General features: G+C 72.6%; 52 protein-coding genes and 1 tRNA gene (2 of these 53 only partly in view). 29 read left to right on the top strand and 24 right to left on the bottom strand.

Annotation, left to right across the window (positions count from 1 at the left end):
- From IEZ07_RS14360 to IEZ07_RS14395, 8 genes are all read left to right on the top strand, one after another.
- Positions 1-459, top strand: the final stretch of a protein-coding gene (locus IEZ07_RS14360) for a Ppx/GppA phosphatase family protein (RefSeq protein WP_191895223.1). Its footprint begins 501 nt before the window's first position; 459 of the gene's 960 nt are visible here — the last part of the coding sequence; the start codon falls outside the window, past its left edge; its stop codon occupies positions 457-459.
- A 169-nt stretch (positions 460-628) separates the two neighbouring features.
- Positions 629-1,834, top strand: a complete 1,206-nt coding sequence (locus tag IEZ07_RS14365) for a hypothetical protein (protein WP_191895224.1) — start codon at positions 629-631, stop codon at positions 1,832-1,834.
- Between the two features lie 207 nt (positions 1,835-2,041).
- The gene (locus IEZ07_RS14370; RefSeq protein ID WP_191895225.1) at positions 2,042-2,839 is read left to right on the top strand and encodes a uracil-DNA glycosylase; all 798 of its coding nucleotides are present in this window, start codon (positions 2,042-2,044) and stop codon (positions 2,837-2,839) included.
- A 171-nt stretch (positions 2,840-3,010) separates the two neighbouring features.
- Complete coding sequence (locus IEZ07_RS14375; RefSeq protein WP_191895226.1) at positions 3,011-4,327, top strand: NAD(P)/FAD-dependent oxidoreductase; 1,317 nt, start codon at positions 3,011-3,013, stop codon at positions 4,325-4,327.
- A 155-nt stretch (positions 4,328-4,482) separates the two neighbouring features.
- A tRNA-Leu gene (locus IEZ07_RS14380) sits at positions 4,483-4,555 on the top strand.
- A 219-nt stretch (positions 4,556-4,774) separates the two neighbouring features.
- Positions 4,775-5,557, top strand: coding sequence for a Bax inhibitor-1/YccA family protein (locus tag IEZ07_RS14385; RefSeq protein ID WP_191895227.1), 783 nt, complete (start codon positions 4,775-4,777; stop codon positions 5,555-5,557).
- 192 nt (positions 5,558-5,749) lie between these two features.
- The gene (locus IEZ07_RS14390; protein ID WP_068901464.1) at positions 5,750-5,974 is read left to right on the top strand and encodes a DUF4287 domain-containing protein; all 225 of its coding nucleotides are present in this window, start codon (positions 5,750-5,752) and stop codon (positions 5,972-5,974) included.
- Positions 5,975-6,044: 70 nt separating this feature from the next.
- A complete protein-coding gene (locus tag IEZ07_RS14395; protein WP_191895228.1) occupies positions 6,045-6,455 on the top strand; it encodes a PPOX class F420-dependent oxidoreductase in 411 nt (136 codons plus the stop codon).
- A gap of 17 nt (positions 6,456-6,472) precedes the next feature.
- Here IEZ07_RS14395 and IEZ07_RS14400 read toward each other — a convergent pair whose 3' ends face one another.
- From IEZ07_RS14400 to IEZ07_RS14410, 3 genes are all read right to left on the bottom strand, one after another.
- Entirely contained in the window at positions 6,473-7,693 is a 1,221-nt protein-coding gene (locus IEZ07_RS14400) for an acetyl-CoA C-acetyltransferase (RefSeq protein WP_068901142.1), read from the bottom strand.
- A gap of 394 nt (positions 7,694-8,087) precedes the next feature.
- Positions 8,088-9,404: a PQQ-binding-like beta-propeller repeat protein gene (locus tag IEZ07_RS14405; RefSeq protein WP_301549323.1), complete on the bottom strand. Its 1,317-nt coding sequence runs from the start codon at positions 9,402-9,404 to the stop codon at positions 8,088-8,090.
- Between the two features lie 84 nt (positions 9,405-9,488).
- Entirely contained in the window at positions 9,489-10,463 is a 975-nt protein-coding gene (locus IEZ07_RS14410; protein WP_191895230.1) for an SGNH/GDSL hydrolase family protein, read from the bottom strand.
- A 191-nt stretch (positions 10,464-10,654) separates the two neighbouring features.
- Here IEZ07_RS14410 and IEZ07_RS14415 point away from each other — a divergent pair, with 191 nt between their 5' ends.
- Positions 10,655-12,025, top strand: a complete 1,371-nt coding sequence (locus IEZ07_RS14415) for a cystathionine beta-synthase (RefSeq protein WP_068901466.1) — start codon at positions 10,655-10,657, stop codon at positions 12,023-12,025.
- On the opposite strand, the gene IEZ07_RS14420 is transcribed toward IEZ07_RS14415, so the two are convergent.
- Positions 12,022-13,167 (bottom strand): sensor histidine kinase, encoded by a 1,146-nt coding sequence (locus IEZ07_RS14420; protein ID WP_191895231.1) that lies wholly within the window; start codon positions 13,165-13,167, stop codon positions 12,022-12,024. The two genes, IEZ07_RS14415 and IEZ07_RS14420, sit on opposite strands and share 4 nt — an antisense overlap.
- A gap of 138 nt (positions 13,168-13,305) precedes the next feature.
- On the opposite strand from IEZ07_RS14420, the gene IEZ07_RS14425 reads away from it, so the two are divergent.
- Together IEZ07_RS14425 and IEZ07_RS14430 are read left to right on the top strand one after the other, a co-directional pair.
- Positions 13,306-13,563: a hypothetical protein gene (locus tag IEZ07_RS14425; protein WP_191895232.1), complete on the top strand. Its 258-nt coding sequence runs from the start codon at positions 13,306-13,308 to the stop codon at positions 13,561-13,563.
- 316 nt (positions 13,564-13,879) lie between these two features.
- Positions 13,880-15,019 (top strand): cystathionine gamma-synthase, encoded by a 1,140-nt coding sequence (locus tag IEZ07_RS14430; protein WP_068901150.1) that lies wholly within the window; start codon positions 13,880-13,882, stop codon positions 15,017-15,019.
- Positions 15,020-15,061: 42 nt separating this feature from the next.
- Here the strand turns inward: IEZ07_RS14430 and IEZ07_RS14435 are convergent, their stop codons facing one another.
- Both IEZ07_RS14435 and IEZ07_RS14440 read right to left on the bottom strand, forming a co-directional pair.
- On the bottom strand, positions 15,062-15,481 hold the full coding sequence (locus IEZ07_RS14435; protein WP_068901151.1) for a hypothetical protein: 420 nt from the start codon (positions 15,479-15,481) through the stop codon (positions 15,062-15,064).
- 10 nt (positions 15,482-15,491) lie between these two features.
- On the bottom strand, positions 15,492-15,833 hold the full coding sequence (locus tag IEZ07_RS14440) for a hypothetical protein (RefSeq protein ID WP_191895233.1): 342 nt from the start codon (positions 15,831-15,833) through the stop codon (positions 15,492-15,494).
- Between the two features lie 275 nt (positions 15,834-16,108).
- Here IEZ07_RS14440 and IEZ07_RS14445 point away from each other — a divergent pair, with 275 nt between their 5' ends.
- Entirely contained in the window at positions 16,109-16,531 is a 423-nt protein-coding gene (locus IEZ07_RS14445) for a DUF6292 family protein (protein ID WP_068901468.1), read from the top strand.
- A 29-nt stretch (positions 16,532-16,560) separates the two neighbouring features.
- Here IEZ07_RS14445 and IEZ07_RS14450 read toward each other — a convergent pair whose 3' ends face one another.
- Together IEZ07_RS14450 and IEZ07_RS14455 are read right to left on the bottom strand one after the other, a co-directional pair.
- Complete coding sequence (locus tag IEZ07_RS14450) at positions 16,561-18,522, bottom strand: vWA domain-containing protein (RefSeq protein WP_191895234.1); 1,962 nt, start codon at positions 18,520-18,522, stop codon at positions 16,561-16,563.
- Positions 18,523-18,673: 151 nt separating this feature from the next.
- Positions 18,674-20,071, bottom strand: coding sequence for a sigma 54-interacting transcriptional regulator (locus tag IEZ07_RS14455; protein WP_084008794.1), 1,398 nt, complete (start codon positions 20,069-20,071; stop codon positions 18,674-18,676).
- 187 nt (positions 20,072-20,258) lie between these two features.
- Between IEZ07_RS14455 and IEZ07_RS14460 the strand changes: the two genes are divergently transcribed.
- Together IEZ07_RS14460 and IEZ07_RS14465 are read left to right on the top strand one after the other, a co-directional pair.
- Positions 20,259-21,458 carry an FIST signal transduction protein gene (locus IEZ07_RS14460; protein WP_239320013.1) on the top strand — a complete coding sequence of 400 codons (1,200 nt, stop codon included), beginning with the start codon at positions 20,259-20,261 and terminating at the stop codon, positions 21,456-21,458.
- Positions 21,459-22,622 (top strand): ROK family protein, encoded by a 1,164-nt coding sequence (locus IEZ07_RS14465; protein ID WP_191895236.1) that lies wholly within the window; start codon positions 21,459-21,461, stop codon positions 22,620-22,622.
- Between the two features lie 23 nt (positions 22,623-22,645).
- On the opposite strand, the gene IEZ07_RS14470 is transcribed toward IEZ07_RS14465, so the two are convergent.
- The 6 genes from IEZ07_RS14470 to IEZ07_RS14495 all read right to left on the bottom strand — a co-directional run bounded on the left by IEZ07_RS14470 (position 22,646) and on the right by IEZ07_RS14495 (position 28,839).
- Positions 22,646-23,821 carry an ABC transporter permease gene (locus IEZ07_RS14470; protein WP_191895237.1) on the bottom strand — a complete coding sequence of 392 codons (1,176 nt, stop codon included), beginning with the start codon at positions 23,819-23,821 and terminating at the stop codon, positions 22,646-22,648.
- Positions 23,808-24,485 carry an ABC transporter ATP-binding protein gene (locus tag IEZ07_RS14475; RefSeq protein WP_204054387.1) on the bottom strand — a complete coding sequence of 226 codons (678 nt, stop codon included), beginning with the start codon at positions 24,483-24,485 and terminating at the stop codon, positions 23,808-23,810. The genes IEZ07_RS14470 and IEZ07_RS14475 overlap by 14 nt, the downstream gene beginning before the upstream one ends.
- 121 nt (positions 24,486-24,606) lie before the next feature.
- Positions 24,607-26,397 (bottom strand): peptidoglycan-binding protein, encoded by a 1,791-nt coding sequence (locus IEZ07_RS14480; protein ID WP_191895238.1) that lies wholly within the window; start codon positions 26,395-26,397, stop codon positions 24,607-24,609.
- Between the two features lie 22 nt (positions 26,398-26,419).
- Positions 26,420-27,325 (bottom strand): hypothetical protein, encoded by a 906-nt coding sequence (locus tag IEZ07_RS14485; RefSeq protein ID WP_191895239.1) that lies wholly within the window; start codon positions 27,323-27,325, stop codon positions 26,420-26,422.
- A gap of 234 nt (positions 27,326-27,559) precedes the next feature.
- On the bottom strand, positions 27,560-28,501 hold the full coding sequence (locus tag IEZ07_RS14490) for a hypothetical protein (RefSeq protein WP_191895240.1): 942 nt from the start codon (positions 28,499-28,501) through the stop codon (positions 27,560-27,562).
- On the bottom strand, positions 28,498-28,839 hold the full coding sequence (locus IEZ07_RS14495; protein ID WP_191895241.1) for a PadR family transcriptional regulator: 342 nt from the start codon (positions 28,837-28,839) through the stop codon (positions 28,498-28,500). The genes IEZ07_RS14490 and IEZ07_RS14495 overlap by 4 nt, the downstream gene beginning before the upstream one ends.
- Positions 28,840-28,947: 108 nt before the next feature.
- Between IEZ07_RS14495 and ilvA the strand changes: the two genes are divergently transcribed.
- A complete protein-coding gene (gene ilvA, locus IEZ07_RS14500; protein ID WP_191895242.1) occupies positions 28,948-30,156 on the top strand; it encodes a threonine ammonia-lyase in 1,209 nt (402 codons plus the stop codon).
- Between the two features lie 89 nt (positions 30,157-30,245).
- Here ilvA and IEZ07_RS14505 read toward each other — a convergent pair whose 3' ends face one another.
- Positions 30,246-31,733 carry a M1 family metallopeptidase gene (locus IEZ07_RS14505; RefSeq protein WP_191895243.1) on the bottom strand — a complete coding sequence of 496 codons (1,488 nt, stop codon included), beginning with the start codon at positions 31,731-31,733 and terminating at the stop codon, positions 30,246-30,248.
- Between the two features lie 170 nt (positions 31,734-31,903).
- Positions 31,904-33,013, bottom strand: a complete 1,110-nt coding sequence (hppD, locus tag IEZ07_RS14510) for a 4-hydroxyphenylpyruvate dioxygenase (protein ID WP_191895244.1) — start codon at positions 33,011-33,013, stop codon at positions 31,904-31,906.
- Between the two features lie 102 nt (positions 33,014-33,115).
- Here hppD and IEZ07_RS14515 point away from each other — a divergent pair, with 102 nt between their 5' ends.
- Entirely contained in the window at positions 33,116-33,595 is a 480-nt protein-coding gene (locus IEZ07_RS14515; RefSeq protein WP_068901476.1) for an Lrp/AsnC family transcriptional regulator, read from the top strand.
- A 103-nt stretch (positions 33,596-33,698) separates the two neighbouring features.
- On the top strand, positions 33,699-35,870 hold the full coding sequence (locus IEZ07_RS14520) for a transglycosylase domain-containing protein (RefSeq protein ID WP_191895245.1): 2,172 nt from the start codon (positions 33,699-33,701) through the stop codon (positions 35,868-35,870).
- Positions 35,871-35,957: 87 nt separating this feature from the next.
- Here the strand turns inward: IEZ07_RS14520 and IEZ07_RS14525 are convergent, their stop codons facing one another.
- Positions 35,958-37,934 (bottom strand): thioredoxin domain-containing protein, encoded by a 1,977-nt coding sequence (locus IEZ07_RS14525; RefSeq protein ID WP_191895246.1) that lies wholly within the window; start codon positions 37,932-37,934, stop codon positions 35,958-35,960.
- Between the two features lie 202 nt (positions 37,935-38,136).
- Here IEZ07_RS14525 and IEZ07_RS14530 point away from each other — a divergent pair, with 202 nt between their 5' ends.
- Complete coding sequence (locus IEZ07_RS14530) at positions 38,137-39,297, top strand: hypothetical protein (protein WP_191895247.1); 1,161 nt, start codon at positions 38,137-38,139, stop codon at positions 39,295-39,297.
- Between the two features lie 49 nt (positions 39,298-39,346).
- Here the strand turns inward: IEZ07_RS14530 and IEZ07_RS14535 are convergent, their stop codons facing one another.
- Both IEZ07_RS14535 and mca read right to left on the bottom strand, forming a co-directional pair.
- On the bottom strand, positions 39,347-39,544 hold the full coding sequence (locus tag IEZ07_RS14535; RefSeq protein ID WP_191895248.1) for a hypothetical protein: 198 nt from the start codon (positions 39,542-39,544) through the stop codon (positions 39,347-39,349).
- Between the two features lie 34 nt (positions 39,545-39,578).
- Positions 39,579-40,466 (bottom strand): mycothiol conjugate amidase Mca, encoded by an 888-nt coding sequence (gene mca, locus IEZ07_RS14540; protein ID WP_191895249.1) that lies wholly within the window; start codon positions 40,464-40,466, stop codon positions 39,579-39,581.
- Between the two features lie 171 nt (positions 40,467-40,637).
- Here mca and IEZ07_RS14545 point away from each other — a divergent pair, with 171 nt between their 5' ends.
- From IEZ07_RS14545 to IEZ07_RS14555, 3 genes are all read left to right on the top strand, one after another.
- Positions 40,638-41,066 carry a DUF4307 domain-containing protein gene (locus IEZ07_RS14545; protein WP_191895250.1) on the top strand — a complete coding sequence of 143 codons (429 nt, stop codon included), beginning with the start codon at positions 40,638-40,640 and terminating at the stop codon, positions 41,064-41,066.
- A gap of 106 nt (positions 41,067-41,172) precedes the next feature.
- On the top strand, positions 41,173-41,676 hold the full coding sequence (gene greA, locus IEZ07_RS14550) for a transcription elongation factor GreA (protein WP_068901175.1): 504 nt from the start codon (positions 41,173-41,175) through the stop codon (positions 41,674-41,676).
- Between the two features lie 222 nt (positions 41,677-41,898).
- The gene (locus IEZ07_RS14555) at positions 41,899-43,185 is read left to right on the top strand and encodes a C40 family peptidase (RefSeq protein WP_191895251.1); all 1,287 of its coding nucleotides are present in this window, start codon (positions 41,899-41,901) and stop codon (positions 43,183-43,185) included.
- 102 nt (positions 43,186-43,287) lie between these two features.
- Here IEZ07_RS14555 and IEZ07_RS14560 read toward each other — a convergent pair whose 3' ends face one another.
- Positions 43,288-43,902 (bottom strand): acyl-CoA-like ligand-binding transcription factor, encoded by a 615-nt coding sequence (locus IEZ07_RS14560; RefSeq protein ID WP_191895252.1) that lies wholly within the window; start codon positions 43,900-43,902, stop codon positions 43,288-43,290.
- A complete protein-coding gene (locus tag IEZ07_RS14565; protein WP_191895253.1) occupies positions 43,880-45,370 on the bottom strand; it encodes an MFS transporter in 1,491 nt (496 codons plus the stop codon). The genes IEZ07_RS14560 and IEZ07_RS14565 overlap by 23 nt, the downstream gene beginning before the upstream one ends.
- A gap of 82 nt (positions 45,371-45,452) precedes the next feature.
- Between IEZ07_RS14565 and abmR the strand changes: the two genes are divergently transcribed.
- The 8 genes from abmR to phoH2 all read left to right on the top strand — a co-directional run bounded on the left by abmR (position 45,453) and on the right by phoH2 (position 53,877).
- On the top strand, positions 45,453-45,980 hold the full coding sequence (abmR, locus tag IEZ07_RS14570) for an ATP-binding transcription factor AbmR (RefSeq protein ID WP_191895254.1): 528 nt from the start codon (positions 45,453-45,455) through the stop codon (positions 45,978-45,980).
- A 290-nt stretch (positions 45,981-46,270) separates the two neighbouring features.
- Positions 46,271-48,070 carry a phosphoenolpyruvate carboxykinase (GTP) gene (locus tag IEZ07_RS14575; protein WP_191895255.1) on the top strand — a complete coding sequence of 600 codons (1,800 nt, stop codon included), beginning with the start codon at positions 46,271-46,273 and terminating at the stop codon, positions 48,068-48,070.
- A gap of 277 nt (positions 48,071-48,347) precedes the next feature.
- Positions 48,348-49,343 (top strand): TIGR04222 domain-containing membrane protein, encoded by a 996-nt coding sequence (locus IEZ07_RS14580; protein ID WP_191895256.1) that lies wholly within the window; start codon positions 48,348-48,350, stop codon positions 49,341-49,343.
- An 84-nt stretch (positions 49,344-49,427) separates the two neighbouring features.
- Positions 49,428-50,234 (top strand): MbnB/TglH/ChrH family RiPP precursor modification enzyme, encoded by an 807-nt coding sequence (locus tag IEZ07_RS14585; RefSeq protein WP_191895257.1) that lies wholly within the window; start codon positions 49,428-49,430, stop codon positions 50,232-50,234.
- Positions 50,227-50,844, top strand: a complete 618-nt coding sequence (locus tag IEZ07_RS14590) for an SCO6045 C-terminal-like domain-containing protein (RefSeq protein WP_191895258.1) — start codon at positions 50,227-50,229, stop codon at positions 50,842-50,844. The genes IEZ07_RS14585 and IEZ07_RS14590 overlap by 8 nt, the downstream gene beginning before the upstream one ends.
- Positions 50,845-50,886: 42 nt before the next feature.
- Positions 50,887-51,459 carry a hypothetical protein gene (locus IEZ07_RS14595; protein WP_191895259.1) on the top strand — a complete coding sequence of 191 codons (573 nt, stop codon included), beginning with the start codon at positions 50,887-50,889 and terminating at the stop codon, positions 51,457-51,459.
- 84 nt (positions 51,460-51,543) lie between these two features.
- Positions 51,544-52,311 carry an isoprenyl transferase gene (locus IEZ07_RS14600; protein ID WP_068901197.1) on the top strand — a complete coding sequence of 256 codons (768 nt, stop codon included), beginning with the start codon at positions 51,544-51,546 and terminating at the stop codon, positions 52,309-52,311.
- A gap of 243 nt (positions 52,312-52,554) precedes the next feature.
- Positions 52,555-53,877 carry an RNA 5'-3' helicase PhoH2 gene (gene phoH2, locus IEZ07_RS14605; protein ID WP_191895260.1) on the top strand — a complete coding sequence of 441 codons (1,323 nt, stop codon included), beginning with the start codon at positions 52,555-52,557 and terminating at the stop codon, positions 53,875-53,877.
- Between the two features lie 66 nt (positions 53,878-53,943).
- Here the strand turns inward: phoH2 and IEZ07_RS14610 are convergent, their stop codons facing one another.
- The 3 genes in view from IEZ07_RS14610 to IEZ07_RS14620 are tightly spaced (each overlapping or abutting the next) and all read right to left on the bottom strand, a layout consistent with a single transcriptional unit that may run on beyond the window.
- Positions 53,944-54,633, bottom strand: a complete 690-nt coding sequence (locus IEZ07_RS14610; protein WP_191895261.1) for a hypothetical protein — start codon at positions 54,631-54,633, stop codon at positions 53,944-53,946.
- Positions 54,630-56,072, bottom strand: a complete 1,443-nt coding sequence (locus tag IEZ07_RS14615) for an ATP-binding protein (RefSeq protein WP_191895262.1) — start codon at positions 56,070-56,072, stop codon at positions 54,630-54,632. Before IEZ07_RS14615 ends, IEZ07_RS14610 begins: the two co-directional genes overlap by 4 nt.
- Positions 56,069-56,371: the 3' end of a response regulator gene (locus IEZ07_RS14620; RefSeq protein WP_084008798.1), read on the bottom strand. 372 nt of this gene lie beyond the right edge of the window; the window shows 303 of its 675 coding nt (coding positions 373-675); the start codon falls outside the window, past its right edge; its stop codon occupies positions 56,069-56,071. Before IEZ07_RS14620 ends, IEZ07_RS14615 begins: the two co-directional genes overlap by 4 nt.

A 56,371-nucleotide genomic window follows, 5' to 3' on the forward strand; every position in this document is an offset into this window, starting at 1 on the left:
GTGGACATCGGCTGCGTCCGGCTGGCGGAGCGGCACCTGCGCGGGGCGGGCGACCCTCCGTCGGCCGCGGCCGTCGAGGCGATGACCGCGGACATCGACGACGCGCTCGACCGGGTCGCGGAGGAGGTGCCGGTGGAGCGGGCGCTGACCATGGTCGGACTCGCGGGTTCGGTGACCACGGTCGCGGGGATGGCTCTTGAGCTGGATGAATATAGCGCGGACAAAATCCATCACTCGCGAATTCCGGCAAATCGGGCACATGAAATATCGCGCCGTTTGTTTGAAATGTCCCATTCTGAGCGGCTGGCCGTGCCAGTCATGCATCCCGGCAGGGCCGACGTCATCGGAGCGGGCGCGCTCATCCTGGACCGGATCCTGCAGCGGTACGGCTTCGCCGAGGTCGTCGTCAGTGAGCGCGACATCCTCGATGGGATCGCCTGGGGTCTCAGCAAAAAGTGACGACATCTGGACAAAACGCGTTTAGTTAGAGTATTGAGTGATCCATCCGTTTTATGGTTAGGTAAAGAAGCTTTAGCGAGGCTTTGCCGTGGGGCCCGGCACAGCTGGTGTCGGGGCGGCAACCGTCTCCGGAGCGCACCCGCTTCCTAACGAAACGGAGCATCCCCTCATGAAGTCCGGTCTAGCGCGCAAGCTGGCCGCCGTCGGAGCCGGCGCGGCCATGCTGGCGACGATGGCGACGGGCCTGCTGGCCACGCCCGCAGCGGCGGCCAGTGCGTCCACCGCGGGGAAGGCGACTTCCTCGCACACCAAGCCGGCGGTCTCCGTCGGCACCCCCAAGGTCTCCCTCTCGAACTACGAGGGAGACTGCCCGGTACGGGTCACCTTCTCCTCGCGGATCAAGGTGAAGGCCGTCAAGGGCAAGACCACGGTCGCCTACCGGTGGCTCCGTGGCAACGGTTCCAAGAGCTCGGTCAAGACCTTCACCGTGGGCAAGGGCGTCAAGTACGTCACGGTGAAGGAGACCCACAAGATCGGTGGCGACACCAAGGGCTGGGAGGCGCTGCAGGTCCTGGCGCCGCGCAAGGCCACCTCGAAGAAGGCCTACTTCAAGGTCTCCTGCGATGAGGGCCACGACGACGGCCGCAAGCACGAGGTCAACGACCGCCGCCTGTACACCAAGGTGTGGGTGAACGAGGCCAACTGCAGGGCGACCCTGGTCGGCCGCATCAGCACCTCCGGCCCGCGCTGGGTGCACTACCGCTGGCTGGTCAACGGCCACGTCGTGGACCGCGGCACCGTCCGCGTGGACGGCTCGCGCAACGTCTACCACGTGATCCGCACGCGGGAGACCCTGCGCGGCGTGGCGACCCTGCAGATCGGGGACCGCTACCGCGGCAGCTCCGACAGCGCCGGGTTCAAGATCTGGTGCAAGGACTGGTCGAAGCCCCACGTTCCGGACCACGGCCACCACGTGATCACCAAGGTCGGAAGCGTGTCCGCCGACCAGAGCGCGGCGGCGTGCCCGAGGGCGACCGTGTCCGCCGTCGGCAGCATCTACGCCAGCGGCCCGGCCAAGGTCAGGTACCAGTGGATCGCCAACGGCGCCGTCGTCGGCGGTGGCGTCGTGGAGATCGGCCGCCACGGCGGCACCCGGACGGTCGCCTACGGTGGGTCGTCGGACGGTCTGAAGGGCGGCACCGTCGTGCTGAAGATCGACGGTGACTCCAAGTCGGACGACTACGCTGCGGTCTGCCCCAAGCCGGAGCCGAAGCCCGAGCCCAAGCCGGAGCCCAAGCCGGAGCCGAAGCCCGAGCCGGCCCCCACCACCTCCGCTCCGTCGGAGGAGAAGTCCACGACTGAGGCCGGTGCCTGAGCCGCGGACCGAAGGCCTCGGCCTGAGCTGAGGAAGATGTGACAGAGGCGGCGCCCGCTCCGTGCGGGCGCCGCCTCTCTGTGCCCGCCGCCTCCTTCCGCCGGCCCGGTCCCGCCACGGCCCACAGCCGTGCCGCCGTGCCGTGCCGCCGTCGGCCGTCGCCCGGCCCCGCTCCCGGGCGGAGCCGCAGGGTGGCACGATCGGGGCATGACCTTCGTTCCTCCGGGGTCCGGCTGGCCGGACGACCCGGCCCGGCCGGACACACCCGTCGCGCACGACCCCGGCGAGGTGGGAGAGCTCGCCTCGGCGAGCCGTACCCTCGCCGAGCTCACGGCCCGCCAGTCGGTCTGCCGCGCCTGCCCCCGCCTGGTGGAGTGGCGCGAGGAGGTCGCGACGGTCAGGCGGCGGGCGTTCGCCGGGGAGACCTACTGGGGCAGACCCATCGCCGGTTGGGGCGAGGAGAGGCCGGAGATCCTGATCGTGGGACTGGCCCCGGCCGCGCACGGCGGCAACCGGACCGGGCGGATCTTCACCGGGGACCGGAGCGGGGACTGGTTGTTCGCCTCGCTGTACCGGACGGGCCTGGCCGCACAGGAGACCAGTGTCCGGGCGGGGGACGGGCAGCGGCTCCTCGGCGCCCGGATGGCGGCCGCGGTCCGGTGCGCGCCGCCGGACAACAAGCCGACGCCGCAGGAGCGGGCCGCCTGTTTCCCCTGGCTGGCCCGCGAGGTCGAACTGGTCGCGGAGAGCCTGCGCGTGGTGGTCGCCCTGGGCGGGTTCGCCTGGCAGGCGGTCTGGCCCGCGTTGCGGGAGGCGGGATACGCCCTGCCGCGACCGCGGCCCGCCTTCGGGCACGGCGCCGAAGTCCGGCTCTCCCGCGGCGGAACTTCCACGCATCTTCTCGGCTGCTACCACCCCAGCCAGCAGAACACCTTCACCGGCCGGGTGACGGCCGAGATGCTCGACCAGATCTTCACCAGGGCCAACGCGTTGCGAGCCCTGTGAGGTCCATCACAAAACAGAATAATCGGAGAATTTTCCTCCGAAATGAAGAGCAGATAGTCCGCTTTGCATAATTTTGAGGGAAGTTCCTGGGGGGTGCCCTGGTGTGATCGGAAAGTCCGACGTATGCTTGTGAAAGCTTTCACAAGGCCTCGGACCGAAGGTGGCACCGAAGTGAACCGCAACTCCAAGCACATCGTGGTCGTCGGCGGCGGCTATGTCGGCCTCTACACCGTGCTGCGGCTGCAGCGCACGCTCCGCAGGGAGCTGCGCGAGGGCAGTGTGCGCATCACCGTCCTGACCCCCGAATCCCACATGACCTACCAGCCCTTCCTCCCCGAGGCGGCGGCCGGCAACCTCTCGCCCCGCCACGTGGTGGTCCCGCTCCGCCGGGTCCTGTCCGCGGCGACGATCCTCAACGGCAAGGCCTCCAAGATCGACCACGAGGCCAAGCGCGTGCACTTCGAGCCGAACGTCGGCACCCCTTACGAGATCGACTACGACGTCGTGGTGATGGCGGCCGGCTCGGTCTCCCGCACCCTGCCCATCCCGGGCCTGGCGGACGCCGCGATCGGTTTCAAGACGGTCGGCGAGGCGATCGCCCTGCGCAACCGGGTGCTCGGCCTGCTCGACCGGGCGGAGAGCAACGGCGACGAGGCCCTGCGCCGCCGGGCGCTGACGTTCGTCGTGGTCGGCGGCGGCTTCGCCGGCATCGAGGCGCTGGCCGAGCTGGAGGACATGGCGCTCGACGCGGTCCGCTACTACCACAACGTCCGCCGTGAGGACCTGCGCTGGGTCCTGGTCGAGGCCACCGACCGCATCCTGCCCGAGGTCGGTCCCGAGATGGGCATGTGGACCGCCGAGCAGCTGCGGGAGCGCGGCATCGAGGTCAAGATGAACACCCGGCTGGAGTCCTGCGAGGGCGGCCTGGTCAAGCTGTCCGACGGTGACGAGTTCGAGTCGGCCACCATCGTGTGGACCGCCGGCGTGAAGCCGAGCCCGGTCGTGAACGCCGGGGACCTGCCGCTGGACGAGCGCGGCCGGATCAAGACGAGCACCCGGCTGACCGTGGTCGGGGTCCAGGACGCCTTCGCCGCGGGAGACGTGGCCGGGGTGCCCGACGTGACCAACCCGGGCCAGTACTGCGCGCCCAACGCCCAGCACGCGGTCCGTCAGGCCAAGGTCCTCGCCGACAACATCACCCGGCACCTGCGCGGTCAGGAACTGGTCGACTACCGGCACAAGTACGTCGGATCGGTCGCCGGTCTGGGGCTGCACAAGGGCGTCGCCAACGTCTACGGCGTCAAGCTCCGCGGACTGCCCGCATGGTTCATGCACCGTACCTACCATCTGTCGAGGGTGCCGACCCTGAACCGCAAGGTCCGGGTGATGGCTGACTGGACCCTGGCGCTGTTCTTCAAGCGCGAGACCGTCTCGCTGGGAGAGATCGAGGCTCCGCGCGAGGAGTTCCGCGCGGCGGCGACGACCTGATCCCCGGCGCCGGGGGCGCGCCGATCATCGGGTCCCGGGGTCGCGCCGATCACCGTGCCGGCCCCGCGGGGCCCGGTCCGTCGCACGGACCGGGAATCGTGGGGCAGATGGCGCGAGCGGTTACGCCCGAGTGGTCCGTTACGTATGATTGCGGCGCCCCCGTAGCCCAATGGCAGAGGCATACCCCTTAAAAGGGTCGAGGTGCGGGTTCGAATCCCGCCGGGGGCACTCACGCGGTCCGGCTGCGGGTCCCGCCGGCGGAACGGCGTCCCGTCGCAGGACGCCGTGAGGTCATGGCGGGAACCGGGAACTCAGAAGAGGAGCCGGTCGTTGGAGAAGACGGCGGTAGCCGTACGGCCAATCGCGCACGATGGATATCAGCACGATACGGCTGTGTGACGAACGATCGAATACGCTGATCGTGTAGGTCGCAGCGTGGAGGCAGCGATGGAGAGCAAGAACCCCGTATTCAAGCGGCAGCCCCATGGCCAGCAGGCCTGGGGCGGGCCGACCCCGACCCCTGAGCAGCTTCAGGGCATGTACGACGGCCCGTCGTACGCACCGCCCGCGCAGCGGGCCATGACGATCGACGACGTGGTCGTGCGGGGCTTCATCACCCTCGGCACGCTCGTCGTCTCGGCCGCCGCGGCCTGGGCGCTCAACCTCGGCTGGGGTGCGGCGATGGTCGGCGTGCTCGTCGGCCTGGTGCTGGCGCTGGTGATCTCGTTCAAGCAGAGCACCAACCCGGCGCTGATCCTCGGCTACTCGGTCGCCTACGGCGTCGCCGTCGGCGTGATCAGCCACATGATGGAGAACATCTACCCCGGCATCGTCATCCAGGCGGTCCTCGGCACGGCCATGGCCTTCGGCGGCATGCTGACCGTCTACTCCCTGCGCATCGTCCGGGTGACGCCGAAGTTCACCAAGTTCGTCGTGGCGGCGGCGCTCGGCCTGATGGCCGCGCTGCTGGTCAACTGGGTCGCGAGCTTCTTCGTCCAGGGCGGCCTCGGCCTGCGTGAGGCGGGCCCGATCGGCTACCTCGTCAGCATCGCGGCGATCCTGATCGGCTGCTTCTTCCTGCTGCTCGACTTCGACCAGGTCGAGCAGGGCGTCCGGATGGGCGCTCCGGCGAAGTACTCCTGGCTGATGGCCTTCGGCCTGACGATGACCCTGGTCTGGATCTACCTCGAGATCCTGCGCCTGCTGAGCTACTTCAGCAGCAGCGACTGACCGGACATCTAGATAAGCGGACAAACCCCACCGGATCGCTCCGGTGGGGTTTTTCTATGCGAAAACGGGCACATTGTGAACGAAACACATCTGGAGATCAACGAAACGTGACAGAAGACCCTCCGCAGGTCTTGCCATCCGTAGTGTCGTGAGGCACTGTCGAGCAAAGGAGCCTTATCCGTGGAGGTGCCCATGCCGCTGAACCACTCACCGGAGACGCACAGCAAGCTGATCGCAAGGGTCCCGGACATCACGGGGCGCGCACTCCCCGAGTGGTTTCAAGCCATCGACAACGGTCCGTCGTTCCTTCGCTGCGACGAGCGCGCCAACTGGCTCGCCGCAGAGCACGGACTGACCCACGGCTACGCCGCCGCCATCGTGCACGAGCACGAGCGGCACCGCCGTCACCACTTCTGACTCGCCGTCCTCGTGAGGACTCCGCCGCCACCGGTGGCGGAGTCCTCGCCTGCGCGGGGATGATGACCCAATGGATCTCGACAAGGCACGTGAGTTCATCCGGGGCAACCACCGGGCGGTCATGCTGACCTGGCACGCCGACGGCCGGCCCCAGCTCTCCCCGGTCACCGTAGGGCTGGACTCCCGGGGAAACCCCGTCGTCAGCACGCGGGAGACGGCGGCGAAGGTCCGCAACCTCCGCAGGGACCCCCGGGTGGCGCTCTGCGTGACCACGGACGCGTTCTTCGGCGAGTGGATCCAGATCGAGGGGAAGGCCGAGGTCGTGCCGCTGCCGGAGGCGATGGACCTCCTGGTGGCGTACTACCGGGACATCTCCGGGGAGCACCCCGACTGGGACGACTACCGGGCGGCCATGGAGCGGGACCGGCGGGTGATCGTGAGGATCGACCTCACCCGCGCCGGTCCCGACGTCCACGGCTGACGGCTCCGGGCCGGGGGCTAGCTGAGACGCTCCAGGACCATGGCCATGCCCTGACCGCCGCCCACGCACATGGTCTCCAGGCCGATGGACTTGTCGTGGAACCTGAGGCTGTTGATCAGAGTGGAGGTGATCCGGGCGCCGGTCATGCCGAACGGGTGGCCCACCGCGATGGCGCCCCCGTTGACGTTGAGCCGGTCGAGGTCGATGCCCAGCTCCTTGTAGGACGGGATGACCTGGGCGGCGAAGGCCTCGTTGATCTCCACGAGGTCCACGTCGTCGATGGACATGCCCGCCCGCGCCAGGGCCTGCCGGCTGGCCTCGATCGGGCCCAGGCCCATGATCTCGGGGGACAGGCCGCTCACGCCGGTGGAGACGACGCGGGCGAGCGGGGTGATGCCCAGCTCCGCGGCCTTGGTGTCGCTCATCACGATCACGGCGGCGGCGCCGTCGTTCAGCGGGCAGCAGTTGCCCGCCGTGACGGTGCCGTCGGGGCGGAAGACCGGCTTGAGCTGGGAGACGGCCTCGTAGGTGGTGCCGGCACGGGGGCCGTCGTCCTTGCTGACCACGGTGCCGTCGGGCAGGGTCACCGGGGTGATGTCCTGCTCCCAGAAGCCGTTGGCGATGGCCTTCTCGGCGAGGTTCTGGGACCGGACGCCGAACTCGTCCTGCTCCTGCCGGGAGACGCCCTTGAGTCCGGCCACGTTCTCCGCGGTCTGGCCCATCGCGATGTAGATGTCGGGCAGCGCGCCGTCCTCGCGGGGGTCGCGCCAGACGGGGGCTCCGCCCTCGGCGGCCTGCTTCCCCCGGGCCTGCGCGTCGAGGAAGAGCGGGTTCTGCGTGTCGGACACGCCGTCGGCGCTGCCCTTGACGAGGCGGGAGACGCACTCCACGCCCGCCGAGACGAAGATGTCGCCCTCGCCCGCCTTGATGGCGTGCATGGCCATCCGGGTGGTCTGCAGCGAGGACGAGCAGTAGCGGTTGACGGTGGTGCCGGGCACGCCGTCCAGGCCGAGCAGGGTGGAGACCACCTTGGCCATGTTGAAGCCCTGCTCGCCGCCCGGCTGACCGCAGCCCAGCATCAGGTCGTCGATGGTGTTCGGGTCGAGCTGGGGGACCTTGGCCAGTGCGGCCTTGATCATTTGCGCCGTCAGGTCGTCAGGACGGATGTCCTTGAGCGATCCCTTGAAGGCGCGTCCGATGGGCGAGCGCGCGGTCGCGACGATGACTGCCTCGGGCATGTGGCCTCCTGTGCTCATGGCGACGCTGCGCGTCGCGGCTCGGGGGCCGGTAACCGGTGTCTTCCCTCGTCGCGTGCTCGCTTCGCTGCGCGCGCTCCTCAGTCCAGACACCGGAGCCCCCTCACTGTGTTGACGGCGACGCTGCGCGTCGCGGCTCGGGGGCCGGTAACCGGTGTCTTCCCTCGTCGCGTGCTCGCTTCGCTGCGCGCGCTCCTCAGTCCAGACACCGGAGCCCCCTCGCGGGTCCTTCGTTAATCGCTCCTCTGCGGAGGTTACCGCGCGGTAGTCCGGAAGCCACGACCCGGGGTGGGAAGAAACAGAACTTTGTTACGGAATGCCAAAGGGCCCCGCTGTTCGGCGGGACCCGGGCACAGTCATGGGCGGACGGCGGGCGCTAGCCGTACATCCCGGGGGCGGTGGCGGTGGCGTCCTGGACGCCGTGCAGGCCGCCCTTCTCGTCACGCCAGATCCGCCAGCCGTTCTGGCTGCCGGTGAACCAGCCGGGCGGGGCACCGGCGTCGGCCACCCGCTTCCCGGTGGCCAGGTCGAACTCGCACAGCGAGGCCACCGAGTAGAACCCGGGGGTCTGACCCTTCAACGCGAGGGGCTTGGGATCGGTGACGCAGAAGGACCAGCCGCGCTCCTCCTCGACCTCGGCCGGCCTGCCGGTGGCGAGGTCGAAGGCGGTCCCGCGCTTGCCGTGCTTGAGGAAGCCGATCCGGTCCATCCGCGCGGGGAAGGCCAGCCACCAGCCCGACCCCGGGACGTCGGTCGCCGGGATCTGGCCGAGGACCCGGCCGCTCTCGGGGTCGAGCCGGGCGAATCCGCCGTACTGACCCTGCTGGTCGACCGGGCGGACGACCGGTGCGAACCCCGGGCTGCCGCTGGGGTACACGCGTACGACCGAGGGGCGGATCCAGTTGACCGAGCCGTCGGAGAGCTTCACCGAGAAGAGCCCGAAGGTGGAGACCTTCTTCGTTCTGGGGTCGGTGTAGGGGGCGACGTAACCGACGAGGTTCTCGGCCGTCGAGCCGAACGACCAGCCGCCCGACATGTTGACGCCGGAGCCGAGGGCCTGCTCGACGGGCTGCTGCCAGACGACCTTCCCGGTCCGCAGGTCATAGGCCTCCAGCAGGGGGTTGCGGGCCAGGCGCAGGAAGACCACGCGCGAGGCGTTGGACCACTGCACCTCCGCGATGCCGGGGAGCTTCCACCGCGGTCTCCCGGTGGCCGGGTCGAGCACGACGACCCGGGCCGTGGAGAGCGCGGTGTTCTCCGAAAGGCACACGAACATCCCGCACTTCTGCGGCCCGAAGGTCGAGTGGACCGGCCGGGTCCACCGCGCGGTCCCGGTCTTCGCGTCGCGGCCGACGAGCGCGGCGGTCCGCCGCCGCTTCGCGGACGGATCGACGGTGACGACGACGGTGTGGTCCCGGCCCGTCTCGATGATCGCCGGAGCGGGGATCCCCATCCCGGGCAGCCGGCCCGCCATGACCGCGGGGGCGGACCACAGCCGTTTGCCGGAGTCGAGGTCGAGGGCGACCGTCTCCAGCGTGCCGTCGGGCCTGAGCGACGTCGTCGTGGCGACGCCGCCGGCGGTGGTGGTGCGGCTGACCGCGTTCACCTGGGTGTTGTGCCAGCGTGGGTAGTCGGGGGTGGCCGCTTCGCTGCCGGAGCAGCCGGCCAGGGCCAGGGCTCCGGCGAGCACCATCGCTGGTTTCGCATGAGACCGGATCATGGGCATCCACTCCAAAGGGGCGAGGCGTCACGACATCGCCGCGGAGGGTGACCGGGCTCAGGCGTCGTGAGGCAGCGGCTCGGACCTCCGGCGGAGCAGGGTCACCCATCGTCCGTGGGGACCCGTGGCTCGACCGGCGACCCGGGTCGCGGACACCTCGGCGCCGGGCTCCTCCGCGGCCTTAGCCGCCGCAAGGTAAACCGACTGACCGCGCACGGGCTGCGGCTCGGGCCACAGCTCCAACGCAGTGCAAACAGACGGTAGCACCGCGTAAGCGACTTGCGTGTAGCCTCGGCGAGATGGGTGGTAACGGTCGGGTCCGAACATTTCGTGGGGGTTTGATTCGAATTCCTCCCCCAGAAGGTCGGCGAAGGCCACCGTCCGCCCGCCCGCCTCGATGACCGCGACGGTCTGCGCGGCGGCGAGCTGCCGGCTCCAGCGCCTGGTCACCCAGCGCAGCGGCTGCGGGAGCGGCCGGACCGTGCCCAGGTCCGGGCAGGTGCCCACGACCACCTCGGCCCCGGCCTCGCGCAGCCGCCGCACCGCCTTCTGCAGATGCCGTACGGCCTGCGCGGGGAAGGTCTGCGTGGTGACGTCGTTGGCCCCGATGAAGACGACCGCGACCTCCGGGCGCGCCTCCAGCGCCCGGTCCACCTGCTCGCCGAGGTCGGCGGAGGCGGCCCCCGACACGCCGGCCACGGTGAGCCGCACCGGCCGCTCGGCGACGGCGGCCACGCCGCACGCGATGAGCACGCCGGGGGTGTCGGCGGGATCGGTCATGCCCAGGCCGACCGAGGTGGAGTCGCCGAGCATGGCCATCCGGATCGGCTCGCCGCCGAACTCGCCGTAGACCCCGTCCGAGGGCGGCCCCTCCATGCCGTGGGGGCGGCCGACGATCCGCCGCGCCAGCACGCCCTCGGCGAACAGGATGCCGTAGGTGGCCGCCCCGAGCAGGGTCAGGCCGCCGCCTCCCACGGCCGCCGCGGCCGCGATGCGCCGCGCGGCCCGAGCCGCTCCGGGTGTCCAGCTCACGTGTCCGCGCCCTCCTCCGCCGTGGTGCTCCCAGGTGACCGGTGACTTCGTCGTACCCGTGGCGACACTGTGCGTCGCGATGCGACGGTAGCGTTTGAGGTGAAACTAGCCGAGTCCCGGTCACCCCCTGGGATCTTGGCATCCGACAGAACAAGCTGACAAAGCTTCGGTATTTCGAGGTGATCAACGCGATGCGCGTACATGACTCGCTGGTGGAGCTGATGGGCGACACCCCGCTCGTCAGGCTGCACAAGGTGACCGCGGGCCTGCCGGCCCAGGTGCTCGCCAAGGTCGAGTACTTCAATCCCGGCGGCTCGGTGAAGGACCGCATCGCGGTGCGAATGATCGACGCCGCGGAGAAGTCGGGAGCGCTCCGCCCGGGCGGCGTGATCGTGGAGCCCACCTCGGGCAACACCGGCGTCGGCCTGGCCATCGTGGCCCAGCAGCGCGGCTACAGGTGCCTGTTCGTGGTGCCGGACAAGGTCGCCCAGGACAAGATCGCCGTGCTCCGGGCCTACGGGGCCGAGGTCGTCGTCTGCCCGACCGCGGTCTCGCCCGACCACCCCGACTCCTACTACTCGGTCTCCGACCGGCTGGCCAGGGAGGTCCCCAACGCCTGGAAGCCCGACCAGTACTCCAACCCGCAGAACCCCGAGAGCCACTACCACACCACCGGCCCGGAGATCTGGGAGCAGACCGAGGGGCGGATCACCCACTTCGTGGCGGGCGTCGGCACGGGCGGCACGATCAGCGGCACCGGCCGCTACCTCAAGGAGGTCTCCGGCGGCCGCGTGAAGATCATCGGAGCGGACCCCGAGGGATCGGTCTACTCCGGCGGCACCGGCCGGCCGTACCTCGTGGAGGGGGTCGGCGAGGACATCTGGCCGGCCACCTACGACACCACGGTCTGCGACGAGATCATCGCGGTCTCCGACAAGGACTCCTTCGGCATGACCCGCCGCCTGGCCCGCGAGGAGGCCTTGTTGGTGGGCGGCTCCTGCGGCATGGCCACGGTGGCGGCGCTGCGCGTGGCGCAGCAGGCCGGGCCGGACGACGTGGTCGTGGTGCTGCTGCCCGACGGCGGCCGCGGCTACCTGTCCAAGATCTTCAACGACGACTGGATGGCCGACTACGGCTTCCTGACCACCTCCTCGGATGAGGGCCTGGTGCGGGACGTGCTGGTCCGCAAGGGCACCGGCCTGCCGGAGTTCGTGCACACGCACCCGCACGAGTCGGTGGACACCGCCATCGCCATCATGCGGGAGTACGGCGTCTCGCAGCTTCCGGTGATGAAGGAGGAGCCGCCGGTCATGGCCGCCGAAGTGGTCGGCTCGATCGTGGAGCGCGATCTGCTGGACGCCCTCTACCGGGGACGGCTCCGTCCGGACGAGCCGCTGGCCGGGCACATGTCCCCGCCGCTCCCCATGATCGGCGCCGGCGAGCCCGTCTCGCACGCGGTCGAGGCCCTGGAGAAGGCCGACGCCGCCGTGGTCCTCGACGACGGCAAGCCCGTCGGCCTGCTCACCCGCCAGGACCTGCTGGCCTTCCTGGTCACCCACTAACCGGGGAACTCGGCGAACACCTCCCAGGCGCCCTCGGGGGTGGGGCCCGCGTAGAGACGGCCGCCGAGCGCCTCGACGCGCTCGGCCATGCCGACCAGGCCGAAGCCGCCGCCCAGGCGGGAGACCCTGACGTCGGAGGCCGAGGCGTAGTTGCGCACGCGCAGCCGTACGCACCGGTCCACCCGGCGCAGGTCGGCCTCGACCCAGCCGGTGCCGGGGGCGTGGCGGCGGACGTTCGTGAGGGATTCCTGCAGCACGCGGTGGAGGGTGGTCAGCACCTCCGGCGGCAGGGTGTCGTCGGTGATGTCCTGGCCGACCTCGAAGGCCACCCTGGGCCCCCCGTGGGCCGAGAACCTCTCCACGAGCACGCGCATGTCCGCCAGGCGCGTGCCGGGGGTGCGCGCGGCCTCGTCCGCCCGCAGCACGCCGACCAGGCGGCGCATCGAGGTCAGCGCGTCGGCCCCGGCGTTCGCGATCGCGTCGAGCGCGGGGGCCACCGCCTCCGGCTTCGCCTCGGCGACGACCTTGGCCGCCTGCGCCTGGACCACGATCCCGGTGATGTGGTGGGCGACCAGGTCGTGCAGTTCGCGGGCGAGCTCCAGGCGTTCGGCCCGCCGTACCGAGTGCACGGCCTCGCGGCGGCGCTCCATCTGGAAGCGGAGGTAGGCGCCGACGCCGGCGGCCATGGACCAGGCGAAGAAGAGGAGGAAGCCCAAGGCCAGGGAGGGTTCGGACTGACCGATCCGGCCGGAGGAGGACTCCAGCATGAGCATCGCCACCACGGCGAAGATCGCCGCGCTCTTGACCGGCTCGATCCAGCGCAGCCCGCCGACGGTGAGGACGAGCAGCGCCCCGGTCTCGGCGAGACCGGGACCGGCGTCGCCGCCCGGGATCGCCGCGGCGGCGACGGTGGCGGCGAACGACAGTCCCAGCAGGACCGCGTAGGGCAGGACACGGCTCCGGCGGCGGCGCCACACCGCGTAGATCCCGTAGGCGCCGCAGCCGAAGGAGAGCAGGTGCTCGGGGCTGTTGCCGGCCACCGCTATCCCGAGGTCCAGCAGGAGCAGCAGCCCGAGCCAGCAGAGCAGGGCGATCTCGCTGAGCCGCCGGATCCAGTAGACAACGCGATGCGATTCCCCCACGGGCGACGAGCCTAATCCGGATGGTTGACCTGACATATCGGCCGTTCGGCCGAATGCCCCCTCGCAGGACCGGCCCTTCAGCGGAGGCGGGACCCCCCTTCCCCGGCGCATGCTTGAAGCGTCGAAGGGGAGAGGGAAATGACCGTCATCGGGATCGTGTTGCTGGCCGTCGGATTCGTCGTCGCGTTGTGCCTGGCGCTCGCCGATCCCGTCCTGCTCTCGCGCATCAACGGGGAGCCCGCCGAGGGGGCGAGCGGCCGGTACATCCAGGCGCCGCCGATCGCCGCCGTTGCCGGGACCATGGCCGGGACCATGGCCGGGACCGCCGCGGAGGGCGCCGAAGTGGTGCCGTTCAGGCCGAGGCGCCCGGACGACCGCGAGCCGCAGGCCGCGTAGCAGACCACCGGACGCTCCGGGGAGCACGGTGGTCGGGGGACCGCCGCCCGGAGACCGCCGGCCCGTGTCCTGCCTCTGGAACTCCAGGGAGGCGGGGCGCGGGCCGGCTCGCGTTTTCCGGACCGCGACGGGTGCGGGCGGGTCCTTCCGCGGTGCGGCGGGTACGGGCCGGGTTCCCGGCACCGTGGCGGGGGCGGGCCGGGTGCCCTGCGGTACGGCGGGCGCGTTCGCGGGCCGGGTCCTTCCGCGGCGCGGCGGGCGCGTTCGCGGGCCGGGCGGAGTCCTGTGGGCCGCGAGGCGGAGTAGCGTGGCCCGTATGAGTGAAGGATTCGAGACCCTGGCCATCCACGCCGGTCAGGAGGCCGACCCCCAGACCGGGGCCGTCGTGCCGCCCATCTACGCGGTGTCCACCTACAAGCAGGACGGCGTGGGGGGACTGCGCTCCGGATACGAGTACAGCAGGTCGGCCAACCCGACCAGGACCGCCCTGGAGGAGGCGATCGCCGCCGTCGAGGGCGGCACCCGCGGCCTGGCCTTCGCCTCCGGCCTGGCGGCCGAGGACACCCTGCTCCGCACGGTCTGCAGGCCCGGCGACCACGTGATCATCCCGAACGACGCCTACGGCGGCACCTACCGTCTGTTCGCGAAGGTCCACGAGAACTGGGGGCTGCACTACGACCCGGTGCCGCTGGGCGACCTGGCCGCGGTGGCCGCCGCCATCACGCAGAAGACCCGGGTCATCTGGGTGGAGACGCCCACCAACCCGCTGCTCGGCATCGCCGACATCGCCGCCTTGGCGCAGCTGGCGCACGACTGCGGCGCGCTGCTGGTGGTGGACAACACCTTCGCCTCGCCGTACCTCCAGCAGCCGCTGGCGCTGGGCGCGGACGTCGTGGTGCACTCCACCACCAAGTACGTCGGCGGCCACTCCGACGTGGTCGGCGGCGCGCTCGTCGCGCGGGACGCCGAGCTGGGCGAGCGGCTGGCCTACCACCAGAACGCGATGGGCGCGGTGGCCGGGCCGTTCGACGCGTGGCTGACGCTGCGCGGCCTCAAGACGCTCGCGGTGCGGATGGACCGCCACTGCGACAACGCCGAGCGGGTGGTGGACCTCCTGCTGGCGCACCCGCGGGTGACCTCGGTGCTCTACCCGGGCCTGCCCGAGCACCCCGGGCACGAGGTGGCGGCCAAGCAGATGAGGCGCTTCGGCGGCATGATCTCCTTCCGCGTCGCCGGCGGCGAGGCGGAGGCGGTCGAGGTCTGCAACCGGGCCAGGCTGTTCACCTTGGGCGAGTCGCTGGGCGGCGTGGAGTCGCTGATCGAGCACCCGGGCCGGATGACCCACGCCTCCGCCGCGGGCTCGCCGCTGGAGGTCCCCGGCGACCTGGTCCGCCTCTCGGTCGGCATCGAGACGGTCGACGACCTGCTCGCCGACCTCACCCAGGCCCTCGGTTAGCCGACCTCACCCAGGCCCTCGGCTGGCCGCACCCTCCCGCGGCTAGGGGTTGCCCCAGACCATCAGCACGAGGACGACCATCCAGATCAGGGTGATCAGCCCGGAGAGGGTGGCGATCCGGCCGGTCTGCACCTTGGCGTCATCCTGCGGGTCCTCGCTGGTCAGGGCCCGCAGGGCGGCTCGCTGGTCCCGCTCCACGACGACCAGCAGCACGGCGGAGACGATGAAGAGCGTCATGGAGACCGACAGGTACGGCCTGCCGAGATACTCCAGGCCGACCAGCACGCCGAACAGGAAGACGCCGACGGAGGCGACGGCGTAGACGCGCGTCGTCTTGTGCAGGTAGCGCAGGACGTCGACGTTCCGGGCGCGGATGAACCGGGGCGTGGACATGGTCGCGGCGACGACCGGCCCCAGAGTGAAGATCGCGAAACCGATGTGCAGCCAGAGCAGCAGAGTCATACGCCCGACATTAACCTCCGGTGATCCCGTCGGGGCGAGGCTCGTCCGGCCCCCGCGGTCCGGGCGCGCCGTACTCCTCCCGGCCGGGCGGCGGAGGTCCCTCCCGCCACCCGCTCTCCTCCTGGAGGAGGCGGTGGCAGAGCGGGCAGGCGTCCTGCGGGTGCGCCCGGCAGTCGCCGTGGTCGACCCGCATGCCGAGCAGCCGCCGGGTGCCCGCCGCCGCGGCGCCCGGCGCGCGGCCGGTGATCGAGGCGCGGCCGTCCTCGACGCGGACGCTGACCGCGACGAGGACGAGGACGGCGAGAACGGCGGCGAGCAGGACGCCGCAGACCACCGCGACCACGATCCACATGCGCGCCTCCCGTGAAGACAAGCCCAGCCTTTCCCGGATGGCACCGCGTTTCAAGGCACCTCGGGCGGGTGTCGCCGCACGTCCCGCCCCGGGGCCGGGAGCCCGGCCCGCGGTAGGGGCGGATCCTCCCGTTCCCGCCCTGAGCACACCGGCGGAGTGAGTAGGATCACCCCGGAGCCCGTTCCCGCGTGAGGGCCGCCGGCGGTCGAGCCGGGGCCGTGTCCGGACGGGCGTCGAAATCGAGATCGTGCACAAGGCACAAGGGAGTGCCCGTCGTGGCTGTAAGACATGTCGAGCCGTACACCGACGAATGGCGGCACCAGCCCGTCTCCTATCTCCGGCTGGTCGCCGAGGCGCTGGGCGCCCAGGCCGAGGCGTGGTGGGAGGGTCCGTGCGACCCGCGCGCCGGGACGATCCGGCTGACCGGTGGGGACGCGCTGGTCTGGGACGAGGAGAGCGGCTGGCGCTGGGGTCGGTTCGTCTCCGGCGGGCCCGGCTCCTGCACCGTCCTGGCGGAGTTCCGCTATCTCGGCGGAGGGCTGCTGCTCCGTCCCGAGCGGGTCCCGGCCGCGGTGGCCGAGGCCAGGGCGGGCGTGGGCAACAGTACGGCCTGGCGCCCCTGCTACCGCTCCTACCGGCACTACCGCGACGGCTTCGACCTCGCGCTGGACCACTACGCGGCCTTCGCCGGAGCCTGACCGGCGGCGCGCGCCCGACCGCGCGCCGCCTACCGGGCGCGGCGGGTGCGCAGGAAGTCGCTGACGACGTACTCGCCCAGGCGGTCCGCGCTGGGGGAGAAGACCCGGCCGCCGTTGCGGCGGGCGACCTCGTCCACGAACTCCTTCAGCCGTTCGTCCTCGGCCAGCATGAAGACGTTGAGCGTCGCCCGGCGCCGCGTCATCTTGTCGACCTCGGCGAGCGTCAGCTCCAGGGTCTCGCGGGTGGGCGGCCACTCGAAGGCGTAGGTGCCGTTGCGGCGCAGGTGCGAGGTGGGTTCGCCGTCGGTGACCACGAGCACGACCGGTTCGAAGTCGGGGTGGCGGTCCAGGTGGCGGCCCGCGATCAGCAGGGCGTGGTGCAGGTTGGTGCCCTGGACCATGTCCCACTCCAGGCCGGCCAGTTCGTCGGGCTGCAGGACCCTGGCGTAGTTGGAGAAACCGACGATCTGCACCGAGTCCTGCGGGAACTTGGAGCTGACCAGCGCCTGCAGGGCCATCGCGGTCTGCTTGGCGGCCGCCCAGGTGCCGCGCAGGGCCATGGAGTAGGACAGGTCCACCAGCAGGCAGACGGCCGCCGCGGTGCGCCGCTCGGTCTCGGCCACCTCGAAGTCGTCCACCGACAGGGCCACGGCGCCGCTGCGTTCTCCGGCGCGGCCGGGGCCGCGCCGTACGGCGTTGACGACCGTGCGGACCACGTCGATGGGCTGCTCGTCGCCGAACCGCCAGGGCCGGGTGGAGCCGGTGAGCTCTCCGGCCGCGCCCGCGTCGACCTGGTCGTGGTCGCCGCGGCGGCCCGACTCCAGGGAGGCGAAGACGCGGCGCAGGGCGGTCTCGCCGAGGCGGCGGACGGCCTTGGGGGTGAGCTCCAGCCTGCCGCGCCGGCGTTGCAGGTAGCCCTGCTGCTCCAGCTCGCGTTCGATCTGCCGGAGTGCCCGCAGGTCGTCGACCGCCGAACGGCCGAGCGCGCGCCGGATCGCCGCCTCGTCGACGTCGTCCAGCCGGGCGCCCGGGTAGTCCTGGCGGAGCGCGGCCTCCAGCTGGGTCAGGTCGGCGAGCTCGTCCAGCGCGGTCACCGCGTCGGCCATGCCCAGCGGCTCGTCGCCGCCGAGCCGCTCCGGGGTGTTCCAGGCCAGGTCGGGGCGGCGGGACTGGAGCGACTCGCCCAGGCGGCGCATCTGGTCGGCCAGCCCGGCCTGCTCCAGGGCCTGGTTGATCAGGCCCGCGAGCTCCTCCCGCTGGGCCGGGGTGAGCGAGGCCAGCAGGCGCTGGGTCGCGGCGGCCCGGCGGGCGAGGGCGTCGACCAGCTCCTCCAGGTTGCGCGGCGACTCGGGGAACATGTTCCCGTATTTCGACATGAAGTCGTCGAAGTCGCTCTGGGTGTGCTCGCCCCGCGCGTCCCGGTCGAGCATGTCGTTCAGCGCGGTCATCATCTCGCGGACCCGCTCCAGCGCGGCCGGGTCGGGGTCGGCCAGCGCCTGCCGCATGCCCCGGAACTGGCTGTCGAGCACATCCCGGCGGAGCAGGTCGCGCAGCTCCTCGAAGGTCCGCCGGGCCGCGGCGGAGCGCCAGTCGTAGGAGCCCAGCGACTGGATCGCGCCCGCCGGGTCGTCCGGCACGCCGTCCAGCACCGACTCGCGGAACCGGGCGTCGTCGGACGGGTCGGGGAACAGTTCCGCCCGCTCCTGGCCGATCGCCTTGTCCAGCAGCGCCCTGGCCCGCTCCAGCGTCCCGTCCAGCCGCCCGCGCTCGCGCAGCTCGCGGCGGCGCCGCCGCACCTCCCGGAGCAGGTCGTCCAGGCCGCGCCGGTTCTCCGCGCCGGGCAGGCCCTGCTTGAGCAGGTCGCGCAGGGCGTGGCCGGGGTTGGAGCCGGACAGGATGGCGTCGCCCATCTGGTCCAGCGCGGCGCGCACGTCGTACGGCGGGGCGAGCGGGTCGGGCCCGTCCCGGTATTCGCCGTAGCGGTAGCTCATCGCCCGCCCCCGGCCCGGCGGTGCGGCGAGGGCGAAGCGGAGGACAGGGCGGAGAGCAGGGTGGAGGGCAGGGTCGAGAACAGAGGGGAGAGCAGGGAACGGTCGGGCATGGCGGTCTCCTCGGTCTTCCTGGAGTGCGGCACGGGCACCGCTAGGTGCGGTAGACCGTGGTGCCGTCCACCTCGTCCTTGGACAGCCGGCGCAGGAGGTAGAGACCCTCCAGGGCGAACTCCAGGGCGGCCGCGGCGTGGCCGGGGGACTCGTCGCCGATGCCGAGCCGGGACATGATCCTGGCCAGGCCGTTCACCGGGCCGATCCGCTGCAGCAGCTCGGCGGCGGGCACCAGGGGACCGGACTCCACCTGGACGCCCTCGGAGAAGCGCTCCAGCAGCGCCGACAGGTCCGCGCCGCCGAGCGTGCCGCGGAACGTCTCGGCGACGGCCCTGCGGAGCAGGTGGGAGAGGACCTCGATCTCCCGGCCCTCCTCGCTGACCTCGAACTCCACCTTGCCCCGGAGGGTGTGCACGATGTCCGGCAGGTCGGCGACCCGGGCCACCGCGCGCTCCTCACCGGTCAGCGCGGCCCGCCGCAGCGCGGAGGCGGCGGCGGTCTCGGCGGCGGCGATGGAGAAGCGGGCCGAGACGCCGGAGCGGGAATCCACCGCGGTGGACTCGCGGACCAGCCGGGTGAAGCGGGCGATCACCTCGACCAGGTGGCCGGGGAGGTCGGCCCCCACGTGGTCGAGCGCCGCCTCCTGCCGGATGAGCGCCAGCTCGTCCTCGACGGAGGACGGGTAGTGGGTGCGGATCTCCGCGCCGAAGCGGTCCTTCAGCGGGGTGATGATCCGGCCGCGGTTGGTGTAGTCCTCGGGGTTGGCACTGGCGATCAGCAGGATGTCCAGGGGCAGGCGGAGGTTGTATCCCCGGACCTGGATGTCGCGCTCCTCCAGCACGTTGAGCAGCGACACCTGGATCCGCTCGGCCAGGTCGGGCAGCTCGTTGACGGAGAAGACGCCCCGGTTGCTCCGCGGCACCAGGCCGTAGTGCACGGTCTCCGGATCGCCGAGCGTGCGCCCTTCGGCGATCTTGATGGGGTCGACGTCGCCGATGAGGTCGCCGACGGAGGTGTCGGGGGTGGCGAGCTTCTCGCCGTAGCGCTCGTCGCGGTGCCGCCAGGAGACCGCGAGCTCCTCGCCCTCGGACTCCGCCAGGCGGCGGCAGCGGACGCAGGAGGGCGCGTAGGGGTGGTCGTTGATCTCGCAGCCGTCGACGACCGGGGTCCACTCGTCGAGCAGTCCGGTGACGGTGCGGATGAGCCGGGTCTTGCCCTGGCCGCGCTCGCCGAGCAGGACCAGGTCGTGACCGGCGAGCAGGGCCCGCTCCAGATGGGGCAGGACCGTGTCGTCGAAGCCCACGATGCCGGGGAACCGCGTCTGGCCGGCCCGGAGCCGGGCCAGGAGGTTCTCGCGGATCTCCGCCTTCACCGTGCGATGGATATGGCCGCTCTCGCGAAGCTCGCGCAGAGTCCGTGGCTCTGGAATGTGAGGCACGGGACCGAGACTACGTCTCCTGAGCCGAAACCGGCAGTCTCATCCTGATTGCGAGTCTCCCGCATTGCCTGGCGGCGGACGCGCGTGCCCGCCCTCCCAGTGGGGAGAATCGCTCCAGGGAAGCCGGGGCGGTCCGGAGAGGACTCCGGGCGGGAAGGCTTCGCACACAATGAGGGAGGCGAGACGAGTGGCGCTGTTGACGAGCCGCTTCGCCGATGGTCTCGCCGTGGGCTCCGACCTGGTCGCGGCGGCGGAATCCGCGGTGAACCAGGCTCTGCGCGGCCTGGACAAGCCGCCGGACCTGGTCTGTTTCTTCGTCTGCGGTGACGACCCCGACGACGTCTCGCGCGCGGGGCTGCGCGCGATGAGCATGGCCCCCGGCGCCGCGGTGGTCGGCTGCAGCTCCACCGGGGTGATCGGCGACGGGCAGGGGGTGGAGATCACCCCGGCGGTGAGCGCCTGGGCCGCCGTCCTCGACGGGGCCAGGCTGACGACCTTCGCGCTGGACAGCCTCCGCACGGAGGAGCAGTTCGTCGTGGTCGGCCTGCCGGAGCGCGTCCCGGACGACCGGGTGGCGATCATGTTCGCCGATCCCTACAGCTTCCCGACGGACGGTTTCGTCGAGCGCTCGGGGGAGGTCCTCGGCGGCCTCCCGCTGATCGGCGGCCTGGCCAACTCGCTGCAGGGCAGGGGCGCGGTGCGGCTTTTCGCCGACGGCAAGGTCTACACCGAGGGGGCCGTCGGGGTGCTGCTCGGCGGTGAGGTCAACGTCGGCACCGTGGTCAGCCAGGGCTGCCGCCCGATCGGCCCGTCCATGGCCGTCACCGGGACGGAGGACAACCTCCTGCTCGAACTCGCCGGGCAGCCCGCCCTGGCCCGGCTGGAGGAGATCGTCAGCGCGCTGGACGAGGACGACCGCGACCTGGTCGCCGCCGGGCTGCAGATCGGCATCGCCATCGACGAGTACGCCGAGCGGCACGAGCGCGGCGACTTCCTGATCCGGGGCGTGCTCGGCATCGACCCCGACCGCGAGGCCGTGGCCATCGGGGACGTCGTGGACATCGGCCGCACCGTCCGGTTCCAGGTGCGTGACGCGGCGACCGCCGACGAGGACCTCTACGAGCTGCTCGACGCGCACCGCGAGGAGTTCGGCAGGGTGGAGGGCGCGCTGCTGTTCGCGTGCAACGGGCGGGGATCGGCCATGTTCGGCAGCGCCGATCACGACACGACGGCGGTCAGCGACATCCTGGGGCCCGTCGGGGTGGCCGGGTTCTTCTCGGCGGGGGAGATCGGCCCGGTCGGGGGCCAGAACCACGTGCACGGGTTCACCGCGAGCCTCCTGGTCTTCTCCTCCCGCCCGCCCTCCGGCCAGCCGTATGATCGCTGAATGCCGCGATCAGTGCTTGCCGTCGACATCGGCGGGACGAAGTTCGCCGCCGCGCTGGTCGGCCCCGAGGGAGACGTCCGGGCGGCGGAGCGGGTCGCTACCCCGCCCGGCGGTGACGCCGAGACCCTGTGGAAGGCGCTCGACGCGCTGATCGCCGCCGTCGCGGGCGACACCCCGGTCGACGGGGTGGGGATCGGCTGCGGCGGCCCGATGACCTGGCCCGACGGGGCCGTCTCACCGCTCAACATGCCCGGCTGGCGGGCCTTCCCGCTCCGCGACCGGCTGGCCGCCCGCTTCCCCGGCGTCCCGGTCCGCATCCACAACGACGCCGTCTGCGTGGCCGCCGCCGAGCACTGGCGGGGGGCGGGCCGGGGCAGCGCCAACATGCTCGGCATGGTCGTGTCCACGGGCGTGGGCGGCGGGCTGATCCTCGGCGACCGGCTGATCGACGGCGGCAGCGGCAACGCCGGGCACATCGGGCACGTCGTGGTCGACCCGGACGGACCGGCCTGCGAGTGCGGCGGACGCGGCTGCCTGGAGGCCGTCGCCCGCGGCCCGGGGCTGGCCGCCTGGGCCCTGGCGCAGGGCTGGGTCCCGGGCGGCGCGGGTGCGGAGCGCGGCACGGCGGGCGGCGCGGGTGCGCAGCAGGGTACGGCGGGCGGCGCGGGTGCGCAGCAGGGCGGCGCGGGTACGGCGGGCAGCGCGGGCAGCGCGGGTACGGCGGTGGGAGCGGCCGGATCGGGCGGGGCCGCGGGACCCGGCGGGGCCGCGGAGTCCGGTGGGGTCTCCGCGCGGGCCTCCGGCGCGGCGGGTCCGGCCTACGTGGAGGCCACGGCGGCCAGCGGGCGGCAGCTCGCGCTCGACGCCGCCGCGGGGGACGCGATCGCCCTGGCCGCCATGGCCCGGGCCGGGCGGGCGGTGGGCCTGGCCGTGGCCTCCGCCACCCACCTGTGCGACCTCGACGTCATCACCATCGGCGGGGGCCTGTCCCAGGCCGGGCGGCTGCTGTTCGACCCGCTGGAGGAGACCCTCCGGGCGCACGTCCGGCTGGACTTCGCCCGGCGCGTGCGCGTCGTCCCGGCCTCCCTCGGCCAGGACGCCGGACTCGTCGGCGCCGCCGCCCTCGTCCTGGCCGCCGACCGCTACTGGTCGCCCCGGGGCTGACCGGCGCGGCCCGCGGGACATGTCTACCGCAGAGCGTCGGCGGGTTCCATCCGGGCGGCCCGCAGCGAGGGATAGAGCCCGGCGAACAGGCCCACCAGGGCTCCGGCGAGGGGCGCGGCGAGGACGAGGCGGGTGTCGAGGACGGGGGTCCACTCCCGGACGGCGGAGACGGCGACCACGGTGACCAGGCCGAGCGCGGCGCCGACCACCCCGCCGGCCAGGCCGATCAGGACGGACTCCAGCAGGAACTGGGCGGTGATGTGGCGGCGGGCGGCGCCCAGGGAGCGGCGCAGGCCGATCTCGGCGACGCGCTCCATCACCGTGACGAGGGTGACGTTGGCGATGCCGATCGCACCGACCACCAGGGAGACCAGGCCGAGGATCAGGAACAGGCCGTTGACGTCGTCCTGTACGGCGTCGCGAGCGCGCTTGGGGCTGGGCGGGGCGGTCACCTGGAGCTCGTTGGCGTGGTCGGGGCTCAGCGCGAGCGGGGCCTGTTTCGCGATCAGGTCCGCGGCGCCGAGGGTGGTGTTGACCAGTACCCGGGTGACGTGCTCCAGACCGAAGTCCGCGCCGATGGCGGGCGGCACGATCACGGCGGAGGACAGGGCCTGTTCGCGGCGGAGGCCGCCCAGCACGCCGATCACCGTGTAGGCGCGGCCTTCGACGAAAACGGCCGGGGCGTTCACCAGCCGTGTGACGCCGAGCAGGGCGGCGGCCTGCTCGCCGAGGACCACGACGCGGTCGCCGCGTTCGACGTGGCCGACGTCGAAGAAGCGGCCCGCGGTCATCCGGCCGAGTGCGGCCCGGGGGAGCTCCGGGGTGGCGGCCACGACGGCCAGGGTCTGATCGGTGATCCGGGTGGGGTCGACGAGGGTGTTGGAGGTGACCTGGAGATTGGAGCTCGCCTGGGTCTGTGCGATGGCGGCGGCCGAGACGACCCCGCGCAGCCGCGGTAGCCCGGCCGGGGAGTCCCAGCCGACCAGGGGCTCGGGCCTGCCGGGGACGTCGACGGTGATCGCGGTGGCGGTGAGCTCGTCGAACCGGCCGACGATCTGGTTCCCCGCGGTGGCGGCGACGCCCAGCGTGACGACCAGGGTGGTGATGCCCAGGACGGTGCCGAGCGTGGTCAGCGCGGAGCGCACGGGGCGGGCCAGCAGACCCGAGAGGGCTTCGGACCACAGGTCAAGGACGTGCATCGGGCTCCTCGGTGAGTATGCCGTCGGCGATGCGGACGCGGCGGCCGGCACGGGCGCTCACAGCGTCCTCGTGGGTGATGACCAGCAGGGTGGTCCCCTGGTCGTGCAGGCCGTCGAAGAGGTCGAGCACCGCTCCGGTGTTCCTGCTGTCGAGGTTGCCGGTGGGCTCGTCGCAGAGCAGCAGGGACGGCTCGCCCATCAGCGCCCGCGCGATGGCGACCCGCTGACGCTCTCCGCCGGACAGGCGGCCGGTCGGGAAGCCGGCCCGGTGAGTCATCCCCACCCGGTCCAGGGCCGCCAGCGCCCGCTCCCGTCGCCCCCGGCGGGAGAATCCGCCGTACACCTCGGCGAGCATGACGTTCTCTTCGACGGTGCGGTGCGGCAGCAGATGAAACGACTGGTAGACGAATCCGATCCGGCGGCCGCGCAGCCTGGTCCTGGCCCCGTCCCCCATGGTCGTGGTCTCGATCCCGTCGAGGAGATAGGACCCGGAGGTCGGCCGGTCCAGCAGCCCCAGCGTGTTGAGCAGCGTCGACTTCCCCGAACCCGAAGGGCCCACGATGGCGAGGTAGTCGCCCCGTTCGACACGGAGGCGGACGCCGGAGAGCGCGTGCACGGGCGGGTCCGCCGGGAACACCCGGCTCACGTCCCGCAACAGGATCACCGGGTGGTCATCTGGTGAGGGCGGCGCCGTGCCCCGGCGGCCGGGGGCGGACCCGGCGGCCGCCGGTACCGCGCAGTGGCGGCCGATCCCGCCGGGCGGCGGCGCGGTGGGCGGCCGTGCCTCAGGCACCGCCCACCACCACACGGTCGCCCTCCTCCAGCGCTCCCTGCTCCACCGGGGTCACCTGGACGTTCCCGTCGGCGGCCAGCCCGGTCGTGACGGCGACGTCCCTGGTCCTGTCGCCGGGCAGCTCCACCTGGACGCGGGGCCGGCCGTCGGCTGAGGTGACCACCGCGGCGACCGGTACGGTGAGCACCGCACTCTCCGTGGAGCCCACGGAGATCTTCACGGTGACCGTGGTGCCGACCAGCTCGCGCAGGCCCTTCGCCGCCGTGGGGGTGAGCAGGACGGGCACCGAGCCGAACCTCCCGCCCGACCGGCCGGACACCGCGCCGGAACCCCCGCCGGTGCCACCGGCGCCGCCGGAACCCCCGCCGGTGTCACCGGAACCTCCGCCGGTGCCGCCGGAACCGCCTGGGGCCGCCGTCGCGAGCCGGGCAGACTCGCCGGTCGCGGTCAGCACGGCGGAGAGCTCCGCCCCGTCCCCGGTCTCCAGCGTTGCCTTCATGCCCTTGCGCAGCAGTCCGGCCTCCTTGCTCTCCACGGACCCCGTCACCGCGAAGGCCGCGCTGGTAACCGTGGCGACCTCGCCCTCCACGGCGTCACCGGGCCTGACCGCGGCCTTGTCCAGCCGAGCGGGCAGCCGGGGGAGGAAGACGATCTCGCCCGGGGGCACGCTGACGCCGTAGGTCCTCAGGTACTCGGCCAGGATCGCCTTCGCGCCCGCCAGGCTCCGCCGGCCGTTCGCGACCTTCAACCGGAGCGGAGAGGTCTGCCGGGCCTGCCTCAGCGACTGCTCGGCGGTGGAGACCGCCTCCTGCGCCCGCCGTACGGCCGCGGCCGCCCCGGCCAGCCGGGTCTCCCGGGCGTCGGCGACCTCCTGGTCGAAGGAGGCCAGGGCCTCCTCCGCGGCCTGGACGTCCTGCCGGGCGTTGGACGCCTTCATCTCCAGCAACCGCCTGTCGTCCTCGAGCTTGGCGGCGGCCAGAGCCTGCTCGGCGGTGAGCGACGCCTCCTCGGCGGTCCGCGCCCCCTGCCGCAGGGCCTCCAGCCGCAGGGCCTCCTCCGGGGTGAGCTCCCGGAGGTCCTCCCGCTCCAGCGCCCGCTCGGCCGCGCGCAGATCCTCGCGGGCGTTGCCTAGTTTGAGCTTGAGCGGCCGGACGTCCCGCCCGGCGTCGAGGGCCTTGCGGTCGGCGGCCAGGGTCTCCTGAGCGGTCCGCACCGCCTGGCGCAGGGTTTCCAGCTCCCGGCGCGCGGCCAGGTCGGGTTCCTGCGCGGTGTAGCCGCGCCCGCCGTACCATCTGCGCACGGCCGCGGCGGTGGACCGGTCGAAGACGCCGGTGGCCGGGGCGGCGAACCCCAGGCGGCGCAGGGCCGCCTGGAGCTGCCCGACGTCCCGCCCGCGGGTGCCGGGCGCCATCGTCCGGTGCATGGGGACCCGGCCGCGCAGGGCGAAGACCGGGCGGCCGTTGACCTCCATCAGCACCGATCCCTCCCGGACCGCCCCCGGGCGCGGGGCCCGGGTGACCCGTTGGGTCTCGGCGGTGCCGCCCACCACTCCGGCCAGGAAGACCGGCAGCGGTGAGCCGTACGCCAGGGTGCCGCTGACGGTGACCGTGCTGGTCAGCTTCCGGCGCACGACAGGGGAGGTGACCAGCGACGGTTTGGGCGGCTGCCGCAGGGCGGCCTCGTCGGCCGGGGAGCGGAGCCGCGTGCCGACCGCCCACCCGGCGCCGGCGATCACGACGATCCCGGCGAGCACCCCGCTCAGCGTCCGTTTCGATGATCTCATCGTGGAACCGTCCCGCCGCCCGTCACCACTGGATCGCCTCGTGCCCGAACTCCTGGTAGGCCTTCTTCGCCGCGTCGCCGGCGAAGAAGGCCGGATAGAAGTCCCGGCCGCACTCCAGGTCGTCCAGGGCCGCCTTGATCTCCCGGGCGAGGTACGGCCTGGCCTGCTCGACGGTCAGCTCCGGCTCGTACGTCGCCTCCATGCCGCCCACCTCGTCGACGGGGTTCTCTGCCTGCGACCTGCCGATCCGGTTCGCCTCCTTCTCCATGGCCCGCGCGCCGGCCTCCCGCATGTCGGTGGGCCGGGCCGAGGAGACGGGGTAGCCCTTGCCTTTGAGGCAGTCGGCGAAGTCCTGGGCGAGTCCGATCAGCCGAGGGTCGGAGTTGGTCTCCCGGTCGGCCTGCTCCAGCCGCCGGTTGAGCTGGCTGTAGTAGTCCTCCATCGTGGTCACGGTCTTGCCGAGGACCTTCCGGACCACCTCGGTGCGGCAGTCGTTGTCCGCTTCCTCCCAGGCGACGGCCTGGGTCTCGGAGAGCGACTGCTTGATCCCGTCGTTGGTTCCGTGCGGGAGCACGAAGTAGCGTTCGGCGGCGGGATCACCGGGGTAGACGAACTTCGCGAAGATCTTGAAGCCGTACTTCTGCCGGACCCGCTTCATCGCCTCGTAGTCCCCGGAACCGGCTCTGCGCTCGTCGTCGCCGACCTTCCGGGGAGCGGGGACGTGGATCTCGTACCGGAAGCCCTTCCGCTTCATGCAGGCGGCGCGCTCCGTCTCGATCTGGCGGCGCACGTCCCGGGTGGGCGAGGGGGGTGCCTGGACGGTGGCGGATCCGGCGGGCGCCGCGCCGGCTCCCGGCCCCGCGGCACACCCCGTCAGGGCGGCCAGGGCCAGGGCGGCCACGGGCATGGTCGTGAGAACTCGTGACATTGAGCGACCTCGGTTCTTGTGCGTGCGGAATGTGGGCACGGGGACACGGCCGCACGGCGGCGACCGCCGCCCGCGGCCCGGCCGGGAGAGGGGAGTCCTCCGCGGTGTGCCCGGTGACCCGTCGAGGGAGAGCCCCCGGAGGGACGCGGAGGGACGCGGAGGGACGCGGAAGAGACGCGGAAGAGACGCGGAGATGAATCGCGGCGCTCGCCGCGGGAGGGCCCGCGGCGAGGCTTACAGCGGGGTGTGCCGTCGCGCGTGGTGGGGGGCGACCGCGGCCAGCGCGGTCAGCAGGATCAGGGCGGCCAGGTGTGCCAGGTCCTGCACACCGTGGGCGCCGAGGTTCTCGGCGTAGACGGCGCAGACCGGGACGAGGTGGATCCCCGCGGCGGTCGCCCAGCGCGGGTCGCGGGTCACGCGGCCGGCCCAGGCCGCCAGGCAGAGGAGGCCGAGTTCCACGGTGATCCGGGCCGCGGCGGGCGCACCGGGGCCGTGGCTGAAGTCGAGTCCCGCCGGGTCGGCGGCGGCGAGCGCCGGGACCGCCGCCCACCACAGCCACGACCGCGCGGGCGGGCGGGGCGCCCGGACGGCCAGCACCAGCAGGCCGAGGATCACCAGGGCGTAGCCGGTCATCGGCGCGACCGGGCCGCCTCCGCCGTAGAGCGCCGCGCCGCGCCCGTCGTCCCAGAGCGGGTCGCGGTAGACGGGGAGCAGGGTCGCGTCCAGCCAGGGCCGCCCCAGGGTGACGGCACCGATCTTGGTGGCGATCAGTGCCGTCACTGGAAGCGCGAGCCGCACCCGCCCGCACATGACGAGCAGGACGGCCAACGCCGAAAGCCCGGTCCAGAGCGGCACCGAGGTCGCGTACGGCACCAGCGTCGCCAGCTGGGTGAGCGAGACCGCCAGGACGCCCAGATGGACCGCGTCGATCCAGACGGGCCGTCGGGTCGCGGAGACGACCCTGGTCCGGAGGCCGCCGGAGAGCAGGGCCAGGGACTCGCGGGCGGACGGCACGGTCCGCCCCGGCTCGGCGGTCTCCAGGAGCGTGGAGATGATCTCGTCGCCGTGCTCGGTCCGGTAGTCGCGGGGGTAGCCCCGCAGCAACCGCCGGTACCGCCGTTCGAGAACGCCCCCGCCGGCCCCTGTGGCGGCAGGGGCGTCCATGGTGACGGTCATGAGAACGCCGATCCGGGACGGAGGATCCGGCTGGTGACGACCGAGGCGGCCTGCTGCATGCGCAGCGCCTCCGCGGAGACGAGGTTCGTGCCCTGTTCGGTCAGGCGGAAATATCTCCGCGGCCGGCCGTCCACGGTCTCCTCGCGGTCCACGGTGATCAGTCCGCCGGCCGCGAGCCGGTCGAGCGCGCCGTACAGCGTGCCGACCGGGAGCCGGACCCGCTCCTCGGAGAGGGACAGAGTCCGCTTGATGATCCCGTGACCGTGCAGGGGGCCGTCGAGCAGCGAGGCCAGGATGAAGTAGGTCGGCTCGCTGACCGCTGGTGATCCTTTTGGCATGCGGAAGACCATACTTCGCTTGGCGAAGTATGGTCAACCCCTCTCGCGGTGGTTTCCGCCCGGTCACGGAGCGTGCCCGGCGGGCCCGGCGATGAGAGGATGACCGGCATGTCGATGCCGCAGGTGACCTTCGAGGACGTGCTCGCCGCCCGGGAGCTCCTGGCCGACGTCGCGCTGCGGACCCCGGTGGTGCACTCGCGCGTGCTGTCCGACCTGCTGGGCGGGCCCGTCCACCTCAAGTGCGAGAACCTCCAGCGCTCGGGCTCGTTCAAGGTGCGCGGCGCCTACGTCAGGATCGCCCGGCTGAGCCCGGGGGAGCTGCGGCGGGGCGTGGTGGCGGCCAGCGCGGGCAACCACGCCCAGGGCGTGGCGCTCGGCGCGGGGCTCCTGGGGACGGACGCGACGGTCTACATGCCGGAGGGGGCGCCGCTGCCCAAGGTGGCCGCGACCCGCTCCTACGGCGCCGAGGTGGTCTTCGCCGGGCACGGCGTGGACACCGCGCTGGCCGGCGCGCGGGAGCACGCCGAGCGGACCGGCGCGGTGTTCATCCACCCCTTCGACCACCCCGACGTCATCGCCGGGCAGGGCACCATCGGGCTGGAGATCCTGGAGCAGCTCCCGGAGACCGGCACGATCGCGGTCTCCATCGGCGGCGGCGGGCTCGCCGCCGGGGTCGCGCTGGCGGCCAAGTCGCTCCGGCCGGGCGTGCGGGTCGTCGGCGTGCAGGCCGAGCGGGCCGCCGCCTACCCGGCCTCGCTCGCGGCGGGGCGCCCCGTCACGGTGCGGCCCGCCACCACGATGGCCGACGGCATCGCGGTGGGGCAGCCGGGGGAGCTGCCCTTCGAGTTGATCCACTACCTGGTGGACAGCGTCGTCACGGTCACCGAGCAGGAGATCTCCCGGGCTCTGGTGCTCTGCCTGGAGCGCGCCAAGCAGGTGGTCGAGCCCGCCGGGGCGGCCGGGGTGGCGGCGATCATGGCGCATCCGGAGGTCTTCGAGCCTCCGGTGACGGTCGTGCTCTCCGGCGGGAACATCGACCCGCTGCTGCTGGTGAAGGTGCTCCGGCACGGCCTGGCCGCGGCGGGCCGCTACCTGACGCTGCGCCTTTCGCTGCCCGACCGGCCGGGCACGCTGGCGGTGCTGATGGCCGAGGTGGCGGCGCTGCGCGCCAACGTGCTGGACATCGCGCACGAGCGGGTCGGCGTCAACCTGGGCGAGGTCGAGGTCCAGCTCCAGCTGGAGACCAGGGGACCCGACCACGCCGAGGAGGTGCTGGGCTCCCTCAGGAAGCAGGGCTACCGGATCGTCTCCGCCTGACCCGCCCGCGCCGGGCCGTCCCGGCCGGTGCGCCGTACGGCGTGCGGCCTGGACGTGCGGCCCGCCGTACGGCGTGCATGCGCGGGTCCTCAGGCGGCGGGCTTGCTCTCCTGGAACAGCCAGGCGTCGAAGAGCGCGTCGAGATCCTTCCCGGAGATCTTCTCCGCCAGCGCGGTGAACTCCTCCGTGGTGACGTATCCGTACCGGTGCTCGCGGTTCCAGGTCTTCAGCAGCTCGAAGAAGTCCCGGTCGCCGATCTTCCGCCGCAGGGCGTGCAGCGTCATGCCGCCCCGGGTGTAGACCGAGTCGTTGAACAGGTCGTCGGGCCTGGCGCGGCCGGGGGCGTACTTCCAGATGGCGTCCCCGGCGGGCGCCGCGTAGTGCAGGCGGAAGGTCTGCTCGGCGGTGGCGTCGCCCTGGTGCTCCTCCCAGAGCCACTCGGCGTAGGTGGCGAAGCCCTCGTTGAGCCAGAGGTCCTTCCACCGCTTGATGCTGAGGCTGTTGCCGAACCACTGGTGGGCCAGCTCGTGGGCGATGATGCCCTCGCCCGGGGAGAAGCCGCCGTACATGGGCTTGGTCTGGTTCTCCAGGGCGTAACCGGCGGAGAAGTCGTCCACCACGCCGCCGGTCGAGGAGAACGGGTAGGGGCCGAAGACCGTGGCCCAGTAGTCGGTGATCTTCCCGGAGAGGGTGTAGAGCTTGTCCAGCGAGCCGCGGAAGCGCGGGTCCACGGCGGCCAGGTTCTTGATGCCCGAGGCGGTCCTCCCCTCCCGCAGGGTGAACTTCCCCAGCGTCATGGTGGCCAGGTAGGTCACCATCGGGTGGTCCTCCCGCCAGGAGTAGGTCGTCTTCCCGCCGCGGGTCACCGGCTCGCCGGTGAGCTCGCCGTTGGCCAGCGCGGTGATCCCCTCCGGGACGGTGATCTCGAACTCGTAGAGCGCCTTGTCCGCCGGGTGGTCGTTGCCGGGGAACCAGGTCTTGGCGCCGTTGGGCTCGCAGGTGACGAAGGCGCCGTCCCGGGTGGGGATGAAGCCGTAGGTGCCGAGGTTGGACGAGCCGGTGACGGGCTTGGGCTCCCCGGCGTAGGCGACCTCGACGGTGAAGTCGGCCCCCTCGGGGAGGGGCCGGCCGGGGATCACGGTGAGCTCGGTCCCGGACCGCTCGAACGCGGCGGCCCGGCCGTCCACGGTGACCCGGCCGACGGTGAAACCGGACAGGTCCAGGTTGAAGCGGGTCAGCTCCTGCGTGGCCTTCGCCCGGATCCCGGCGGTGCCGGACAGGTGCCGGGTGGCGGGGTCGTAGCCGAGGACGAGGCGGTAGCGAGCGACGTCGTAGCCGCCGTTGCCGTCGGAGGGGAAGTCGGGGTCGCCGATCCCGGGCGCGCCGGCCCCGGGCGGGAGGGCGCCGGTCCCGTCCGGCTGCGGGGCGGTGGCGCCGGACGGCACGGTCCTCCCGGTGGCGGGCGAGGAGGAGCCGCCGTCCCCGCCGGGGGAGGAGCAGGCGGCCGTGCCGGTGGTCGTGCAGAGCAGCACGGCGGCCGCCGCGAGGGCGCGCCTGTGTGACGTCGTCGACGCCATGGTCTGGATGTCCCCCTTCCGGCCCGGACCGTGCCGGGGCGCGTTCGCAGACTACGCGAGCGGCCCCGGCCAGGTCAGGCCATCCAGGGAGCCGGGTCCGGCGCCCTCCCGGTCCGGCCCGTCCGGCCCTCCCGGACCGCGGGCCGGCCGGGCGGCCGGGCGGCCGGGCGTCAGAGGTTGCCGCGGCGCTCCTGCTCGCGCTCGATGGCCTCGAACAGCGCCTTGAAGTTGCCCTTGCCGAAGCCGAGGGAGCCGTGCCGCTCGATGAGCTCGAAGAACACCGTCGGGCGGTCCTGCACCGGCTTGGTGAAGATCTGCAGCAGGTAGCCGTCCTCGTCGCGGTCGACCAGGATCTTCCGCTTCTTCAGCTCCTCGATCGGCGCGCGGACCTCGCCGATGCGGGCGCGCAGCTCCGGGTCGTCGTAGTAGGAGTCGGGCGTGTCCAGGAACTGCACCCCGGCCGCGCGCATGTGGTCGACCGTGGTCAGGATGTCGTTGGTGGCCAGCGCGATGTGCTGCACGCCGGGGCCGCCGTAGAACTCGAGGTACTCGTCGATCTGGGACTTCTTCTTGGCGACCGCCGGCTCGTTGAGCGGGAACTTCACCTTGCGGGTGCCGTCCGCGACGACCTTGGACATCAGCGCCGAGTACTCGGTGGCGATGTCGTCGCCGATGAACTCGGCCATGTTGGTGAAGCCCATGACCCGCTTGTAGAACTCCACCCACTCGTCCATCCGGCCGAGCTCCACGTTGCCGACGCAGTGGTCGACGGCCTGGAACAGGCGGCCGTTCCTGACGTCCGGCGGGGCGACGAGCGGCTCGGCCGCGACGTAGCCGGGCAGGTACGGCCCGCTGTAGTTGGAGCGGTCGACCAGGGTGTGCCGGGTCTCGCCGTAGGTGGCGATCGCGGCCATGACCACCTTGCCGTGCTCGTCCTCCAGCGTGTACGGCTCGGCCAGCCCGCGCGCGCCCTGGGCGAGCGCGTGGGTGTAGGCGGCCTCCACGTCGGGGACCTCGATGGCCAGGTCGATCACACCGTCGCTGTGCTCGGCCACGTGCCGGGCCAGGTCGGTGCCCGGCCGCAGGGAGCCCCGCAGCTCGAAGCGGGCGCTGCCGGAGGCGAGGACGTAGGCCACCTCGTCGCGGCTGCCGTTCTCCGGGCCGCGGTAGGCCACGAGCCGCATGCCGAACGCGGTGGAGTAGTAGTGGGCGGCCTGCTTGGCGTTGCCGACCGCGAAGACCACGGCGTCCATGCCGTTCACAGGAAAGATGTCGCTCATGCGGATACTGTCGGTTTCAGTGGTCTTCCTGCGCAAGAGTTACTTATTCTGATGGACAACCTGCACAGTTACCGGCCGGTCGGCGAGGAGTGGTTGTACATCATGACGATCGACGAGCTCGACGCCCGGCTCATCAACCTGCTGGCGGCCGAGCCCCGGCTCGGCGTCCTGGAGTGCTCGCGCCGGCTCGGGGTGGCGCGGGGGACCGTCCAGGCCCGCCTCGACCGCCTGATCGCCCGGGGCGTGATCACCGGGTTCGGCCCCGACGTCGATCCCGCCGCGCTCGGCTACGACGTGACCGCGTTCGTCACGCTGCAGATCCGCCAGGTCAGCGGGCACGACCCGGTCGCGGTCCAGCTCGCGGCCATCCCGCAGGTGCTGGAGGTGCACACGATCACCGGGGGCGACGACATGCACTGCCGGGTGGTGGCGCGCAGCAACGCCGACCTGCAGCGGGTGATCGACCGGATCGTCGACGTCCAGGGCGTGGTCAGGACCTCCTCGGTGATCGCCTTGGACACTCCTGTGCCCTATCGGGTGATGCCTTTGGTGTCAGACGTCCCCCACCGGGCAGAGAGCTAGCCGTACCATCCCAAGAGGGAATCAGGCACCGTTATCCACCGTTTACCCTTAACGGTTCGCGCGGTTGACGGGGGTCGGTCGCGGGGCCGGATCGGGGGCACGCTTGTTGAAGGGCGAAGGGAAGGCACGGCCGCGCAGGAGGAGGTTCCTGCGGGTCGCGCTGGTCGTCTTCGGCGCCGGCGTCGTGGCGGCGGCCGGCCTGTTCGCCGTGGCGTGGGCGATGACCCCCATCCCGGAGAGCACGCAGGCCGCGGCCACCGCGCAGGGCTCGGTGATCTACTACCGCGACGGCAAGACCGTGCTCGCCAAGCAGGGCGTCAACCGCCGGACCGTCGAGCTGGACAAGGTCCCACAGCACCTCAGGAACGCCGTCATCGCCGCGGAGAACCGCTCGTTCTACCAGGACCAGGGCGTCTCCCTGCGGGGCACCGCCCGCGCCGTGTGGTCGACGGTCAGCGGCAGGCAGCTCCAGGGCGGCTCGACGATCACCCAGCAGATGGTCCGCAACTACTACAGCGGCCTCAGCCAGGAGCGCTCCGCGGTCCGCAAGCTCAAAGAGATCATGATCTCCCTCAAGGTGGACCGCTCGAAGTCCAAGGACTGGGTGCTGGAGCAGTACCTCAACACGATCTACTTCGGCCGGGGCGCGCACGGCGTGCAGGCCGCGGCCGACGCCTACTTCCGCAAGGACGTCTCCGACCTCACCCTCTCCGAGGGCGCCTACCTCGCCGCGGTGATCCAGCAGCCGACCAGGTTCGCCGACCCCCGGGGCGACGACCTGGAGGCGGCCAGGTCCCGCTGGCGCTGGGTGGTCGACGGCATGGTCAAGACCGGCGCGATCACCCCGGTCGAGGCCGCGAAGACCGAGTTCCCCAAGCTGAAGAAGCCCAGGGACGTCTTCGAGCCCGAGGGCCAGGAGGGCTACATGCTCGACCAGGTCATGGCCGAGCTGCGCCGGCGGGGCTACACCGACGAGGACGTCAACCAGGGCGGCCTGAAGATCGTCTCGACGTTCGACAGGAAGCTGATGGAGGCCGCCGAGCAGGCCGTCACCTCGGTCCTGCCGGAGAACACCCCGAAGCGGGTCCGCACCGGCCTGGCCGCCGTCGACCCCGGCACCGGCGAGGTCGTCGCCTTCTACGGCGGCCGGAACTACGACGCCAACAAGTTCGACAACGCCTTCTCCGCCGAGGTGCAGGCCGGGTCCACCTTCAAGGCCTACGTGCTGGCCGCGGCCCTGGAGAACGGCCTCGACCTCGGCACCCGGGTCGAGGGGAACTCGCCGATGCGGGTCGCCTCCGCCGCCAAGCCCATCCCCAACTCCGGCGGCGCCTCCTACGGCCGGGTCGACCTGGTGCGGGCCATGCGCCACTCGGTGAACACCGCCTTCGTCGACCTCGGCCAGCAGGTCGGCCTCGACGAGGTGGCCGAGGCCGCCGAGGCCGCGGGCATCCCCGTCGACCAGCTCACCCCGCACCGGGACGCGGCCACGCTCCCGCTGGGCGTGGCCTCGGTGAGCGCCGTGCAGAACGCCTCCGGCTTCGCCACCTTCGCCGCCGACGGCGTGCACCGCCGGCCCCACGTGATCCGCTCGATCACCGGCGCCGAGGGCAGGCTGAAGATCACCGAGAAGGGCGAGCGGGTCTTCTCCGAGCGGACCGCCGCCGACGTCACCCACGCGCTGACCCAGGTGGTCACGGGCGGCACCGGTACGGCGGCCCGCCTCTACGACCGCCCGGCGGCCGGCAAGACCGGCACCACGGACAAGTCGGCGTCCGCCTGGTTCGCCGGGTTCACCCCGCAGCTCTCCGTCGCGGTGAACATGTTCCGCGACGACAACAAGCCGGTGGTCGTGGGCGGCATGACCCAGTCCGGAGGACAGTACCCCGCCCAGGTCTGGCGCGCCTTCATGGCCGAGGCGATGGCGGGCAAGCCCGTCGAGGAGTTCCCCGAGCCGTCCTCCTACGGCCGCTCCGCCCCCTACACCGACGACGACCCCGGCTACCGGGGCGATCCGGAGACCGGGACCGGCGACCCCGGCCTCCGGGGCGACCCCGTCCCGGAGGAGCCGGCCTCCCCGGCGCCGGACGAGCCGACCGTCCCCACGCCGGACCAGCCGGACGTTCCGGACGACCCCGGGCAGCCCACCGCTCCCCCGCCGCCGGACGAGCCGACGGTCCCGGCCCCGGACGAGCCGGAGCCCGGCCCCGGAGACGGAACCGGAGGCGGGGGCGGAGCCGATTCCACCGGCCAGGCCGCGGTCCCGGTGGGCTGACCGGACGCGGGAGCACGCCGGCCTCCCCGGGCTCCGGTCCCGGGAGCGGCGCCGCACCCCGGCGAAGCCCGGCGCGCGGCGCCGCGCTCAGGAGGTCCGGACGGCGCCGCCCAGCTCCGCCCTGAGCGCGGCCGGAGTGGTGACCGGCATCCTGCAGGTGAAGCCCCGGCACACGTACGCCGCGGGGGAGCCGTCGACCAGTCCCCGGCTCTCCAGCAGGGGCACTCCGGACGAACCGGGCTCGCCCACCGCGACCACCAGGCCGGGGACGGCGGACAGCAGCGCGGCCCGGTGCAGCGCGGCGGTGGCCGGGTCGTCGGCGGGGCCCACGACGGCCACCTCGACGGGACCGGTGACGGCCGCCTGCGCCACGGCCAGACCCCATCCGGCGAATCTGGCGTGCTGGGGGGCCAGCACGCTCACTGTGCCGAGGGCCGCCTCCGCGGCCTCCCGGTGGCGGGCGGAACCGGTCAGCGCCGCATAGGAGAGCAGGGCGCCGGCCGCGGCGAACTGGCCCGAGGGGGCGGCGTTGTCGGTGGGGTCCTGGGGCCGCTGGAACAGCCGCTCGGCGTCGTCGGCAGTGTCGAAGAACCCGCCGGAGCCGTCGGAGAAGCGGTCGAGCACCGTGTCCAGCAGCGTCCCCGCGCGCCGGAACCAGCGGACCTCCCCGGTCACCGCGTAGAGCGCGAGCAGCCCCTCGGCCAGGTCCGCGTAGTCCTCCAGGACGCCCGCGTTCCCGCCCGCCCGCCCGTCGCGCGAGGTGCGCAGCAGCCGGTCGCCGTCCAGGTGCAGCCCGTCCAGGAGCACGGCCGCCTCCCGGGCCGCCGCCACCAGGTCGGGCCGGTCGAACAGGGCCCCGGCCTCGGCGAGCGCGGCGACGGCCAGGCCGTTCCAGGCGGCGACGACCTTGTCGTCCCGGCCGGGCCGTACCCGCCGGGAACGGGCCCGCAGCAGGGCGGCGCGCACGCGCTCGAACCGGGCGGGGTCGTCGGGGTCGTCGAGGAGCTGGAGCACCGAGGTGCCGTGCTCGAAGGTCCCGGTCACCTCGAACAGCCCGACGGCCCAGTCGCCGTCGTCGGGTCCCAGGACCTCGCGCAGCTCCTCGGGCGTCCAGGCGTAGAACTTGCCCTCCACGCCCTCGCTGTCGGCGTCCAGGGCCGAGGCGAAGCCGCCCTCCGGGGTGCGCATCTCCGACAGCAGCCAGTCGGCGGTCTCCAGGGCCACGCGCCTGCCCAGCACCGAACCGGTGGAGCGCCACCAGTGCGCGTAGACCCGCAGTAGCAGCGCGTTGTCGTAGAGCATCTTCTCGAAGTGCGGCACGACCCACCCGGAGTCCACGCTGTAGCGGGCGAACCCCCCGGCGAGCTGGTCGTAGATGCCGCCCCTGGCCATGGCCTCCAGCGTGCGCTCCGCCATGCGGAGCGCGTCCGGCCCGCCGTGCCGGAGCAGGAACTCCAGCACCATCGACGGCGGGAACTTGGGCGCCCCGCCGAAACCGCCGCGGACCGGGTCGAAGGACTCGGCCAGGCTGCGCACCGCCTGGTCCAGCGTCTCCGCCGTGGGGGCCGGGCCGGTCGGGAACGCGGTGCGCTCGTTCAGCGCCTCGACGATCTTCGAGCCCTGGGTGAGGACGGCCTCGCGGTCGTTGTGCCAGGCGTTGGAGACCCCGACGAGCAGGCGCTGGAACTGCGGCCGGGGGAAGTAGGTGCCGGTGTAGAAGGGGTGGCCCTCCGGCGTGGCGAAGACCGTCATCGGCCAGCCGCCGTGACCGGTCATCGCCTGCGTGGCCGCCATGTAGACCGCGTCCACGTCGGGCCGCTCCTCGCGGTCCACCTTGACGTTGACGAAGTGCTCGTTCATCAGCGCCGCGGTGCCGTCGTCCTCGAACGACTCGTGCGCCATGACGTGGCACCAGTGGCAGGCCGAGTAGCCCACGCTGACCAGCAGCGGCACGTCCCGCCGCCGCGCCTCCTCGAAGGCCTCCGGGCCCCACTCGAACCAGTGGACCGGGTTGTCGGCGTGCTGGAGCAGGTAGGGACTGGTGGCGTCCTTCAACCGGTTCATGGTGCGACTCCCGCGGGCGAGGCACGGGCCTGACCGCCCGCGTAAGGGGTCCTACCCCGTCCGCCCACCCTAGACCGGCGGCGGCGGGGAGATCACGTCCGGCCCGCGAGCGCGGGTGCGGGCCGCCGCCCGGTGCGGAGCGGGACGGCGGCCCGGCGGCCGTCCTCCCGCCGGGCGCGGGAGGAGCGTAGGCTCAGCGGGCGTGGACCTCGACTTCATCTGTGTGCACGCCGGGCGCCCGGCGTCCGAGCTGACCCGGCGCGATGTCGCCCGCGCGCTCCTGTCGGTGCCCTCGGGGGTGGCGCTGGTGGCCCTCGCCGATCTGCGGCGGGCCATGCTGGCGGCGGGCAACCCGCTCTCGGCGGCCTTCTGGGAGTCGGCCAGGACGACGCTGGGGGCGATCGAGTCCGGGAGCGCGACGATCGGCGACGTGCAGCGCTGGCTGGAGGCCACCGGGACCGAGCCGCTGCTGCTGACCCGGAGCTTCTTCGTCTGGCCGGAGGAGGACGAGCGGGGGCCGGTGGCCGGGGAGATGTTCGGCCGGCTGGTCGCCCATCTGGAGGAGCTGGTCGCGGCGGGCGAGATCGACCCGGACGCGCTCGCCCGGGGCGACGAGGCGGCCCGCAAGGCGTACGAGGACCTGCAGGAGGAATGGCTGTCCGGCCCGCTCCCCGACGGCCGGGTCCCCGGGCTCGTGGTGAGCGACGAGCAGGACGAGGAGCTGTTCGCGGCCTGGGACGAGGAGGAGGCGTTCGCCCTCGACGAGCTGCGGCGCATCCTCGCCGAGCTGCCCGACCCGGTACGGCCCGAGGCCGAGCTGCGGGCCGCCTGCGCGAGGCTGCGCGAGGTGCTGACCGGCCCCGGATACCCCGGGAACGTGCTGCGGGCGTGCGCCGGATACGGTGACGGGCCGCTGCCCGCCGGCGACGAGGAGCTCTGGCTGGCCGTCGCGGCCGGCATCGCCGGACCGGTCTCCGACCTGCCGGAGGACGACGACACGGTGGATGAGTTCGCCGACGTGGAGAGCGAGCTCAGCGCCGAGGACTCGGCGCTGGCCTCGCTGTGCGCGATCCACCACGCCGACTGGCTGGCCGCGGTGGCCGCGCTGGCCAGGCGCGGGCCCGGGGTGCTGGCCTCGCCCGAGCGGATCGCGCGGCTCATCGCGGAGTCCGACGACATCGACGTCGACATGGACGAACCGGAGGACCTGGAGGCGACCGAGGCGCTGTTCGGCGCGGTCACGCCCCTGTGGGAGTCGCTGGGCGTCGTCGACCGCAGCGGGATCCTCACCCCGCTGGGTCACTGGGGCCTGCCCCGGGCGCTGGAGCGGGCCTGGTCGTCGACGGACGCGCTCGGCGACTGACGTCCACCGGCGCGGTCCGGACCGGGGCCCGCCCGCGCGGGCCCCGGGACTACTCGGCCCGGACGGCGCCGTCCGGCTTCGTGTCCGCGTCCTCCCGGTCGGTCTCGGAGGGGAGATCGATCTTCGAGATCTGCTTCCTCATCGACTTGACGAGCAGGAAGAGCGCCAGGCCCATCGCCGCCACGACCAGGAACCCCAGGAGACCCGGGCTGACGTCACCCTTGGGGACGGTGTCGAATGCAATCACGTGTCAAGTCTGCCACCGCGGGTCCGTGGTCGGGTCAGGGGCGGGAGGCGTGGCTCACCTCGTCGGCGTGGATGCCGGCGAAGAGGTCGTCCTCGGGCAGCTCGGTGTCCACCAGGGAGCGGGCCAGGTGGTAGTCCTCGGTCGGCCAGATCTCGCGCTGCAGGTCGCGCGGGCAGACGAACCAGAACCCGTCGGGGTCGACCTGCGTGGCGTGCGCGAGCAGGGCCTCGTCGCGGACCTCGAAGTAGTCGCCGCAGGGGACGCGGCTGGTGACCGGCCACTTCTGCGGGCGGTCCTCCCAGCGGGCGATCCAGTCGGCGTACGGCGAGCCGATGCCGCGCGCGGTCATGGCCTCGTGCAGCGCCTCGAACCGGTCCTTGGTGAAGCCCATGTGGTAGTAGAGCTTCAGCGGCTGCCAGGGCTCGCCCGCCCCGGGATAGCGGTCGGGGTCGCCGGCGGCCTCGAAGGCCTCCACCGAGACGCGGTTGGTCATGATGTGGTCCGGGTGCGGGTAGCCGCCGTCGTCGTCGTAGGTCAGGATGACGTGCGGCCGGAACTCCCGGACCGCGGCGACCAGCGGCGCCGCGGCGACCTCCAGCGGCTGCAGCGCGAAGCACCCCTCCGGCAGCGGCTCGGTCTCGTCCTCGGGCAGGCCGGAGTCCACGAAACCCAGGAAGCGCTGCTTGACGCCGAGGATCTCGCGCGCCCGCTCCATCTCCAGGCGCCGGACCTCGCCGATGTTCTCCAGGATGTCGGGGCGGTCCATCTTGGGGTTCAGGATCGAGCCCCGCTCCCCTCCGGTGAGGGTGCATACGAGCACGTCCACGCCCTCGGCGACATAGCGCGCCATCGTGGCGGCGCCCTTGCTCGACTCATCGTCGGGATGCGCGTGAACGGCCATCAGTCTCAGCGGTGCACTCACGGGCTCGACGTCTCCTCTTTCAGTGGTGCGGCTCGGACCCCCGCCGGCCTCGCGGCTTGGCCTGGATCACTCCAGGGAGAGGCTAGTTTCTCTATGGCGGTCGCGAGAGCGGGGCCCCCGCGAGGGACAATTGTCTCGGATAACGCCGAGGTAGTGCAGGGAGATTCCGTCATGGCCACCAGCGAGGCCGGCAAGGGCCGATTCGAGGGCCCCGTTCTCGGCACCCCGGGCGACCTCCCCGACCGTCCGGAGCGCCGGGGGCGCTTCGTCGTCCACGTGGTGATCGCGATCCTGTGCGCGGTGACGGCGGGCGGGTGGGGTTACGTGATGTGGGCGGCCAAGGGCGAGACCGAGGTCATCAGGCAGATCATCGCGTTCGACGTCGCCCGGCCCGACTCCGCGCAGATCACCTTCGAGGTGATCAAGCCCTCCGACCGGGCCGCCGTGTGCCGGTTGCGCGCCATGGACGTCGGCCACGCGGAGGTCGGGAGCCGAGAGCTGGACATTCCCGCTGGTGAGGGATATCTCCGGCTTACCGAACGGCTAGAGACCAGTGCTCAGGCCACTTCCGCTGACGTCGAGTACTGCTATCTCGTATAGTGAGACATTTGGGGAAGCGTTCGCCCGGCTAACTTGTTAGCCTGTCGAGATTCGATCGTCCGCTCATCCCCAGCACTATGCCCCACAGAGGAAGCAAGGAGAACCCGTGGCCGACTCCCACATCGAGAGCGTCACCTGGCTCACTCAGGAGGCGTACGACCGCCTGAAGGCGGAGTTCGAATACCTCTCGGGGCCCGGGCGCGTCGACATCGCCAAGAAGATCGAGGCCGCCCGCGAAGAGGGCGACCTCAAGGAGAACGGCGGCTACCACGCCGCCAAGGACGAGCAGGGCAAGATGGAGGCCCGCATCTTCCACCTCCGCCAGATCCTGGACACCGCCAAGGTCGGCGAGGCGCCGCGCACCGAGGGCGTCGTCGGGCCGGGCATGACCGTCACCGTCCGGTTCGAGGGCGATGACGAGGAGGTGGCGTTCCTGCTGGCCTCCCGCGAGGAGAGCGGCGCCCCGATCGACGTCTACTCGCCCAAGTCCCCGCTCGGCGCGGCGATCAACGGCAAGAAGGTCGGCGAGAAGGCCACCTACACGATGCCGAACGGCCGCTCCAACACGGTGGAGATCCTGGAGGCCGTGCCGTACAACGGCGGCAACTGACCCGCGAGGACGGCCGGACCGATCCGCCGGGACAGGGTTCCGGCGGATCGCCATGTCTCCGGGGGGTTTTTCATCCCCGCCGATGACCATGACGCGGGTAGTGACTGTTTTGGCGGGTTCGCGTGCATCCGGCGGCGGAGTACGGCAGGCTCGTGGAGCCGGGCCGCTCCGACGAGAGCCGGTCAGGCGGAACGGACGGAGTTCGACCGAGGGGGAGCCGACGTGTTCGATCGGCGGACGCGTGTCTCCGACGTGGTCCGGGAGGTCTGCCACGACCTCGCCTACCGCCCGCGCCTGCGGCCCGGCGGGCGCACCGCCGGCGCACCGGGCCGGGCCGCTCCGGCGATCGCGGTGCCGGCCATCGCGGTGCTGCTGGTCGGCGTGCTGGCGGCGGACCTGGTGGTGCTGAGCCGGATGCCGGAGCGGACGCCGGAGCGGGGCGGGGCGGACACCGTCGCGGCCCGCCGGCCCGCCGACCGGCGGGAGCTGGCCCGCACCACGCAGGCCGCGGCGCCCGTCTCCTCTCCCGTCGCCCCGCCGCCCGTCGCCCCGCTGACCGAGATGCGCAAGCCGCACCTGTTCGTGGTCGCGAACCGGCCGCTGAGCTCCGCCGTCGTGGCGCGGGCGGCGCGGATCAAGGGGATCCGCGCGATCGAGCGGGCCGACGCGGCCGAGGTCACGATGGACAACAAGCCGGTGCAGACGCTCGGGGTGGACCCCTCGACGTTCCGCGCCTACACCCCCAAGCCGACCGCCACGTCCGACAAGCTCTGGCGCAACGTCGCCGCGGGAGAGGTCGCCGTCTCCTTCGTCCTCGGCAACGACGGAGGCCTGGAGCTCGGCCGGACCGTCGCCAGCGGCGGGCGTGCCCTGCGGGTGGGCGCCTACGCCACGATGGGCATGGGCGCCATCGACGCGGTGGTCTCCCGGCGGACGGCGCGCGAGCTCGGCATCCCGGAGAACAACGCCCTGGTGGTGAGCGCCCCGGGGGCCGACTCCGCCCGGCTCCGCGCGGCCCTGCTGAAGGTCCTGCCGAAGGGCAGCCAGGTCGTCGCGATCAACCCGGTCTTCAAGGCCGCGCCGCGGAAGATCTGGCCGGCCTCGGCCTTCATGCACCCCGACCAGGTGCGGACCGCGCTCACCGCCGCCATCGGCAAGCTGGGCCGCCCGTACGTCTGGGGCGCCGAGGGGCCGGACACCTTCGACTGCTCCGGCCTGGTCCAGTGGGCCTACGCGCAGGCGGGCGTCAGGGTCCCCCGCGTGACGCACCAGCAGTTCGTGTCGGGCCCGCAGATCCCGCTCTCCCAGGCCCAGCCGGGCGACCTGCTGTTCTGGCGGCACGACCCGACCAACCCCGGCTACGTCTCGCACGTGGCGATCTACTGGGGCGACGGGAAGATGCTGCACGCCCCGCGGACGGGTGACGTGGTCAAGCTCGTCCCGGTCAGCACGAGAAACTTCGCCGGGGCCGTCCGGATCAGCCCGCAGATCGCCGCGCGGGCGGGCTGAGCCGGGGTCTCCGCGCGGGACCCGGTCCGGTGGGCGGCGCGGTCACCGGGCGGAGGCCGCCGCCGTACGCGGAGTGGTCGCGCCGTGCCGGACGCGGCCGGGTCAGGGACGCAGGCCCGACTCCAGCAGGGCGAGGGTCTCGTCGACGATGTCGGCCAGCGGGCGGGTCCCGTCGCTCTCGGCCCAGGAGAACAGCGCGGCCAGCATGGCGCCGACCACCGCCCCGGCCGCCGTCCGGGCGAGCAGGTCGGCGGCGGCACGGTCGGCGGGGGCGGGGGTCATGCGCGCGGAGAGGGCCCGGGTGAACACGTCGATGGTGGCGATCATGTTGTCGACGGCGCGGGCGCGCAGCGCGGGGTGGCTGAGCTGGAGCCTGGTGCGGGCCCGGATCTGCTCCTCCTCCTCGGGGGGGATCTGCGCGAACGCCTCCCGCATCGCGGCGCGCAGTGCGGGCACCGGGTCCAGGCCGGCGGGCTGGGCGGCCAGCGCGGCCAGCATGACGGGGTCGTAGTCGTCCTGGACGACCACGTCCTCCTTGGTGGGGAAGTAGCGGAAGAACGTGCTGGGCGAGATCTCGGCGGCCTCCGCGATCTGCTCGACCGTCGTCGCCTCGTAGCCCTGCTCGGCGAACAGTCGCAGGGCCTGCTCCTGGATCGTCCGCCGGGTCCGGGCCTTCTTGCGTTCGCGCAGTCCCTCAGGGCGCGGAGGTGAGCTCATGCGCAGATTCTCGCGCGTCGTCCGCGCGCATGAACACCGCCACGGCCGCGGCGCCCGCCGCGGCCAGCGCCGCGCACACCAGCAGCACGTCGCTCATGCCGCCGGTGAAGGCCTCCCGGGCGGCGGCGGCGAGCGCGGGGTCGCCGAGCCGCACGGCGGCGGCCACGGAGTCCCGTGCGGCCTCCGGGGCGCCCCCGGGCAGCCCGTCCGCGTAGCCGGCGGAGAGCAGGCTGCCCAGTCCGGCGACGCCGAACACGCCGCCGACCTGCCGCAGCGCCTGCAGCGTGCCGGAGCCCGCACCCACCCGCTCCTGGGGCAGTACGGCCAGCACGCCGTCCATCGCCGGTACCATCGCCAGCCCCACGCCGGCCCCCGCCACGGTCAGCCAGACGGCGATGAAGCCGTATCCGGAGGAGGCGCCGGTCAGGGCGCCGAGGGCGAGACCGCCGGCGAGCAGCGCCAGGCCGGCCGGCAGGAGCACGCGCAGGCTCAGCCGGCCCAGCAGGCGCTCGCCGGCCAGGCCGCCGGCCATCAGGCCGAGCACCATGGGCACGACGCGGATCCCGGTGCCGAACGCGTCGTGCCCCAGGACGGCCTGGAGGTGGAGCGGGACCACGAACAGCACGCCCATCATGGCCAGCGAGACGAGGGTCGCACCGGCGGAGCCCCACAGGAAGACCCGGTCGGTGAAGAGGCGTAGGTCCATCATGGGCGCGGGGGAGCGGGCCTCCACCATGACGAACGCGGTGAGCAGGACCACGCCGGCGGCGAGCGGGACCAGCACGGCGGGTGAGGTCCAGCCGGCCGAGGGCGCCTCGATCACGCCGTGGACCAGCGCGGCGAGCCCGCCGACCGAGAGCAGCGCGCCGGGCAGGTCGAAGCGGGGCCGCCGCTCGTCGCGCGACTCCGGCAGCAGCACCGCGGCCGCCGCCAGGGCGACGGCCACCACGGGGAGGTTGATCAGGAAGATCGAGCCCCAGTGGAAGCGGTCGAGCAGGTAGCCGCCGAGGATCGGTCCCAGCGGCAGGCCGAGGGCCATCCCCGCCGACCAGGCCGCGATGGCCTTCGAACGCTCGTGCGGAGGGAAGAGGCTCGGCAGGATCGACACGGAGAGCGGCATGATCAGGGCGCCCCCGGCGCCGAGGAGCACGCGGGCGGCGATGAGCGACGCCGAACCCCCGGCCGTCGCGGCGAGGAGCGAGGCCGCGCCGAAGACGGCCAGCCCGGTCAGGAGGAGGCGCTTGCGGCCGAAGCGGTCGCCGAGGACGCCGGCGGGGAGCAGGAGGGCGGCGAAGGGGATCAGGTAGGCGTCCACGATCCACTGCAGCTCGCCGGTCGAGGCGCCGAGGTCCACGGCGAGCGTGGGCAGGGCGACGTTCAGGATCGTCGCGTCCAGTCCGATGACGAGGACGCTCAGCACCAGTGCGGCCAGGGCCCACCAGCGAAGGGAGGAAGTGATAGCAACCATGATTTGAGAGTAACTCTCAAAATCTAGTTTGTGTCAAAATATTTCCCGGCCCATCTTTGTGAAAGGGTGTAATCTTCATTACATGGAGAACGAAGAAGTAGAGGCGCAGCTGCGCGGCTGGTTCTCGGGACGCATGCCCGAGGGGTGGTTCGACGGTCCTCTCGAGATCGCGCTGGACCGCGAGGAGATCACGGTGGTGGGGGTGCTCCGCCCGCCCGCGTCCGCCGAGGGTGTTTCCGAGGTGGAGCGGGTGGCCGCGCTGGAGGGGGCGGTGCAGCGCTTCCGGGGGGAGACCAGGGAGCGGCGCATCGAGATCGCCTCGGAGGCCGAGCACCGGTTCCGGAGGAAGGTCTCCTGGGGCGTCTCGGTCGGAGGGGAGAGGGTGATGTTCACCACACTGTCGGTCCCCGTCATGACGCGGCTCCGCCAGTCCGAGCGCCGGGTCCTGGACACCCTGGTGGCCGCGGGCGTGGCGCGCAGCCGCAGCGACGCGCTCGCCTGGTGCGTGCGCCTGGTGGGGCGGCACGCCGACACCTGGCTGGCCGATTTGCGGGACGCGCTCCAGCACGTCGACCGGGTGCGGGCGGCGGGTCCCGACGTGACTTCCTGAGGCGGGCCAGGGAAAAGAGGGCGGTAAGTGGTCTGAACCTTTCGGCTCATTGGTTTAGACCTCTTTCATTGGCCTATACCAATTCGTGGTGCGGTTTATTTAAACCCGCTTCTTTCGGGTAGAGGAATCCAGTCATCGCGGCCCCTGCCAGCCCATACGTCCGACGGTGGGACTGGGGGCGGGTCCGCCGGGACACGAGCCGGAGCTAATTCACTGGTCTACGCCAATTGGATTACGTCCGGTTTCTTGTCGATGATGATTCCGCCTGAGAAGCGTGAGGAGCCGCCACAGTGACCGCAACCGTTGACGTATCCGCCCCCAGTCCGACCACCCACAAGGAACTGATCGCCTGGGTCAACGAGATCGCCGAGCTCACCCGTCCGGACCGGATCGAGTGGTGCGACGGCTCGGAGGCCGAGTGGACGCGCCTGACGAACCTGCTGGTCGAGCAGGGCACGTTCAAGCGCCTGGCCAAGCGGCAGAACAGCTTCTACGCCGCCTCCGACCCGAGCGACGTCGCCCGCGTCGAGGACCGCACCTACATCTGCTCCGAGAAAGAGGAGGACGCCGGGCCGACCAACAACTGGATCGCCCCGGCCGAGATGCGCGCGACCTTCGGCGAGCTCTTCGCCGGCTGCATGCGCGGGCGCACGATGTACGTGGTCCCCTTCTGCATGGGCCCGCTCGGCGGCGAGATCTCCCAGCTCGGCGTCGAGATCACCGACTCGCCCTACGTCGCGGTCTCGATGCGGATCATGACCAGGATGGGCGAGCCCGCCCTCCGCCTCATCGAGGAGCGGGGCGACTTCGTCAAGGCCGTGCACTCGGTCGGCGCCCCCCTGGAGCCCGGCCAGGCCGACGTGCCGTGGCCGTGCAGCTCCACCAAGTACATCAGCCACTTCCCCGAGACCCGCGAGATCTGGTCCTACGGCTCCGGCTACGGCGGCAACGCCCTGCTGGGCAAGAAGTGCTACGCGCTGCGCATCGCCAGCACCATGGCCCGCGACGAGGGCTGGCTGGCCGAGCACATGCTCATCCTCAAGCTGACCCCGCCGAGCGGGGAGACGCGCTACATCGCGGCGGCCTTCCCGTCCGCGTGCGGCAAGACCAACCTCGCCATGCTCCAGCCGACGATCCCGGGCTGGAAGGTCGAGACGATCGGCGACGACATCGCCTGGATGCGCTTCGGCGACGACAGCAGGCTGTACGCGATCAACCCGGAGGCGGGCTTCTTCGGCGTCGCACCCGGCACGGGCCAGTCGACCAACGCCAACGCGATCAAGGCGCTCTGGGGCAACAGCATCTTCACCAACGTCGCCCTCACCGACGACGGCGACGTGTGGTGGGAGGGCCTGACCGACGAGCCCCCGGCGCACCTGACCGACTGGAAGGGCCGTGACTGGACGCCGGAGAGCGGCGAGCCCGCCGCCCACCCGAACGCCCGCTTCACGGTGCCGGCCGGCCAGTGCCCGACCATCGCCCCCGAGTGGCAGGACCCCGAGGGGGTGCCGATCTCGGCGATCCTGTTCGGCGGCCGCCGCGCCACCGCGGTCCCGCTGGTCACCGAGGCGCGCAGCTGGAACCACGGCGTCTTCATCGGGGCGAACATCGCCTCCGAGAAGACCGCCGCCGCCGAGGGCAAGGTCGGCGAGCTGCGCCGCGACCCCTTCGCGATGCTGCCGTTCTGCGGCTACAACATGGGCGACTACTTCGCCCACTGGGTCAGGATCGGCGAGCGCGAGGGCGCGCGGCTGCCGCGCGTCTACTACGTGAACTGGTTCCGCAAGAACGCCGACGGCAGGTTCATCTGGCCGGGCTTCGGCGAGAACAGCCGCGTGCTCAAGTGGATCGTGGACCGCCTCAACGGCCGGGCCGAGGCGGTCGAGACGCCCATCGGCATGCTCCCCGCCGAGCTGGACACCGAGGGCCTCGACCTGTCGGAGGAGGACCTCGCGACCCTGCTGACCGTGGACCGGGAGGTCTGGCGGGAGGAGGCGAAGCTGATCCCGTCCTTCTTCGAGACCTTCGGCGACCACTGCCCCAAGGAGCTCTGGGACGAGTACAACACCCTGGTCGAGCGCCTGGGCTGACGGTGAGGATGTAGGCGAACGCCTCCCGGCAGAGCTCGGCTCCCGGCCTGGCCGACCACGGTGTCTTCAACGGGATCTGTCGGCTCGGTCCGGGAGGCGGGTCGCCGGAGCCGCCCCGCCCGGCCGCTCCGGCCTCCCCTCTCCCGGCGGCGGGAGCCGTGGGAACGGGAGCGTTCCGCGGGGCGTCCGAACTGAGACCTTCCAGGCGAAACTTCCGCAAGGCCCTGCGCGTCTACCTGACAAACGGGGCCGACGCCCCTTCCCCCAGGAGGCGGACGTGGAAGTCGTACTGTTCGTCATCGCGGTCGTCCTGCTCGGGGCCGTGGTCATCGTGTCGACGGTCCTGAGCGGGCAGCAGCGCGAGGTCCGCGAGGCCGCCGCACACCACAAGGGGCGGCCGATCACCCCCTACCACCTGGCCTACCTGGCCGGCGGGCCGCGCCGTACGGTCAACACCGCGCTCGCCATGCTGGCCAGGGGCGGCGGCATCCGGGTCGCGCGGGGCGGGCAGATCGGCCTCGTGGCCGGGGCCCCGCCGTCCCCGGACGGCATCGAGCAGGCCGTCCTGTCGGCCCTCGCCGCCCGCTCCGGCACCTGCCCGGCCGGGGAGCTGCGCCGTACGGTGGCCGAGGCGCAGGCCATGGCGGTCCTGCGCGTCGACCTGGAGCGCATGGGCCTGCTGGTGCCCGGCGGCGCGCTGGACGGGGCGGGCAGGTCGCTGCGGCGGCTCTTGGTCGCCGCGCTGCTCGCGGCGTTCTTCACCGTCGACGCCGTCGTGCTGCTCGCCGTCGTGGACGTCGCGGAACCCGGCCTGGGCATCGGCGCGGTGCTGATCGGCTTCGCGGCGGCGCTGATCGGCCTGATCACCTACGGCACGCAGCGCAAGGCGCTGCGCAACGTGCTCACCCGGGCCGGGCGCGACGTGCTCGACTCCGCCCGCCGGGTGCACGTCCGAGGGTCCCACCACGGCACGAGCGGCGACCTGGCCTTCGCGGTCGGCGCCCCGGTCGCGCTGTACGGCCTGAGCGAGGCCGGCGACCCCGCGCTGGAGGAGGAGCTGAAGCACTCCGACGGCGGTGGCGCGTACGTGGGTGGCGCGTGCGGCGGCGGTTCGGGCGGTTCGGGTGACGCCACCTACGGTGGTGGGGACTTCGGCTCCGGCGGCTACGGCGGCGGCGACTTCGGTTCGGGGGGTTCCGGCGGCGACTCGGGCGGCGGCTCCAGCTGCGGCGGCGGTGGGGGCTGCGGTGGCGGTGGCTGCGGCGGCGGATGAGCGGGGTTCCGACGGCTGCGGCGAGGAGGGCGGCGAGCGGGGTTCCGACGGCTGCGGCGGCAGGTGAGCGGGGAGGTGGCGGTGGTGGGTGAGCGGCTCGGCGTCGGCATCGGCTGGCGGCCGGAGATCGACCTGACCGTGGAACGCCTGCCCGGCGTCGACTTCGTCGAGGTCATCGCGGAGAACATCCGCCCCGGCCGCCTCCCGGAGTCGCTGCGGGTGCTGCGCTCCCGCGGTGTGCCGGTGATCCCGCACGGGGTCGGGCTGGGCGTGGGCGGGGCGGAGCCGCCGGACCCCGCCCGGCTGGCGCACCTGGCGGCCTGCGCGGAGGCGCTGGGCGCGCCGCTGGTCAGCGAGCACCTGGCCTTCGTGCGCGCGGGCGGGCTGGAGGCGGGTCACCTGCTCCCGGTCCCGCGCACCCGGCGGGCGCTCGCGGTCGTGACGGAGAACGTACGGCGGGCGCAGGACGCCCTGCCCGTCCCGCTGGCGCTGGAGAACGTGGCGGCGATCTTCGGCTGGCCGGAGGACGAGATGACGGAGGCGGAGTTCCTCGGCGAACTGGTCGCCGCGACCGGGGTCGGGCTCCTCGTCGATGTGGCCAACCTCTACACCAACCAGGTCAACCTGGGCCTGCCGGCCGTCGGGGCGCTGGACGCGCTGCCGCTGTCCGAACTCGCCTACGTCCACGTGGCCGGAGGCCACGAGCACGGCGGCGTCTGGCACGACACCCACACCGCGCACGTCTCCGACGAGATCCTGGCCGTCCTGTCGGAGCTCTGCGCCCGGGTGGACCCGCCCGGGGTGCTGCTGGAGTGGGACGCCGACTACCCGAGCGACGCCGCGCTGGAGGCCGAGCTCGGCCGGATCCGCGAGGCGATGGCCCGTGGCTGAGGCCGTTCCCCCGGAGGAGCCCGCCGGGACGCGGCCGGACGTCCGCGGAGGCCCCGGTCCCGGCGGGCGGCCCGGGCGGGAGGAGCCGGCCGGGGCGCAGGGCGTGAGGGAGGAGCCGGCCGGGCAGGCCGGGCGGGAGGAGCTGGCCAGGGCGCAGGCCGGGCTGCTGGCCGCCCTGGTGGCGGGGGCGCAGGCGCCCCCGGGGTTCGACGGGGAGCGGCTGCGGATCCAGACGGCGAGCCTGGTCGCCAAGCGGCGGAGCGTGGTGGCCCGGCTCCGCCCGGACCTGGTGCAGACTCTCGGCGAGGACTTCCGGGCCGAGTTCGCCGCCTACGCCTCCGGCCGTCCCAGGCCACCGGGCGGCTCCCGCGCCGACGCCGCGGACTTCGCCGGGCACCTCGTCCGGACCGGGCGGATCCCGGCCGGTGCCGGAAGCGGGGACCGGGCAGGGAGCGGGACCGGATCGGGGCCCGGGAACGACGGACCGGAGGCCGGGAGCGGACCGGGGAGCGGAAGCGGCACCGGACCGCCGCGGCCGGCCGGACGGTGGGCCCGCCTGACCCGGTGGCTGGGCGGGGAGCGGGACCCCTGGGAGGACGACGCACGGTGAACGGGACGTTTTGCCGGGACGAGGCGGGATACGCTCCCTGACGTGGGGGAACTTCGCTGCGTCGATGGATCGTGCCTGACCGTCACGCCCGTGGTGTGCCGGGACAGCGTCGGTGAGCCGTACGAGGTCACGCTCGAACTCCGCCGCGACGGCATGCCGTACGGGACGGTGGGCGAGCGGTGCGGCTGGTTCCTCGCCCGGCTGGCGCGGGGGGTGGCCGAAGCGCGCGCCGACCGGGCGGCGGGATGGCCGGACCCCGACGACCGCTTCCCCGGGCTGCCGGGCCGCTCCGGCGGCGAGGAGGGCGGCGAGCGGGAAGAGGAACTGTTCGCCTTTCGTTACCGGACCCGGACGGGCCTGGTCGGCGGGGGCGAGCTCCGCTGCCGGCTGCGCACGATCCCGGTCTGGGTGCCCGGGGGCGAGGGCGCCGGACGGGGCGCCCCGGGCGAGTGGCGGCTGACCAGGAGGGCGTTCCTGGAGGCCTGGGGGAGCGGCGGGGTGGGGCTGCGCGCCGTGCTGACCTCCGCCGAACTGGGAGTCTTCGTACGGGAACTCGTCGAGGAGGCCGAGGAGCGGCTGCGGGCGCAGGTGCCCGGGGACGCCGCACGCGCCTGAGCGGAGGGGCGGAGAGGTCCCGCGGGCGGCGATAATTGCCTGTCGGCGTCCGCAGGCGATGGGCGCTCGCGGGAGGGAATCCACATGGGCGTGCGCGATCTCGTCTACCGGCTGTACGAACGGCGGCTGGAGGCGAAGCTGTCCCGCGACAGGGACATGGTGCCCCGCCACGTCGGTGTGATCGTGGACGGCAACCGGCGCTGGGCGCGGTCGATGGGCATCGACGACGTCAGCCGGGGGCACCGCAAGGGCGCGGACAAGATCTCCGAGCTGCTCTGCTGGTGCCGGGAGGCCGGGGTCGAGGTCGTCACCGTGTGGCTGCTGTCCAGCGACAACATCAACCGCTCCAAGGACGAGCTGGAACCCCTCATGAAGATCATCGAGGACGTGGTCCAGGAGCTCGTGGCGGACGGCTGGCACATCAAGCCGATGGGAGCCCTTGACCTCCTGCCCGATCACACGGCACATGTCCTGAAAAATGCAAAAGAAGCAACATCGCACCGTCCAGGTTTGATTGTGAACGTTGCGGTTGGGTATGGAGGAAGGCGTGAGATCGCTGATGCGGTGCGCTCCCTCCTGCTGGAGCACGCCAGCAAGGGGGCGACCATCGAGGACCTGGTCGAGGTCCTCGATGTGGAGCACATCGCGGAGCATCTCTACACGCGCGGCCAGCCCGACCCGGACCTGGTCATCCGGACCTCGGGAGAGCAGCGGCTCTCCGGATTCCTGCTCTGGCAGAGCGCCCACTCCGAGTTCTACTTCTGCGAGGCCTACTGGCCCGACTTCCGCAGGGTCGACTTCCTCCGGGCGCTCCGCTCCTACGCCGCGCGGCATCGCAGGTACGGCACCTGAAACGCAACGTGAACACCCCCTTTCGGTCACGCATGGCCCATTGGACGGTGGGTATTCAGGACGTACCGTAAGAAGTAGGCGGGCGAAGCCCGCCTACTCCGGAGAGGGCCCGCCTTTGCGTCACGACCTGCTGAGGGGGGCCGGTCGCCGGCGCCCGCTCGGTATGCCGCGAGCGCGGTCCCGGGTCCGGTCCGCATCCCAGCTCATGGCAGGGCGCCCCCCAGGGCGCCCGGGGGAGAACGCGTGGCACACCCTTCGTCCGCATCCACGTCTCCGGCCGGCAACCGGAAGACGTACGTCCTGGACACCTCGGTCCTCCTGGCGGACCCGGCTGCGATAAGCCGCTTCGCCGAGCACGAGGTCGTCCTCCCGATCGTCGTCATCACCGAGTTGGAGGCCAAGCGCCATCATCCCGAACTCGGCTACTTCGCGCGCAAGGCGCTGAGGTACCTCGACGACCTGAGGGTGACCCACGGACGTCTGGACGAGCCCATGCCGATCGGCGAGGGCACCATCCGGGTCGAGCTCAACCACAGCGACCCGTCCATCCTGCCCGCCGGGTTCCGCCTCGGCGACAACGACACCCGCATCCTGACCGTCGCACGCTCCCTGGCCTCCGAGGGCCTCGACGTGGTGCTGGTCTCCAAGGACCTCCCGATGCGGATCAAGGCCGCCTCCGTCGGGCTGGCCGCGGAGGAATACCGCGCCGAGCTCGTCGTGGAGTCCGGCTGGACCGGCATGGCCGAGCTGCAGGTGACCGAGGAGGACATCGAGACGCTCTTCGAGCACCGCGTCGCGGACCTGGCCGAGGCCCGCGAGCTGCCCACGCACACCGGCCTTCGGCTGCTGTCCAGCCGGGGCTCGGCGCTGGGCCGGGTGCTGCCGGACAAGTCCGTCCGCCTGGTCCGCGGCGACCGCGAGGTGTTCGGCGTGCACGGTCGCTCCGCCGAGCAGCGCATCGCCCTGGACCTGCTCATGGACCCCGAGGTCGGCATCGTCTCGATGGGCGGCCGGGCCGGCACCGGCAAGTCCGCCCTCGCGCTCTGCGCGGGCCTGGAGGCGGTCCTGGAGCGCCGCCAGCACCGCAAGGTCATCGTCTTCCGCCCGCTGTACGCCGTGGGCGGCCAGGATCTGGGCTACCTGCCCGGCTCCGAGAACGAGAAGATGGGCCCGTGGGCGCAGGCCGTCTACGACACCCTGGGCGCGGTCACCACGCCCGAAGTGATCGAGGAGGTCATCGACCGGGGGATGCTGGAGGTGCTCCCGCTCACCCACATCCGCGGCCGCTCGCTGCACGACGCCTTCGTGATCGTCGACGAGGCCCAGTCGCTGGAGCGCGGGGTGCTGCTGACGGTGCTGAGCCGGATCGGCGCCAACTCCCGGGTCGTGCTCACCCACGACGTCGCCCAGCGGGACAACCTGCGGGTGGGCCGGCACGACGGCGTGGTCGCGGTGGTGGAGAAGCTCAAGGGCCATCCGCTGTTCGCGCACGTCACGCTGACCCGCTCGGAGCGCTCGCCGATCGCCGCGCTGGTCACCGAGATGCTGGAGGACTTCACGGTGTAGGCCGGTCCCGCCGCCCCCTTCCCGCAAGGGGGCGGCGGGCCGCGCCCCGGCCGGGTGCCGCCCGGCTCACGGGGGCAGGCGCACCCCCCGGCCCGCCAGGTCCTTGTACTCGGAGCAGCTGTGCTCGCCCAGCGACTCCGGCGTGCCGGGGAACAGCCTGGTGATCTCGACGCTCCAGATGCTCGCCTGCTTGTTCTGCCGGACGGTGCAGGTGATCTGGGCGAGTCCCAGCCGGGTGACCCTGCCCTCGCCGGTGACGATCACGTTCAGCCGGTAGCCGAGGTCGTCGGTGGGTTCGCTCCGCTGGGAGGGGCCGGTGTACCGGGTGGTCTTGATGTCGTAGTAGTCGAACCCGGTCAGCTCGCTGGTCAGCCCCGGCCGCGGCGGCTGCTGCCCGGCGCGGAAGAGGCTCTTGACGACGTTCTCGGTCGAGTCCGAGGCCACCGGGACCCGGACGGGCTGCAGCGTCCCGTCGTCGACCATGTAGACCGTCACCCAGGTCGGGCTGTAGCTGATCACCGGCGGGCGGCCGCTGTCCCGCACGCCGGTGGGGGAGATGCCGCACCCCGCCAGTACGGCCGGCAGGGCCAGTACGGCCAGCACGGCGGCGGCCGGCGCCGTGATCCGCCCCGTGCGGGTGGAGGAGGCCGTACGGGTGCGCGTGCTCGGGCCTGCGGGGGAGGCCGCGTGGAGGTCCGTACGGGTGCGCGTGCGGAGGTTCGTGCGGGAGCCTGCGCGGAGGTGTGGGAGGTTCATGCGGGAGCCTGCGCGGAGGTGCGTGCGGAGGTCTGCGCGGAGGGCAGCCAGACCGTGAAGAGCGTGCCCGGCCGCTGCGGGCGCACCGAGATCGTACCGCCGTGCAACTGGGCGTTGGAGCGGGCGATGGAGAGCCCGAGCCCGCTGCCGTCGCCTCTCCGGCCGGCCTTGTAGAAGCGGTTGAACACGTGCGGCAGGTCCGTCGGGGGGATCCCTCCGCCGTGGTCGCGCACCTTCACCTCCAGGCCGTGGGCGGTGGTGCGGGCGGTGACCACGACCGGGGGCTCACCGTGGCGCAGGGCGTTGCCGACCAGGTTGGCGAGGATCACGTCGAAGCGCGGGGGGTCGACGGAGAAGGCGAGCCCCGCCGGGACCTCCACCTCCACCTGCTCCGACCAGCCCCGGATCTCCAGGCAGTCGTGGACCGCGTCGGCGACGCTCACGGTCTCCAGGTTGAGGACGGCCGTGCCCGAGTCGAACCGGCTCGCCTCGATGAGCTGCTCCACGAGGGTGCGCAGCCGTTCGATCTCGCGCAGCACCAGCCGTACGGCCGTGGCGGGTTCGCGGGGCAGCCGCTCGGCCTCCTCGGAGAGCATGTCCGTCACCGCGGTCATCGCGGTCAGCGGGGTCCGCAGCTCGTGGGAGACGTCGGCCACGAACCGGCGGGACATCGCCTCCAGCGCCCGCAGTTCGGACACGCTCCGCTCCAGCGCGGCGGCGGTGTCGTTGAACGTCGCGGTGAGCTCGGCGAGCTCGTCCTGGCCGCGTACGGGGAGCCGGGTGTCCAGGTGCCCGGCGCCGAGCGCGCGGGCGGCCGAGCCGAGCCGCCGGACCGGGAGCAGCACGCGCTGGGCCGAGAACAGGGCCACGGCGAGCGCGATGGCGAGCATGATGGCGCCCGCCGTGGCGAGCGGTCGGCGCATGCCGCCCAGGAGCTGCTCCTCCTGGACCAGGGGGACGAACACGAAGACGCTCATGCCGGTGGGCTGGGCGATGTGGATGGGCTCCACCCGCCACACGGGGGTGCCGATCACCAGCCACATGCCGCCCCGCATCTCCTGCCTCTTGGTCACCATGCGGCCGGCGGCCCGGGCGCGCAGGTCGGCGGGGACGTCGGCGAGGCCGAAGTCCCCGTCGGGGTACAGGTAGTCCTCGTAGAGGACCACCACGGCCCGGCTCTGCGCCCGCAGGCTCATCTGCAGGGCGGAGATCTCCAGGTCGGTCGGGGGGCCGTCCCCAGGCCAGAGCGCGCCGATCGGCACCCGGGTGCCCTGGAGGGTCTCGCGCACGTCGGCCACGGCCACCTCCTCGGCGCGTTCGATGACCCGGTTCTTGACGAGCTCGTAACCGATGCCCGCGACCAGCGCGGACGCCGTGACGGCGATCACGGTGAAGGCGATGACCAGCCGCCCGCGCAGCCCGGTGTAGACCCGCTTCACGGCGGGCTGAACCGGTAGCCGAAGCCCCGCACGGTGTGGATGAACACGGGCTCGGCGGGCACGGGCTCGATCTTGGCGCGGATCCGCTGCACGCAGGCGTCCACCAGCCGGGAGTCCGCGGCGTGGGTGTGGTCCCACACGGCCCGGAGCAGATATCTGCGGTTGAGCACCTGGCCGGGGTGGCGGACCAGCTCCAGCAGCAGGCGCAGTTCGGTGGGGGTCAGGTGGATCTCGTGACCGGCGAGTGAGACCTTCAGCGCACCCTTGTCGATGACCAGGTCGCCGAAGGTGACGCGGTC

This window comes from Planomonospora parontospora (assembly GCA_014647935.1).
GTDB classification, from domain to species: Bacteria; Actinomycetota; Actinomycetes; order Streptosporangiales; family Streptosporangiaceae; genus Planomonospora; species Planomonospora parontospora.

Excerpts from the sequence above, each read along its gene's own strand:
- IEZ07_RS14395 (WP_191895228.1), top strand. The coding sequence starts at position 6,045 with ATGGATCTCGACAAGGCACGTGAGTTCATCCGGGGCAACCACCGGGCG.
- IEZ07_RS14405 (WP_301549323.1), bottom strand. The coding sequence starts at position 9,404 with ATGGTGCTCGCCGGAGCCCTGGCCCTGGCCGGCTGCTCCGGCAGCGAA.
- IEZ07_RS14425 (WP_191895232.1), top strand. The coding sequence starts at position 13,306 with ATGACCGTCATCGGGATCGTGTTGCTGGCCGTCGGATTCGTCGTCGCG.
- IEZ07_RS14435 (WP_068901151.1), bottom strand. The coding sequence starts at position 15,481 with ATGACTCTGCTGCTCTGGCTGCACATCGGTTTCGCGATCTTCACTCTG.
- IEZ07_RS14450 (WP_191895234.1), bottom strand. The coding sequence starts at position 18,522 with ATGAGCTACCGCTACGGCGAATACCGGGACGGGCCCGACCCGCTCGCC.
- IEZ07_RS14465 (WP_191895236.1), top strand. The coding sequence starts at position 21,459 with ATGCCGCGATCAGTGCTTGCCGTCGACATCGGCGGGACGAAGTTCGCC.
- IEZ07_RS14490 (WP_191895240.1), bottom strand. The coding sequence starts at position 28,501 with ATGACCGTCACCATGGACGCCCCTGCCGCCACAGGGGCCGGCGGGGGC.
- hppD (WP_191895244.1), bottom strand. The coding sequence starts at position 33,013 with ATGAGCGACATCTTTCCTGTGAACGGCATGGACGCCGTGGTCTTCGCG.
- abmR (WP_191895254.1), top strand. The coding sequence starts at position 45,453 with ATGGAGAACGAAGAAGTAGAGGCGCAGCTGCGCGGCTGGTTCTCGGGA.
- IEZ07_RS14400 (WP_068901142.1), bottom strand. The coding sequence starts at position 7,693 with ATGCCCGAGGCAGTCATCGTCGCGACCGCGCGCTCGCCCATCGGACGC.
- IEZ07_RS14385 (WP_191895227.1), top strand. The coding sequence starts at position 4,775 with ATGGAGAGCAAGAACCCCGTATTCAAGCGGCAGCCCCATGGCCAGCAG.
- IEZ07_RS14545 (WP_191895250.1), top strand. The coding sequence starts at position 40,638 with ATGGCCACCAGCGAGGCCGGCAAGGGCCGATTCGAGGGCCCCGTTCTC.
- IEZ07_RS14480 (WP_191895238.1), bottom strand. The coding sequence starts at position 26,397 with ATGAGATCATCGAAACGGACGCTGAGCGGGGTGCTCGCCGGGATCGTC.
- IEZ07_RS14430 (WP_068901150.1), top strand. The coding sequence starts at position 13,880 with ATGAGTGAAGGATTCGAGACCCTGGCCATCCACGCCGGTCAGGAGGCC.
- IEZ07_RS14495 (WP_191895241.1), bottom strand. The coding sequence starts at position 28,839 with ATGCCAAAAGGATCACCAGCGGTCAGCGAGCCGACCTACTTCATCCTG.
- IEZ07_RS14560 (WP_191895252.1), bottom strand. The coding sequence starts at position 43,902 with ATGAGCTCACCTCCGCGCCCTGAGGGACTGCGCGAACGCAAGAAGGCC.
- IEZ07_RS14365 (WP_191895224.1), top strand. The coding sequence starts at position 629 with ATGAAGTCCGGTCTAGCGCGCAAGCTGGCCGCCGTCGGAGCCGGCGCG.
- IEZ07_RS14525 (WP_191895246.1), bottom strand. The coding sequence starts at position 37,934 with ATGAACCGGTTGAAGGACGCCACCAGTCCCTACCTGCTCCAGCACGCC.
- IEZ07_RS14370 (WP_191895225.1), top strand. The coding sequence starts at position 2,042 with ATGACCTTCGTTCCTCCGGGGTCCGGCTGGCCGGACGACCCGGCCCGG.
- IEZ07_RS14600 (WP_068901197.1), top strand. The coding sequence starts at position 51,544 with ATGGGCGTGCGCGATCTCGTCTACCGGCTGTACGAACGGCGGCTGGAG.
- IEZ07_RS14610 (WP_191895261.1), bottom strand. The coding sequence starts at position 54,633 with ATGAACCTCCCACACCTCCGCGCAGGCTCCCGCACGAACCTCCGCACG.
- IEZ07_RS14440 (WP_191895233.1), bottom strand. The coding sequence starts at position 15,833 with ATGTGGATCGTGGTCGCGGTGGTCTGCGGCGTCCTGCTCGCCGCCGTT.
- IEZ07_RS14415 (WP_068901466.1), top strand. The coding sequence starts at position 10,655 with ATGCGCGTACATGACTCGCTGGTGGAGCTGATGGGCGACACCCCGCTC.
- IEZ07_RS14485 (WP_191895239.1), bottom strand. The coding sequence starts at position 27,325 with ATGTCACGAGTTCTCACGACCATGCCCGTGGCCGCCCTGGCCCTGGCC.
- ilvA (WP_191895242.1), top strand. The coding sequence starts at position 28,948 with ATGTCGATGCCGCAGGTGACCTTCGAGGACGTGCTCGCCGCCCGGGAG.
- IEZ07_RS14390 (WP_068901464.1), top strand. The coding sequence starts at position 5,750 with ATGCCGCTGAACCACTCACCGGAGACGCACAGCAAGCTGATCGCAAGG.
- IEZ07_RS14505 (WP_191895243.1), bottom strand. The coding sequence starts at position 31,733 with ATGGCGTCGACGACGTCACACAGGCGCGCCCTCGCGGCGGCCGCCGTG.
- IEZ07_RS14470 (WP_191895237.1), bottom strand. The coding sequence starts at position 23,821 with ATGCACGTCCTTGACCTGTGGTCCGAAGCCCTCTCGGGTCTGCTGGCC.
- IEZ07_RS14565 (WP_191895253.1), bottom strand. The coding sequence starts at position 45,370 with ATGGTTGCTATCACTTCCTCCCTTCGCTGGTGGGCCCTGGCCGCACTG.
- IEZ07_RS14515 (WP_068901476.1), top strand. The coding sequence starts at position 33,116 with ATGACGATCGACGAGCTCGACGCCCGGCTCATCAACCTGCTGGCGGCC.